Origin of the sequence: Uniformispora flossi, from assembly GCF_049534875.1 — a bacterium.
GTDB classification, from domain to species: Bacteria; Actinomycetota; Actinomycetes; order Streptomycetales; family Streptomycetaceae; genus Yinghuangia; species Yinghuangia aomiensis.
This window is the reverse complement of the sequence record NZ_JBMULZ010000006.1, coordinates 335,857-390,138: the sequence shown is the minus strand read 5'-3', so window position 1 is coordinate 390,138 and position 54,282 is coordinate 335,857. Positions and strand designations below refer to the sequence as shown.

Genomic DNA, 54,282 nt, shown 5'->3' with positions numbered 1-54,282 from the left:
CCGGCCGCGCGCCAGCCCGCGCAGCTCGGCCAGGTCGCGCCGCGCCAGGTCCACCTGGTCGAGTACGGCGCGGGCCCGGGGGAGCAGGGCGTGGCCGGCGTCGGTGAGCCGTACGCCGCGGGGGAGCCGGTCGAAGAGCGGAGATCCGACCTCGTCCTCCAGTGCGGAGATCTGCCGCGACACGGCGGACTGCGTGTAGCCGAGCCGAGCGGCGGCGGCGGTGAACGACGCGGCTTCCGCCACGGCGAGGAAGACGCGGAGCCAGGCCGTCGAGAAGTCGTGCGCCACGGGATCGGCTGCGGTGCGTGCGGTGCCGGCGTCGGCCGCGGGCTCGGCGTGGGCCCGGACGAGCGGCCCGTCGGCGGCCGGGGTGGGCCGTGCCGCGTCGGCGGTGCGCCCTGAGGCATGCGGTTCCTGCATGGCAGTCATGCTAGACATTCGCTGGTGGCATCGCTTGTGCGCGCCTAGCGTCAAGGCCATGGAACACATCGCCTTCCTGGGCCTCGGACGTATGGGCCTGCCGATGGCCCGCCGCCTTCTCGCCGCCGGTCATCCGCTGACCGTGTGGAACCGCACCGCCGCCCGCGCGGAACCCCTCGCCGCCGCGGGGGCCCGAATAGCCGCCGACCCGCACGACGCCGTCGCGGACGCGGACATCGTCGTCACCATGCTCGCCGACCCGGACGCCGTCCACGCCGTCGTCGCGGCCTTCGCGCCCGCTCTCAAGCCCGGCACCCGGGTGATCGAAATGTCCACGATCGGCCCCGCGGCGCTGCGCGCGGTCGCCGCCGAACTCCCGGACGGCGTCCACCTCGTCGACGCCCCGGTGCTGGGCAGCGTGGACCGCGCCGAGGCCGGCGAACTCCTGATCTACGCGGGCGGCGACACCGACCAGGTGACGGACGTCCTGGCCCACCTGGGCACCGTCCTGCCGTGCGGCGCGCTCGGCGACGGGGCCGCGCTCAAGCTCGTCGTGATCAACGCCGTCGTCGGCGGCGTCGCCCTGATCGGCGAAGCGCTGGCGTTGGCCGACGCCCTCGGCGTGCCCGCGGGGGCCGCGGAACGCGCGCTGGCGGCAAGCCCGTTGGCGGGCCCGTACGCCCGCGCCACCGCCACCGGCAGCGACTTCGCGGTGCGGCTGGCCGCCAAGGACGTCCGCCTTGCCGTCGACGCGGCACGCCTGCCGATCGCCGAAACCGTGCTGGCCGCGCTCACCGCGTTCCCGGACGTGGCCGACGCCGACCTTGCGCGGGTCACCGACCGGATCCGCGCCCGCGGATAGGCCCGACGGGGGCGGGCCGGTGCGCTCCGGACCGGGCCCCGCCCCGACTGGGCCCGGGCGAGCCCGAACCCCGCCGCGACCCGGTCCCGCGTCAGCAGAGCCCGGCCGTGACCGCGCCCCCGACGTGGAAATGCGCGGCCGGATGGTCGCCCACCGCGGTGGCGATGCGGTTGAGCATGTCCTCGCTCATAGGCGGCAGGGCGTCCAGCGGGAACCAGGCCGCCTCGGTGTTCTCGCCGTCCGCCGGATACGGCTCACCGCCGAGGTGGCGGCAGCGGAAGACCAGGTCCAGGTACTGCGCCTGGTCGCCGTTCGTGTAGACGGACATCTTGGTGACGTGCACGAGCGCCAGCCGCTCCGGCGCCGCGTCCACGCCCGTCTCCTCGAGGATCTCGCGGACCGCCGCGTCGGCAGGGTGCTCGCCGGGGTCGATGATGCCGGTGACGGGCGTCCACGCGCCGTTGTCGGCGCGGCGCACCAGCAGGACGCGATCACCGTCCACCACCACGGCGGTCACGCCGGAGAGCCACAGCGGATGCGTGCCCACCTTGGCGCGCAGGGCGAGGATGAAGTCCGGAGTCGACATCCGGCCAGCCTACGTGCCCGCGCCACGGCCGGGCGCGCACCCGCGCGGCGCCGAGTGGCACGTCGGCCTGGGCCCGGACGATCCGCCGCACCTGCCGCGGCGTCGCCCCGACCGCCCGCAGCAGCACCAACTCCCGCTGCTGCTGCCGTACCGCATAGCCGAGCGTCGCCGCGACCACGAACACCGCCGCGATCACCGCGATCTCCCCGAACGCCCCGCCGAGCAAAGCGAGTCCGGCCCGCCCGTCGGGCGCCGCAGGCGCAGGCGTCACGACGAGCGTCCCGAACAGCGTGACGGACGCGACGGTCAGGAACACCGCGGCGGCAAGCCCGGCGAACGTCACCGGCCGGGCACGGATCCCGGCGTACGCGAGACCGGGGATTGCTGTGGCTCTCATGCGTCCAGCGTTGCCGCTCCGCCTCGGCGTGCCGATCGGGCGGGCTCCCGGATCGGGGGTTCGGAAAACCGGCCTGCCGCGCCGGGCTCCGTGCGGCGGACGAGCGTCGTTGCGGCGTCCGCGCACGCAGCGGGTGGCTGTCGCTGCGGAGCGTTGCGAGTGTCTGCACGAGACCCGGTTCGGAGCTACTCCGCCGCCTATGCCCCGGCCTTCGGGTGGTCCGCCGGCATCGGTTCCGGCGTCAGCCCCTGGTCGATCGCCGCCTCCGCCCACGTGTCGGTGAAGCGTTCGAGCAGTTCGCTCAGCCGGGTGCGGTCTTCGGCGGACCAGTCCCGGATCGCCCAGGCGATGTCCCGCCGTCCCACCGCGTGGGCACGTTCGCACGCGGCCGCGCCCGCCTCGCTGAGGGCGAGGAGTTGGATGCGGCGGTGGGAGGGGTGCACGGTGCGGGTCAGGTAGCCGTCCTCCTCCAGCGGGGCCACCTGGCGGCTCGCGGTGGACTGGTTGACGCCGAGGTGGCGGGCCAAGTCGGTGACCGAGAGCGGGCCCGCCCGGGACAGCAGCATGAGGATGCCGATGCCGGACTCGTGGGTGTCGATCTGCGCCAGACGCCGGAGCCGGCGGCGGGACGCCGGGAGGCGGCTCATCGCGGTGACCTGGGTGATGAAGGCTTCGATGCCGGCCACCGCGGGGTCGTCGGTCGGCGCGGCGGCGGCCATCCGGTCGGTCTGCTTCCTCACCATCCGGTTAGAGATACACGGCGGTGGAACGCGAGGGCAAGAACGGCGACGGCGGTTGGCGGCATATAGCGGCATAGGGGGGCGGCGGTGGTGCGTCGTGCGCACCACTGCCGCCGCGCGAACGTCTGCCGTCCAGGTGACCGCGCCGTTCTCCGCGATCCGGGCCTACGCCAACCCGACCGGTCCCGGCGGCTCGCCGCCTTCCGGGCCCGGGCCGGAGCCCGTGCCCCCGTCCTTCGCGTGGGATTCCGCATGGGCGTCGAGCAGGCCCAGCAGCCGGGCGACCTCGTCGTGGGGCGCCCCCTGCCGTTGCTCCGCGTAGTACGCGGCGCCGAGTTGCTTGAACAAGTCGGACTGGGCGCGGTTGGCCTGGAACTCGTCGGCCTTGAGCTTCCCGGTGGCCACCGTTTCCCGGACCTTCTCCTTCGCCTGGTCGAGGAAGCCGCTCATGACGTCGCCTTTCGTCGGGACTCGCCGCGCTCCGCCACCGCGGACGGGCACGCCTCACTCGTACCCGCCGAGCCCGCCCGGCAACGTTCGGCCACCGGAAAACTCCCCTCGGCCCGCCGGCCGATTACGAAGCGTCACTGCCGGACACCGCGAGCCCCTCCTCCACGGCCGCCATGACCGCCCGCCAATGCTCGCGCTGCCGCCCCCGCTCTTCCGCGTCGGCCAGCCACTCCTGGTGGAACCGCAGCATCGTCTTCTCGCCCGCGGCGCGGATCGCCACCTGCACGGTCGTGTCGTGGTCCCACGCGGCAGGGCGGTACGTCACCCGGACCCGGTCCAGCGGCCGGTAGCTGCGCACCTCGCCTTTCGCTCCCTCGTCCGTCCGGTACGCGGCGCCCTTGCCGGGGCTCAGGTCCGCGCCCGCGCCCAGCCACAGCGCCACGCCGTCGTCGTCGGTCAGGAACTCCCACACCTGTTCCGCCGGGTACGGCAGGGTCTTCGACACCCCGATCTGGAATCCGGCGTCCTTGGTCCGGCCGACCTCGTCCGTCATGGCGCTGCTCCTTTCCACCTCGTTCCGCTTCCACCCCGATTCTGTCCCGGATACCTGACAGATCCCGTCAGGATCCGGGAGAGAATAGGAACATGCGTGCGAGCCGACTGCTGTCCGTCCTCCTCACCCTGCAGACCCGCGGCCGGGTGACCGCGCAGGAGCTGGCCGACGAGCTGGAGGTGTCGGTGCGGACGGTCTACCGCGACATCGAGTCGCTCGGCGCCGCCGGAATCCCGGTGTACGCCGAACGCGGCCCGGCGGGCGGCTACCGGCTCCTCGACGGCTTCCGGACCCGCCTGAACGGCCTCACCGCGGACGAGGCCGACTCGCTGCTCTTCGCCGGCCTGCCCGGGCCGGCCGCCGAACTCGGGCTCGGCGCGGTCGTCGCGTCCGCGCAGCTCAAGCTGATGGCCGGGCTCGCACCCGAGCTGCGCGAGCGTGCCGAACGCACCGCCGAACGCTTCCACCTCGACACCGTCGGCTGGTACCGCGAAGCCGACCGGTCGCCGCACCTGGCGGAGGTGGCCAATACGGTGTGGCGGCGGCATCGCATTCGTGTGCGGTACCGGCGGTGGGGCGGCGCGGTGTCCGAACGGCTGCTCGAACCGTATGGGCTCGTCCTCAAGGCCGGTGCGTGGTACCTCGTCGCGAAACCCGTCGACGGCGATGGGCACCGCACCTACCGGGTCGGGCGCATCGACGAACTGGATGTCGTCGAAGAGGAGTTCGAGCGCGAGGCGGAGTTCTCCCTGCCGGAGTACTGGGCGGCGTGGGCGGAACGGTTCGAGGACGAGCTGTACCGGGTGCCCGCGGTCGTGCGGCTGTCGCCGCGGGCCCGGCTCGCCGTCGCGGCGCTGTTCGGGCCGTACCGCGAGCAGGCCGTCGCCGAAACCGCGAGCGCACCCGACGCCGACGGATGGGTGCGCGCCGTCCTCCCGCTCGAATCGCTCCGCTACGGGGCCCACGAACTCCTGCAGCTCGGCGCCGAAGCCGAGGTCCTCGGCCCGTCCGAACTCCGCCGCGCGGTCGCCGCCCAGGCCCGCGCCGTCGCCGCCATGTACGAAGCCGACGCAGTCGATGCCGCCGATGAAGCCGCGGAAATCCGCGCATAAGCCGTAAACAGCCCGACACGTCCCCGCGGGCCGCCCGCACGCATGACCGCACCCGCCCGCGAGGCTTAGCCTGCATGGACTAGACCAGTGCGGATGCCGGTTGGGTCGGTTCCGGGCTGGTCGCCGCACACGTACGACACGCGGAACCGGCCCGCTCCGGAGCCCGCGAGGACAGGAGCACAGCGCACGATGGACACGACCGGCCGGCCTCTCGTCTACATCGGCAGCTACACCGCGGACACCGACGGCCGCGGCGCCGGCATCACCGTGTGCGCGTACGACCCGGAAACCGGGGAACTCACCCCGCAGGGTGAACCGGTGGCCACCCCGTCGCCGTCGTTCCTCGCCGTGCACCCGGACGGCCACACGCTCTACGCCGTCAACGAACTCGAACCGCACGGCACCCTCAGCTCGTTCGCGATCGCCATCGACGGCTCGCTCACCCCCCTCGGCACCGTGCCCACCGGCGGCAGCGCGCCGTGCCACCTGGCCGTCGACCCGACAGGGCAGTACGTCCTCACCGCGAACTACGGCGACGGCCGCGTCTCCGTTCACGCGATCGGCGGACACGGCGCGGCCGAACCCGCCGACGTGGTGATCTCCCTCGCCGGACACGGACCCGACACGGAACGCCAGACCGGCGCCCACGCCCACCAGGTCGTCTTCGACGCCGACCTGCTGCTCGTCTGCGACCTCGGCTCGGACCGCGTCTGGCGGTTCCGCTTCGCCCACGGCGCGGCCACCCCCGACACCCCGTGGGCCGTCACCCCCGGCACCGGACCGCGCCATCTCGCCCTCGCCGGCCCCGGCCGCGCCTGGGTCGTCGGCGAACTCGACCCCACCGTCCACCCCCTGCCGACCGGTACCCCCGCGGCCGTCGAGGCCGCCGACACATCGGTACGCAACTACCCGTCGGCCATCGTGGCCTCGCCCGACGGCCGTTTCGTCTACGTCGCCAACCGCGGCCCGGACACCGTCACCGTGCTCGACGTGGAAGGCGACACCATCCGCAGCATCGGCGAGTCCCCGGTCGGCGCCGCCTGGCCGCGCGACGCCGCCCTCGTCGGCGAGTTCCTCTACGTCGCCGCACAGGGCGGTGACGCCGTCACCGCGCTGCGCCGCGACCCGGTGACCGGACTCCTCGGCGAACCGGCCGTCGTGCTGAAGACCGGCAGCCCGACCTGCATCACCATCGGACCACGCCGAGGCTGAGCACCGCATACGTGCCGCCTCCCCGGCCGACGCCGTTCCCGCGCCTACGCTGAGCGGTATGCACCACGAGATCGACCTCGCCGACGTCCCGCGGCTCACCCGGGACGACGGGCTGTGCGCGTGGGCGGCGCAGGACGGCGCCCGGGCGTGGGCGGACGGGACGGCCGTCGCGGTCGCCGCACCCGGACTGTCGCTGCGCGACCGACTCGTGGTGCACGGCGAGCGCGACGCCCTGGTGCCGCTCGTGCGCGCGGTGTTCGACGAGATCGGCGCGACGTACCGGCCGCTGGGCGCGCCCGAACTGGTGCGCGCCCTCGGCGACGGCATCGACGGGCTGGCCGTGCTCGGCGAGTTCGCGTGGATGGAACGCCGCGCCGGCGAGGCGGCCACCGCGACCGGCGAGGGACGCAAGGACGCCGAGTGGCTGGAGCCCGCCGACGACGCGCACATCGCGGCGCTCATCGACGACGTCTTCCCCGACTCGTACGCACGCCCGGGCGTTCCCGGCGTGCTGCGCTGGGCCGGGATCCGCGGTGCCGACGGGCGGCCCGCGGCGGTCGCCGCGGAAGCGTGGTCGGCGCCCGAGATGGGCTTCCTCAGCGGGGTCGCCGTGGACCGCACCGCCCGCGGGGCGGGGCTCGGCCGCCGTGTCTGCGGATTCCTCGTCGACGCGATCCTGGCCGAACGCGGCCGCGTCGGACTGATGGTGGACGACTGGAACGCGCCCGCGGAACGCCTGTACCGCAAGCTCGGGTTCACCTACCGGCGGCTCGCGGCCGCCGCCATGACCCAGCCCGGGTAGGGAGCCTGGGAAGTCCGGCAAGAAGCCCAGGACACGGCCGCACCCACGTCTCCGGAAGTCTCCGGACGTCTCCGGAATCGGCCTAGCCGCGGTTCCGGGCGCCCGCGGGGCGCACGGGCCACCACAGCGCCCCCGCACCGACCACCGCGGCGCCGACGAGAGCCGACCGCCACGGCAGCGTCACGGCCAGCACCGCACAGCCTCCGAGGCCGGCGAACGGCAGCCACCGGGGCGGCGGATTCTCGTCCGCGCCGAGCCGCATCGCCGACGCGTTCGCGAGCGCGTAGTAGACGAGCACACCGAACGACGAGAAGCCGATCGCGCCGCGCAGGTCGACCAGCGTCACCAGCAGCACGACCACCGCGCCGACCGCGATCTCGGCGTGGTGCGGCACCTGGTGCCGCGGGTCGACGGCGGCGAGCGTGCGCGGCAGGTGCCCGTCGCGGGCCATCGCGAGAGTCGTCCGCGACACGCCCAGGATCAACGCGAGCAGCGACCCGAGCGCGGCAACCGCCGCGCCGACCCGCACCACGGGAGCGGCCGCCGGCCAGTCGGACGCCCGGACCGCGGCGTCCAACGGCGCGGTGGCGTGGGCGAGTCCGTTCGGCCCGAGGGCGAGCAGAGCGGTGAGCGCCACCCCCGCGTACACGACCAACGTGATGCCAAGGGCGAGCGGGATCGCCCGGGGAATCGTGCGCTGCGGATCGCGGACTTCCTCGCCGAGCGTCGCGATCCGGGCGTACCCGGCGAAGGCGAAGAACAGCAGGCCCGCCGACTGCAGCACGCCGTAGGCGCTCGCGTCGGGAAACGGAGTCAGATGATCCGTGTCCGCGACGGTCAGACACGCGGCGACCACAAAGGCCAGCACCGCAAGAGTGACGGCCACGATGGCGCGGGTCAGCCACGCGGCCTTCTGCACGCCACGCAGGTTGAGGAGCGTCAGCAGGACGACCGCGCCGACGGCCGTCGCACGGGCGTAGTGCGGCCACACGTAGGCACCTACGGTCATGGCCATGGCCGCACACGAGGCCGTTTTGCCGACCACGAACGACCAGCCCGCGAGGTAACCCCAGAACGGGCCGAGGCGTTCGCGGCCGTACACGTACGTGCCGCCCGACTGCGGATGCCGCGCCGCCAAACGCGCCGACGACGTGGCGTTGCAGTAGGCCACCGCCGCGGCGATCGCCAAGCCGATCAGCAACCCCGACCCGGCCGCTCGCGCCGCGGGCGCGAACGCCGCGAACACCCCCGCGCCGATCATCGATCCGAGGCCGACGACGACCGCGTCTCCGGTACCCAGACGACGCGCGAGCCCGGGAGCGGGGGAGGGCTGGGGCTGGTTCACCGCACGTGCATATCAGCCCGCGGCAACGCCCGGGTGAACCCGCGCCGAATGCCGGCCTCCTTGCCCTGTCAGCGCCCTGTCAGGCATCGGTCAGCGCCGCCGCCGACGCTGGACCCATGACGCACCACCGCGAAACCGGCGCCGTACGCTTCGGCCTCGCCCAGGACGGCCACCGGCCGACCGCCTTCGAAGCCGCGTTCAACACCCCGCACGCCGCCCTGGTGGCACAGATCTACGAGGACCCCGAACCACCCGGTGGAGAACTCGGCACACCCACCACCGTGCGCCTCCGGCACGCCCACGTCGCGGGCGAGATCGCGCTGCTCACCGTCGACTGGGCACGCGACGACCCGGACGGCACGGCCGACGGGGACGCCCCGATCCGCGGGACGGCGACGGGTGTGGCGCGGCGGACGGAGGACGGGTTCTGGCGCTACCGGGTCGAGGCGCCGTTCTCGTGAGCTTCGGCGGGGCGCTCGGGGCGCGAGGGTTTGGCGAGGCGCTTTCCGGGGCGGCCGCCGGTCAGCGGGTGGCTGCCGATCGGTGGGCGGATGAGGGTCCTTGCCAGAAGCCCTGGTGGACGTCCCGCATGCCCGGGACGTCCACGGGACCGACGACGGTGATCGGGCGGCTGCCGGCCGCGAATACCGTGCGGCACGGCAGCTTGAGCGTCGGGTTGCGGGCGTCGTCGCCGGTCAGGACATACAGGTCGGCCTCGGACAGCGCGAAAACGACGCGCCCGATACCGGACCAGTAGATCGCCCCCGCGCACATCGCACACGGCTCGCAGCTCGTGTAGAGCGTGCTGCCCGGGAGCAGCTCGGCATCGACGCGGGTGGTGGCGATCCGCACGAGGTTGGTCTCGGCATGCCCCGATACATCGCCGGTCGTCCCCACCGAATTGCGGGCGGCGGCCAGGACGTTGCCGTCCGCACCGGCCAGCACCGCGCCGAAGGGGTGATTGCCGCCGTCGCGTGCTTCGGCGGCGAGTTCGACCGCGCGGGCCAAGTGCGTCCGGTCGATGCCGGTCAGGAAACCGTCGACCATGGTGAACCTCCCCATTCCGGTACCCCGACCGTCGTCCGTGGTCAGGGTACCGGCGCCGAAGGTTCCGCATCCGGGCCCGGGCCCGCGCGGTGCGTGTTCAGTAGTCGATGCGGTCGGCCTTGGCCAGCCACGCGTCGAACGGCGCGTTGCGCTGCGGCAGGTCGAGCTGCTCGACCGGTGTCGGCCACATCGACGCGGGCTTCTTCTCGAACAGGTCGTAGAACTTGCGGTCGTCGAACCCGGCCACCGCGGCATCGTCCCGATCGGCGCAGAACACGATCCGGTCGACGCGGGCCCACAACGCCGACGACAGGCACATCGGACACGGCTCACAGGACGTCACCAGGACACAGCCCTCCAGCGCGAACACGCCCAGCTTCCGGCAGGCCGCGCGCATCGCCGTCACCTCGGCGTGGGCCGTCGGGTCCAGATTCGCGGTGACCTGGTTGTTCCCGATCGCGACGATCTCGCTGCCCTTGGCAACCAGCGCACCGAACGGACCGCCGCCATCGGCCACGCTCGCGGTGGCCAACCTGATCGCCTCCGCCATCCAAGCCCGCTCCAGCTCCTGGACGCTCGTCTGCTGGGTCTGCACGCGTTACTCCTTTGCGGAAGAAGACAGTTGGGGGTGGGGGCGTGTTTGTGGGCCGGGGGCGCGGGGTGGACTACGCCGCCGGCACGCCGCAGATGTGCGCGGGACCGACTGGGGTGTGGGGGAAGCCCAAGGCCGTCGCGTTGCGGATCGCGTTCGCGATCGCGGGGGTGGCGGAATCGGTCGGTGGCTCGCCGAGGTAGCGCACGCCGCAGGGCGGGTGCGAGTCGGCCCGCTCGACGACATCGACGGCCATCGGCGGCATGTCCTCCGGGCGACGGTCGGTCATCGGCAAACCTCCACTGGAGCCGGTACGTTCGGTCAGTACGGGCCGAATTCATCCGCACTCGGTGGACGTTGCCGCAATTCGACGACGGATTCGCGACCGCATTCGCCAAGGCACTTCCGAAAACGGCCGCTGCCGCATCACGGGTTCCACTCTTTCCTCGTTCCGCCGCGATTGATGTCAGCGAGTACACCGCCAATGGAGTGATCTCAGCTAGCGGCGGAAGGGTTGAAAGCCGCGGTGGGGCGGGCGTGGTTCTTCGTAGGCTCCTACAAGGGGTCGGGGCGGTCGGGGAGGTCGAGGCGGGCCGGGTGCGCGCGAGGGCTGAGTGCGGGCGTGGGGCGGGGCGCGCGGCTATCACGGTCGGCTGCCGTGCCTCAATTTCTCTGTCCACAGGCGACGTTGTCCACAAGCTCGGTCGCGCGATTCGACCGCCGCGCGGAATGATCTCGGCGACGGCCAGGTTCTGGCCCGTACGACCCGCCCGGCCGCCCGGCCGCCCATCCCCTGGAGTTGTGCCATGACCCGCGCCCGCATCACCGTGCAGTACCTCGGCGGCCCGACCGCGCTCGTCGAAATCGGCGGGTTGCGCCTGCTCACGGACCCCACGTTCGATCCGCCGGGCGACCATCCGGTCGGCGCCCGCAAGCTGGTGAAGACCGCGGGCCCGGCCGCCGCGGCCGACGAGGTGCTCCCGGCCGACGCCGTCCTGCTGTCCCACGACCAGCACCCGGACAACCTCGACAGCTCCGGCCGCATCGTGCTCGATGCGGTGCCGCTCGTGCTGAGCACGGCGTCCGCGCGCGAGCGGCTCGGCGACACGGTCACCGTGCTGCCGAACTGGGCGTCCACCGAACTGCCCCGGCCGGACGGCGGCGTGCTGCGGGTCACCGGTGTCCCGGCCCAGCACGGCCCGGACGGCACCGAGCATCTGGTGGGCGAGGTGACCGGTTTCGTCCTGGAGGGCGACGGCCTGCCCCGGGTCTACGTCAGCGGCGACAACGCGTCGCTCGACGTGGTCCGCGCGATCGCCGACCGAGTCGGTCCGGTCGACGTCGCGGTGCTGTTCGCCGGCGCGGCCCGCACCCCGGTCGCCGACGGCCCGCTCACGCTCACCAGCGAACACGCCGCGGAGGCGACCCGCATACTCGGCGCCGCGCACGTCGTCCCGCTGCACTTCGAGCACTGGACGCACTTCACCGAGGGCGCCGACACCCTCGTCGACGCGTTCGCCGCCGCGGGCCTTGCCGACCGCCTGCACCTGCCGAAGCCGGGCGAGCGCGTCGAGATCGCGGTAGGCGAAGACTGATGCCGGTCGGCTGCCCCCTCGAACCGAGCCCGGGTTTGTAGCACCACCGCGGCAGGCGGTGCCGTCAGTTCCCTGCCGGAGGCAGTTCCGCGCCGAGGTGTTCCGCCATGCGGGCGCGCAGCCGGTGGTACTCCTCGGCGCGCCTGCGGAGCGGCCCGGACGGTCGCACGACCGTCCGGGCCGGCCCGACCACCTGACCGCGGATGAACTGCTCGTGGGTCAGGTCGAGTTCCACACCGCTGGGCAACCGGTTCCACCAGTGGAACCCGTGGTCCTCCTCACCCAACCGCACCGTGCCCACCAGCAACTCGCCACCGAATACGTCGTGCACGACGAGCGCGGTGATGTCGCAATGCCCAAGCGCCGGATTGTCGGTACCCCACGGGGTGCGCTCGGCATCGTCGGGCGAGCAGGTGTCAGCCGCCCAGGCGGCCCGAAGCGCGGACTCGAACCGGGTCAGGGTCCAGGGGGTGGTCTGGGCCGCGGTGGGTTGAGCCGGGGTGGGTTGAGTCGGGGTGGGGTGAGTCGGTGCGGACTGGGCCGCGGTGGGCTCGAGCACCGTGGGCGGGGGCGACGTGGGCTGGGGGCGGGCCGGCTGACGTGGGGTGGTCATGCGGGGAGGGTGCCAGGGGGGTGTGACAGGGGGTGTGACAGGGCGGGGTGGGGGCCTAGCAATCGTCACGAACTTCTGATGCGAGGCGCCAGGGCCGTCAGGCGTACAAGCCCTTGGCTGTGATGGACAGTCCGCCGACCAGGGCCAGTCCCAGGACCAGGCGCCGCATCCGGGTGTCGGACACGCCTCGGATCCGGCTGCCCGCCGCGATGCCGATCGCCACCGCACCCGTGATCAGCAGCCACGAACGCAGCGGCATATCGGGCAGGCCCTTCGCGGCGACGGACAAGCCGTTGACGGTGACCCCGTAGAACTGCGCGTTGGCCACGAACTCCGCGCCGACCCAGCCCGCGTTGACGCCGTACAGCGTGAGCGGCGGGCCGCCGACGCCGGCCGACGCGTTCATGATGCCGCTCGCCGCGCCCGCGGCCAGCGCACCGCGGCGTCCGCGCAGCCCGCGTAGGCGCACCCCGGCGAGCAGCAGGGACACCGAGGCCACGACCAGCGCGCCGATGCCGATCATCAGCACCTGTTCCCGCAGCCGGCCCACCAGCCAGGCCCCGACCGGCACGGTCAGCATCGCCGCCCCGACCAACGGCAGCATCGCGGTCAGACGCACCCGGCGCCACGCGGTCGCGAGACCGTACGCGCTGATCGCCCCCGCCGCGAGGTTCGACAGCAGCACGCCTTGCCCCGGCCCCAGCAGCAACACCAGACCCGGCCCCGCGACCAGACCGAAGCCGATACCCGTCAACCGCTGCAACGAGGCGGCGACAAACACGACGAGGCCGACGAGGAGGGGGACCATGCCGGGCATCTTGTCAGCTGATCGGTGGGGAGAGGGGCGGCATCGGTGGCTACGGGCGTCGGCGGGGGGCCGCCCTTGTCATCCGACTCACACTCCGTCAGCTCCTACGCCACGGAGGCAGGTTGACCGACGCGGAGGCCACGGCTCCGTGCGGGCAGGGCCGTCGACCGGCAGGCCCCAGCGGTGCGCCGGGCGTAGTCGCACCGACGCCCCGACGCCTCGCCCGACGCGTGCGCTCGTACGGCGTGACTCACTTCGACGCGACCGGGCCACCCGGCGGCCAACGGCCAGACCAGGACGCTCCGCCGCCATCTCACGACGGCGGCGTCGCGTACCGCTCCCGCAGGGTCGGCTTGTGGATCTTGCCCGTCGCGGTCATCGGCAGCTCGGCTACGAAGTGGATGACGCGCGGCACCTTGAATCCCGCCAGCCGCGACCGGCACAGCGCTTCAAGATCCGCCGCGGAGACGGTGCCCGGATCGGCCACGACGACCGCGCACACGCGCTCGCCCCACCGCGGGTCGGGCACGCCGATGACCGCGGCCTCGCGTACCGCCGGGTGTTCGCGCAGCACCCCTTCGACCTCGCGGGCGCTGACGTTCTCGCCGCCGGAGATCACGATGTCCTTCTTGCGGTCCACGACGTACAGATAGCCGTCGGCGTCCACCCGGCCGAGGTCGCCGGTGCGCAGCCAGCCGTCACGGATCGCCTCGGCGGTCGCCGCCGGATCCTCCCAATAGCCGTCGCACACCTGGGCGGCACGGATCGCGATCTCACCGGGCTCCCCGGCCGGCACGTCCGTCCACTTGTCGTCGACGATCCGCAGCTCGACCCCCGGCCCCGGGCGTCCCGCGGCGGTCAGCAGCTCCGGACGGTGGTCGGCAGGCGTCAGGAACACCGCATTACCCGACAATTCGGTCGACCCATATCCCTGGCCCAAATCGCAGCCCAGCACCTCCGCGGTACGGGCCAACAGCGCGGGAGAGATCGCCGACGCGCCGTACCCGATACTGCGGACCCGCCCGCGCAACGCCGCGGCCTCCGGCTGCGCAAGCAGCGCGTCGATCATCGTCGGCGCCAGCGACATGCTCGTGATGCCGTACGCCGCGACCAGCCCCGGCAGCCCCGCGGGATCGAACTTGCGCAACACCACCGCGGGCCGACCCGCCATGTGGTGCATCGGCACTTGGTACGCGCCCGCGACATGACACAGCGGGAACGGCGTCAGAAACACCGTGTCCTCCTGCACCGGGCGCCGCGCCAACGTCGTCCGCATCGCGGCGGCCAGACTCCGATGCGTCAGCCGCACGCCCTTCGGCCGCCCCGTCGACCCCGACGTGAACAGCAGCCACGCCAAGTCCGCGTCCGAAGCCGGGCCCTCCGGCTCCACACCCGCGCCCTCCGCGAGCAGCGCCGCCCAGTCGCCGAACCGCACCACCGGCCCCGGCCACACACCGTCGAGCCCGTCCGCCGGACCGTCCTCGGCGAGCACCAGTTCGACCCCGGCCCGATCGAGCTGCTCGGCCCACTCCCGCGGATGCAGCCGTGGGTTCAACGGCACCAGCACCCGACCCGCCTGCGGCACGCCGTAGCAGGCCGCGACGTACTCGGCCCGGTTGTGCGCGACGATCGCGACGCGTCCCCCGGGCGACACCCGCCGCGCCACCGCACCGGCCAACCCGGCACTCCACGCCCACAACTGACCGAACGTCAGCTCAACCCGGTCATCCGGGCACACCAAGGCCACCGCATCGGCCCGCTCCCGGGCCGCCCCCGCCAGGATCTCGTGAAGCAACACCCTCGCGACGCTACCGCACCCCCAAACCGCCCCTCCGGGACGGCGGTCCTGGGGCCGGGCGACCGGGGTCGCGACGGCACAGGCCCGCCCAAGTCCACCGACGCGCGGCGATGTGAGGGCGGCACGAGGCGTGTGGACAAGGACTTCGGCCCGTGGACCGCGCTGCAGGCGTCCGTCCAAGAACGCTCCGGTGGATCGGATCAGGGCCGGGGTCGAGGGGGGACAGCTGGGCAGCGACGATGTCTCGCCGAGCAGCCTCCTCATCCGAACCGGCGCCGCGTCCACCACCGGTTCGGCGTCCACGGCCGCGGCCGCCGTGGCTCCCCGTCCGCGACGCGCCTACTCATGTGCGCGAGCGGTTCGGGTGGCCTGCACAGGGACGCCGGTTCGGTGGGCGGGCAGGAGCCGGGGCAGGGAGCGTCGGCCCAGATAAGCAACCAACCAGGCACCCCGCGCGCGACCAGTCGGTTCACAGTAGGAGCGAATCAAGCGGCAACACCGTGCCGCCACCGTCCGACAGGTTCCGGGCCCTCCGCTCCGACCGGTTGTTTGCCTGTGCGGCGCCCGCTGCGAACGCCCCACCGCGTCGGTGGCACGATGGGGCGATGGCGATCACCACCGGAGGCGACAGCGGCGAAGCGGAGCGGGTTCGGGGGTTCTGGCGGGAGTTGGGGCTGCCGGGCCTCGTGGACGTACATACGCATTTCATGCCCAAGCAGGTGATGGACAAGGTGTGGGCGTACTTCGACTCCGCCGGGCCGCTGATCGGGCGGCCGTGGCCCATCACCTATCGCAGCGAAGAGCAGGCGCGGGTGGAGACGCTCCGGGCGTTCGGGGTCCGGCGGTTCAGCGCCATGCTCTACCCGCACAAGCCGCAGATGGCCGCTTGGCTCAACGCCTGGGCTGCGGACTTCGCGGCGCGTACCCCCGATTGTCTGCACACCGCCACGTTCTTCCCCGAGCCGGACGCGGCCGACTACGTCACCCGCGCCATCGCCGACGGTGCCCGCGTGTTCAAAGCACACCTGCAGGTGGGGGCCTACGACCCGAACGATCCCCTCCTGGACCCCGTGTGGGGACTGCTTGCCGACGCCGGGATTCCGGTGGTGACGCACTGCGGTTCCGGGCCCATGCCCGGGAAGCACACCGGGCCCGGGCCCATCGGCCGGGTGCTCGACCGGTATCCGGGGCTCCGGCTGATCGTCGCGCACATGGGCATGCCGGAGTACCGCGAGTTCCTCGACCTCGCCGACCGGCATCCGCAGGTCTACCTCGACACCACCATGGCGTTCACCGACTTCGCGGAGCGCGACGCGCCGTTCCCGCGGGACGAACTCGCCCGGCTCGCCGCCCTCGGCGACCGGATCCTGCTCGGCTCCGACTTCCCGAACATCCCGTACCCGTACGTCGACGCCCTCGCCGCCCTGGAACGCCTCGACTTGGGCGCTCCCTGGCTGCGCGCCGTCTGCCACGACAACGGGGCACGGCTCTTCGGGATCGAGGAACCCGCGGCACCGTGATCGGGTGGCGGACCGGTGCGGCAGAATGCCCCCGTGTCGCGAATTCGGTTGGCTGCACTTGTCGTTGCGATGGCGCTGGGCATGGGCTTGTTGACCTCGTGCACCGTGCCGGAGGGTGCGGTGACCGGGGTCGGCGTGGCCGCAGACGGGTCGCCGATGGTCTTCGTCGCCGTCTGCAAGGGGCGCATCGATGCCGCGGTGCTCTACGAGGAGGGCGACGCGACCCCCGAGACCCACACTCACTGGCAACACGTCGGTGCCGTCAAAGACTTCGCGGCGTGGCCGTTCGCCGGCAATGCGGAGTGGCGCGCCGACCGGTCACAGCCGTTGTTGCCGGGGCATGCCTACACGCTCTACGGGGCGACGCACGACAACACGTGGTCGGGAGTGCATGTGCGCTTCAGCTTCGACGATTTGGCTGCCCTGTCCGTGGACCAGGTCAGGTACAGCCCCTGGCGGGACTTCAATTCGGTGGTGACCACCTCTGTTGCCGAGTTCCGGACGCATGCCTGTGACCAGCGGAAGAAGTAGGGAGCCCGCGCGGTGCTCGGGGGCCAACCCCCGAGTGCCGCGCGGGCTCAACCTGGCACGTCGACAGGCCCGGAGGGCCCGGCCGCCCCCGGTCCGGCGAAGATCAGGCGAAGATCAGGCGAAGACGCGGACCAGCGGCTGTGAGGAGCTTCCGCTTAGCATGACCACGCGGCCTTCGGCGACGTAGGTGATGCCGCCCAGGTCGATCTCCACCTCTTCGTCCTTGTCCGGGTAGGCGTTGCGCGAAGTCGCGGTCGGCGCGCCGGCCGCGGCGGGCTTGGCGCGCAGCGTGTGCACCGTGGTCATCGCGCCGTCCGCCTTCGCGAAGCGCTGCACCTGCGCCTCGGTGCCGCCGTGGTCCTCGCCGACGAGCACCAGCACGCCGGAATCGTCCGCCGACAGCGGCGCGGGGTAGCCCGAGACCTTGGTGGACGACGACCACAGGCGCTTGCCGGTCGCCAGGTCGAACGCGCCGACGCTGCGTACGTCCTGGGCCGATCCCAAACCGGTGTAGAGGACGCCGTCGCGGACCACCACCGAGCCGTCGTACTCGTTGAGGCCGTCGAGCAGGCTGCTCTTGTCGAAGACGATCTTGTCCTCCTCGCCGACCTCGAACCGCGCACCGGGCTTGAGCGCGCCGTCGTAGACCGCGATCACGCCGGCTTTCTTGCCCAGAATCCCGGTTGCGTTCCACTCGTCGAAGACGACGACCGGGTCGGCCGCGAGCAGGCTGGGCCAGCTGTCCGGGCCGTTGGCGAGCTGGGTCTTCGCGCGCGCCGTGCCGGTGGCCGGGTCCAGCACCACCACGCCGCCGATGTACTTGGTCTTCTGGTCCATCTTCTGGACGGTGACCGCGATCTGCGTCGAGGAGGCCAGCACGTCGCGGATGTCCCAGCTGCCGTAGACCCCGCCGTCGTCCTGGGACTTGTACTTCCACTTCACGGTGCCGGAACGCAGGTCGAACGCGTAGACGTAGCCGCCGGCGCCCGCGACCGCCTGGTCGCCGAACCCGCTCAGCGCCATCTCCCACGCCCCCGAGGATTCCGTCAGGGGTGCGGACCACAGAACGGTTCCGGCGTCGAGGTCGAGCGCGGCGACGTTGTCGCAGTCGCCCGAGGCGCCCTCCCAGCCGACGAGGCCGACATTGCCGACCGGCCGCGCGGCCGCCGCGCAGATCTTGCCCGCAGCCGCGGGCAGCGCCACCTTGCCGGTCTCGGCACCGCCCGCCACCTCGCGCACCGCGATGCCGGACTCCAGCACGGTGTAGACCTTGGCGCCCACGACCCATCCGCCGCGTGCGGAGTCCGAGCGGCCGGGGGCGGCCGCCGTCCACGCCTGGACGAGGTCGCTCTTCGGCGCGGCCTTCGACCCGCTTGGGCCGGGGGACGCGCCGGACGCCGCCGACGCCGGAGCGTCCGAATCGCCGTCGTCCGAGCCCCCGAACGCGAACCACGCGCCCGCACCGGCCAGTAGCGCCAGGACCACGACACTCGCAACGATGGCCGGGAGCCGACGGCTCCGCCCACCGGACGCAGGCCCGGGGCCGAACCCGGGCCCCGACCCGGGGCCGAAGCCCGACCCCGCTCCTGACCCCGCCCCGGGCCCGGGGCCGAAGCCGGGTCCGGATCCCGACCAGGGGCCGTTCGGGGGCGGCGCCGGATACGGGGGCGGGTAGGCGGCCGGGTAGGGGGCGGTCGCCGGTGGGGGCACCGGCGGGCGGGAAGGCGGGGGAGGTGTGGTGGGGCGGGGAGGGGTGTCCGGCATCGCTGCTGCTCTCGTTCAGGGGTGCTGCCCGTCGTGGGTCGCCAAAGTACGGGCACACTGACAAGGTCGATCAACGAATACACGTCGCCGAGAACCGAGGGATAGCCGCAAAGCGCGCCGAAACAGGTTCCGGGACCGCCAAGCCACCGGAGCACCGGAACCGAGACGCCCGCCGCGGCTGCTCGACGTGGCCGGCCGGGACATGGTCTGCACGACGTCACCGAAGTGGGGCGCGGCAGCGTTCATGGTGCGGCACCGGCGCGCCCGAAGCTCACGTCCCGCCGTGCGACACGTGTGGCCCTCCCCTGCCGAAGGCCCGGGAGATCGCCAGGGTGCACCACCCCAACGCAGCGCACCACCCCAACGCGGGCACCACCACAGCCCGCCGCAGCCCGAGCGAGCTACCGCCGGACCGAGCCGGCATCGGAGATGCCTGCCGCGGAGCTGCCGTGCTTCGCGCTGCCCCGTCGCCCCGCCTTCGGCTCGACGAACGAGGGCCGGCGTTGGCCACCGGGTCGCTTGTTCCTGGTCGAGCGTGTCGTGTCGGGCCGTCCGGCGGTGCATGGCGCCCCCGACATGGGCGTCTCGCGGGCGACGGCCCACAAGTGGGCGCGCCGGTGGCGGGCCGACGCACTCGGCGTGTTCCTCCACACCTACAACTACCATCGCTGCCGCACCGCACGCGGAGGCCGTCCCCCGATCAGCCGCGTGAACAACCCTGCGGGTCAATACACTTAGCTCACCACCCGTCCCCGGAAGTGACGGATGCCCCGGCCGAGGAGCAGTGCGGTGGCGGCTATCAGGACCGGGTAGACGACGAGCAGGCTCAGGTGGTCCGCGGAGGTGACCGAGGCGCGGAAGCCCTCGCTCAGGAACGTCAACGGGTTGATCAGCGAGACGAGTTGCACCCAGCGCACGTTGTCGAGTGCGCTCCACGGGTACAGCGTGCAGCCCAGATAGAGGACGGGGGTCAGCAGCGTGGCGAACAGCGCCATCACGTTGCGGGCCTGGAACGCCGAGCCCAGGTAGAGGCCGAGGCTGGAGAACAGGAGCGCGCCGAGCGGGGCCAGCGTCAGCAGCACCGGCCAATCGATGTGCAGCGCGGGGCGTTCCGCCGGGACGAACTCGGCGAGGGGGAAGGCCATGGCCGCGGCGAGCAGTCCTTGCAGCGCCCCCACGGCGACCTTGGCGCAGGCCACCAGGGAGACCGGCACGGGGGAGAGGACCCGGTCGTCGATCTCCCGGGTCACGCCGAACTCCTGCACCAGCGGCATCGCCACGGCGGTGATGCCCTGGAACAGCACGACCATCGCGAGCATCCCGGCGAGCAGGGTCGTGGCCTGGTCCGCGGCGAACGTCGAGCCTGCGGAGGTCCCCGAGGCGCCGGCGGCGATGTGGGGCGTGACGTAGCCCAGGGCGAACAGCAGCATGAGCGGCTGCACGACCGATCGGGCGAAGAAGTCCAGCGGCTGGCGGCGCAGCACGGTCAAGTCGCGTGCCACCAAAGCGCCGAAGGCGCGTACCGTGGCGGACACGGTCATGCCCGGGTGAGGTGCCGGGTCGGTCGGCGGCAAGGCGGCGGCTTCGCGGGAGTGGACGGCGGTCATCGGTCCCTCAGCTCCTTTCCGGTGAGGTGGAAGAACACGGCTTCCAAGGTGGCGGCTTCGGCATCCGCCTTGAGCGTCGCGGGCGTGCCGAGCGCGAGCAGGCGGCCGTGGTCGATCACCGCGACCCGGTCGGCCAGGCTGTCGGCCTCGGCCATGTCGTGGGTGATCAGCACGGTGGTCTGACCCGCCGTGCGCAGGTCGCGGACCAAGCCGTGCAGGGCTATGCGGCTCTGCGGATCGAGGCCGGTGGTCGGTTCGTCGAGGAACAGCACGGCGGGGCGGTGCAGGATCGCGCGCGCGATCATCAGCCGCTGTGCCATGCCACCGGACAGCCCGCCCACCGGCTTGTCCGCCGCGCCCGCCAAGGCGACGCGGTCGAGTTCGCGGTCCGCCGCGAGGCGGGCGTCGGCGCGCCGCATGCCGAAGTAGCGGCCGTGGAAGACGAGGTTTTCGCGGACGGTCAGGCTGCGGTCGAGGGTGGAGTGCTGCGGGACCACGCCGATGATGCGGCGCGCCGCGGCGGGCCGGGCGGCCACGTCGACGCCGCCGACCCAGGCGCGCCCGCCGGTCGGGACGACGGCGGTGGTCAGCATGCCCACCGTCGTGGACTTTCCGGCGCCGTTCGGGCCGAGCAGCGCGAAGACCTCGCCGGCGCGGACGGACAGGTCGAGCGCGTGCACGGCTGCCGTGCCGTCCGGATACACCTTCGCGAGTCCCTCGGTGTGCACGACGGCATCGCCGGGCGGACCCGTGCCGGATCCGGCCGGTGAGGGAGTCGGCGCGGGATGAGACGGGACAAAAGCGGACATGGTGGCCCCCGGGTCGTGGTGGTCGGACGTCTGTGAGGGAAATCGGTGAGGGAAATCGCTGAGGGAGTTCGTGAGGGAGTTCGTGAGGGAGTGCTCGCGGTGAGGGAGTTCGCGCCCGGGCGGTGGCCGCCGTGGTGGCGGTCGCGGAGCGGATCCCGAGTTGGACTGGACGGTCCAGTCCAAATATTTCTCCGCTAATATTGGACGCATGCGTCCAAGTCGTCAAATCCGCAGCTCAGAGGCCGATTCGGCAGCGGAGTCCGGGGCGGGGGCGGCGGGCAGGCCCGAACGTTCCGGGCGTCCTGGCCGTCCCGACAAGCGTCGCGCCATCATCGACGCCGCCAAAGAGGTGTTCCTCCGCCAGGGATTCACCGATACGAGCGTCGACGTCGTCGCCGCGGAGGCGGGCGTCTCGAAGCAGACCGTCTACAACCACTTCGGCGACAAGACGAACCTCTTCACCGCGGTGATAGAGACCGCTCAGCAGGACACCGCGAGCATCGCGGAGGAGCGGTTCGCCGCGTTCTTCCGGGAGTCCGGCGACATGGAGGCGGACCTCCGCGCGGCGGCCCGTATCTGGACCGACATGGTGCTCGCGCCCGAGGTCTCGGGCCTGCGCCGGGTCATCATCGCCGAGCAGTGGCGGCATCCGGAGATCGCCGCGGAATGGTCGCGCCCGCGGCCGGCGTTCGAAGACGCGCTCGTCGCCGAACTGGAACCGCACGTCGCGGCGGGCGACCTCGACATCCCCGATGTCCATGTGGCCGCACACCAGTTGATCCTGCTGACCGTCCACGAGGCGATTCACGCCTCGCACTTCGGGCTGCACCACCTGTCCGACCACCAGGTCCGGCGGATCGTCGACGACGGCGTCGACATGTGGCTGCGCAGCTACCGCGCGCGGCCCGCCCCCCAGACCGACCAGGGCGTGTCCTAGGCCCGCGACGAGCCACAGTCCCGCGGCGGACGATGGCAGATAGCGACGCACGACAGCCCCAGGGGACGGGCGGCCGTCGACCCCGGTCCAAACCGCCGACGCCCCGGCCCGCCGCAGCGGACCGGGGCGTCCGGTCGGGAAATACGCGGAGGCGTTACCCCACCGCCTCGTCGTAGGCCTTCGCCACCCGCTTCGGCGCCGCCAGTCGCCACGCGTCGACGAGCATCGCGCGCAGCTCGTCGAGGTCGTCGACGGCGGCCAGGTGTGCCCGGATCCAGTCGAAGTTGTCGTCGTGGCCGGGCCGCAGGAAGAACTTGTCCGGCTCCGCCGCGATCAGCTCGGCGCGTTCCTCGCGCGGGCACTTGAATGCCATGGACGCGTCGTCGTCGCCGAGCGCGGCGAAGATCTTGCCGCCGACCCGGAACGTCGGCTGTCCCCAGCTCAGCTTCTCGGATGTCTCCGGCAGGGCCAGCGCTTCGCGGCGGACGTCGTCGGCGGTTGCGGGCATGGGCGTTCCTCCGTGCTGATGGGGTTCCGTCGGCGCGCGGCCGGAAACGGTCACTCCCGCCACGCTAAAGGCCGCCGCCGACACCTGCTACGGCACGAGCACCAGCCGCCCGCGCAGCCCGCCCGCACCGAGCCGTTCGTACGCCTTCGCCGCGTCCGCCAGGGGGTACGTCGCCGCGACCCGGAGCGTCAGGCCCCCGGCCGCCGCCAGCCGGGACAGTGCGGCCAGCCGTTCCGCATCCGCCGCGACCAGCACAATCCCGGTGTCGATCCCGCGCAGCGGCGCCGCCGGGACGGCCCCCAGCGTCACGAACACGCCGCGGTCGCGAACCGCGCCCAGCACGGCCGTGCCGCCGAGCACCGCCGCGTCGACCGCGCCGTCCACCCCGCCGGGCACGAGCGCCCGGACCGCGGCCGCGAGGTGCTCCGTCCCGCGCGGCACGAACCACTCCGCGCCGAGTCCGCGTACGAAGGCCTCGTCCGACGCGCCCGCCAACGCGACCACGCGCAGCCCGCGCCGCACCGCCAACTCGACCGCGAAGGCACCCACCGCGCCCGCGGCACCGGTCACCAAAAGGGTCTGGCCGGGCGCCAATCCGGCGCGGTCCAAGGCCTGTTCGGCGGTGAGCGCGTTGAGCGGGATCGTCGCCGCGGCAACCGGGTCGACTCCCGCAGGCGCCGGTGCGACCTGCACCGGGTCGAGCAGCGCGTAGTCGGCGTGCGCGCCCGAGGCGACGTCGAGGAGGTGCTGGATGCCGATCACGTCGTCGCCGACGGCGTACCCGGTGACGCCGGAGCCGAGCGCGTCGACGGTGCCGGCGAGGTCCCAGCCCAGGCCCACCGCATCGCGCCGCGGATGGAAGCCGATGGCGGCGAGAGCCCCGGACGCGGTCGCTGCGTCGACCGGATTGACCGCGGCCGCCCGGATGCGGACCCGGACTTGTCCTGGTCCGGGCTCGGGCCGCGGCAGCTCGGCGAGTTCGAGGACGTGGCCGTCGCCGGCGGGACGGGAAACCAGAGCGTGCATGAGACGTACTCCCTCAGGTGGCACGGCATGAAGGCGGCCCCCGCCGAGGCGGGGCCGCGCTGTTCGACACCACGAACCTAGGAGCAGGTACTCTCCTTCGGTAAGTACGTACCTGGAAGTGCGTACCGGATCGAAGGGTGCGTCCATGCCCACGCTGACCGCCGCCCAGCGCCGTGAGCGCGACCGCGCGGCCTACGACGCCTTCCTCGCCGCCTGCCCGGCCCGCCAACTCCTCGACCGCATCGGCGACAAGTGGGTCAGCCTCCTGATGGCCGCTCTCTCCGACGGCCCGATGCGCTACGCCGAACTCGGCCGCAAAGTCGCCGGCATCAGCGAGAAGATGCTCACCCAGACCCTCCGCGGACTGGAACGCGACGGCCTGGTCACCCGGACCATCACCCCGTCCGTGCCGGTCCGCGTCGACTATGCCCTCACCCCGCTGGGCGAGAGCCTCGGCAGCGTCGTCCGCGAGCTGAAGCACTGGGCCGACACGCACATGGGGGCCATTGCCGCGGCCCGCGACGCCTACGACACCCGCACCCCCGACGCCTGAACCGAGCGCCACATCCATACGGTGGCGTGTGGTGATGCGGGCGGACACAACGGAGGCCTGGCAGCGCAAACCCGGACGCCGCTCCGGCCTGTGACCTGCCAGAATCCCCCTATGACCACACGATCGCCGGGACCGCGCGGCGGCGACCGCAGCACCACGTCCACCAACGGCAAGGCCGCCTCGAAACGCGGTGCGGCCCAGCGGTCGGGCACAGCGGCGAAACCCGCGGTCAACGGCCCGGTCACCGGCGCCGACGTCGCCCGCGCGGCCGGCGTCTCGCGCGCCACGGTGTCGTACGCCATGAACGACACCGCCGACGCCCGCATCCCCGAGGAGACCCGCCGCCGGGTCCGCGAGATCGCCCGCGAACTCGGCTACGAGCCGCGCTCCGACGCCCGTTCGCTGCGCCGCGGCCACACCGACCTGGTCGTGCTGCCGACGTACACGATTCCCTTCGGCGGGCTGCTCACCGCGTTCGTCAACGACTTGTCCCGCGAACTCCACCGGCTGGGCCACACGTTGGTCACGTACGGCGACCCGGATGCCGACCCCATGGCCGCCGCCCGCGCGTGGGCCGCGCTCCGCCCGGCCGCGATCGTGGTGCTGCCCGAGCGGCTGACCGAGGAATCCGCCGCCTACCTTGCCGCGCGCGACATCGCCATCGTCGGCCTCGCCTGGAGCAAAGCCCCCATGGACGGGGTGCACTTCGTCCTCGAAGGCGAGACCGGGAGATCCGGGTACGTCGCCGCCGAGCACCTCATCGCGCAAGGCCGCCGCGACATCGCCGTCGTGATCCCGCGCGAGGGACGCGACGACGTGATCGGCTTGGCCACCCTGGGCCGCGAACGACTTAAGGGCGTCCGGGAAGCCGTCGCCGCGGCACCGCACCCCGTGCGGGTTCGCATCGTCGAGATGGCGGAATCCCCGGCCTCCGCCGCCGAGGTCGTCGCGGGCTGGGCGCCCGACGACCGGCCCGACGCGGTGTTCGGCTACAACGACGAATATGCGGCGTTGCTCATGGGCGCGCTGTCCGACGCCGGAATCCGTATCCCCGACGACATCGCGATGACCGGCACCGACGATTTGCCGCTGTGCGAAATGGTGCGCCCGCGACTCACCAGCGTGGGCTTCACCCCGGCGATCACCCTCGGCGTCGTCGCCCAGCGCATTGCCGACGCGGTCCGCAGCCCGGTACCGGAAAAGCCGAGGCGCGTGATCATGTGGCGCGCGGAACTGCGCCCCCGGGATTCCGCCTGAGGGGAACCGCTCCCGCGGGATTCCGCTGACGGATCGGCGCGCCGCGGGGGCGGGGCCGGCGTCCCGCGCCTCCGCCGCCGGACGCGGCAGGATGGCCGCATGTCCAACCTCACCAGCCGCGTCCTCGACATCCGCACCGGCCGCACCGAGACCGTGTACGACCTGACCGCCGAATGCGGCGCCTTCCTGCGCGACGCCGCGTCCGGCCGGGACGGTCTGCTCAACGTGTTCACCCCGCATGCCACCGCCGGTATTGCGGTGATCGAAACGGGCGCGGGCAGCGACGACGATCTCCTCGCCGCGCTGCGTGATCTGCTGCCCGCCGACGACCGCTGGCGGCACCGCCACGGGAGCCCCGGCCACGGCCGCGACCACGTCCTCCCGGCATTCGTCCCGCCGCACGCCACCCTCCCCGTCATCGACGGAGCGTTGGCCTTGGGCACGTGGCAGTCGGTCGTCCTGGTCGACACGAACGGCGACAATCCCGATCGCCACGTGCGGCTGTCGTTCCTCGGCTGACCACGGCCAAGGCGGCAGGCGGACGGCCCGCGCAACAGACAGCCAGTGCGGCAGGCGGCCAAGCCGCCCGCCGCCGGACACGATCTACGATGGTGGGCACGGCATCGCGCGCTGGGCACCGTCCGGGTGTGCGTGGAGGTGCCTGTGACATGCCTGTTGGAGGCATCGCACTGTGTCAGTCCAGTTGAACCACACGATCGTGCATACCCGGGACAATCGGGCCTCGGCCGAATTCCTCGGGGGAATCCTCGGGTTGGTGCCCGGCGAGACGTGGGGACCCTTCGTCCCGCTCGACCTGGCGAACGGCGTCACGCTGGACTTCGTGTCCACCGACATCGACTTCCCCGTCCAGCACTACGCGTTCCTCGTCAGCGAAGCGGAATTCGACGGCATCTTCGCGCGCATCACCGAAGCCGGCGTCACCTACTACCCGAGCCCGAGACTGGACAACCCGGGCCACATCAATCGCAACGACGGCGGCCGCGGCATGTACTTCCTCGATCCCAACGGCCATGCCATGGAAGTCATCACCAAGCCGTACGGCGGCTGATCCCCGCCCGGGATTCCTCGGTCGGGCTCACACCCGGCCGAGGGATCCCGGCAGGGCCGCGCGGAAGCCATCCGGCACCCTGCAGCCGGTGTCGTCGGCGGGCGCCGCCACGGCAGCGGATCAAGGGCACGGGCGGCGCAAGGGACCGGAGGATGCGCGTGTCGGATATCTGGGATCCGTACGGCAGCTTGCAGCGCACGCTGTGGATCGGCGGCGGGCAGTGGTGCGGCAAGTCCACCGTGGCGGAAATCATCGCCACGGAGCACGGCTTGACGGTGTACCACTACGACTACCACGACGCCCGCGGCCACCAGGATCGCCGCGTCGCACGCCGAGTCGCGCGGGGCGAGCCCGTGGCAGATCCGACCCCGGACCAGGTCTGGGTGGAACAGAGCCCGGAGGAGATGGCCGCCGAGACCCTGGCCGGCTTCCCCATCCGCTTCGCGTGGGCGCTGGACGACCTCCGCGCACTGTTCACCGGTCGGCCTGCGATCGCCGAGGGATGGGGACTGCGCCCGGAACTCGTCGCGCCGCTGCTCGACTCGCTTCGGCGCATGGTCGTCCTCGTCCCCACCGACGACTTCCGCCACCACCAGCTCCGCACCCTGCCGCGCGCACGAGCCCTCAACGCCCGCGTCTCCGACCCGGCCCGCGCCCAAGCCAACCGCATCGCCCGTGACCGGCTGATCGCCGAGGACGCGGCGCGGAACGCACGCCGCCTCGGCATCCGCATCATCGAAGTCGACGGCACGCTCGACGCGTCGGCGGTGGCGACAGAGGTGGCCGACCACTTCGCGCCGTATCTCGGAGCGTGATGCCAGTCTGAGGGCCTGGATCGCCGTCCAGGGCGGTCCGGTGCCCGCGCAGACGTGGCGGTCATTGGCGACTTGTGATCCGGGGCTCACGGCTCCGAGTTGGTGGCTCGTGCGGATGCATCGGACCACCAGGTACGACACGAGGTGCGAGCCTTTCGGCGGCGTCGCCGCGGCAGCATCTGTGTCGGCGTCTTGGCGCGGTGCCTGACGGGGCCCGGGGGGTGCACGCGATCCGGACGGTGCTCCGGACGGTGCAAGGCGGTGCCGAATGCCGCCCGTTTGCCGCAGTTTGCGCGCGTGGTGTGCGGCTACTAAGCCGGTGGATCTTCCACGTCCACCGGATGCGGTGGACTGACAGGCGGGCGGGCTATGCGTGCTATGGCGGCTGCGGCGGCGGTGGTTGCCCTGGTGTGCTCCGGTACGATCGCGGCTCCGGCCGCGTCGGCCTCGGGTGCCGCGTCAGGCACCCCCAAGCTGATCGAACCTCCGACCGGCTACGTGCAGTTGGTCAATCGCCGGTCGAGTAAATGCATCGACGTCGAGGGGTTCGGGGTCGGCAACGGCGCGAACGTGCACCAGTGGTCGTGTCGTCTGGACAACAACAGCAACCAGCGCTGGCGGTTCGCTCTCGCTTCCGGCCAGGGGCCGGACCGCCTGTGGTACATCGTCAACGAGCACAGCGGCAAGTGTCTGGACGTGGCCGAGTTCTCCACGGACAACGGCGGGAACATCTGGCAGTGGCAGTGCAACGGCACCGCGAACCAGCGGTGGCGCATCGTGGAGCCCGGCGACGGCGGCGGAACCTTCTTCACTCTGGTGAGCCAGAACAGCGGCAAATGTGTGGACGTCAGCGACTATTCCGTCGAGGACGGCGCGAACATCTGGCAGTGGACCTGCCACCAGCTCTACAACCAGCAGTTCCGCATTTTCACCGCCACCTGAGCGGTCGGCCGCGCACTTTCGAGGCGACGACCGGGTAGCGGCCGCCGTCCGCGAGGCCGCGCAAGAACGGATGCCGCCGAGGCCGCCTGCAGCAGGTCCCAGGACCCCGCCCGGTGTCCCTGGTCATGCGTTGTCCCTCCCGCTAGCGTGCGGCCATGACGCAGCCGGAGAATGTGACGCCGTTTCAGATCGAGGTCCCGGACGCCGATCTCGTGGACCTGCGGGAGCGGCTGGCGCGTACGCGGTGGCCGGACGCGGAGACCGTCGACGACTGGTCGCAGGGCATACCGCTGGCCTACGTGCGCGACCTCGCCCGCTACTGGGCCGAGGACTACGACTGGCGGAAGGCCGAGGCGCGGTTCGCCGCCTACCCGCACTTCACCACCGCGATCGACGGCCTCGACATCCACTTCCTGCACATCCGGTCGCCGCACGAGGACGCGATGCCGCTGATCCTCACGCACGGCTGGCCCGGGTCCTTCGTCGAGTTCCTCGACGTCATCGGCCCGCTCACCGACCCGACCGCGCACGGCGGCGACGCGAGCGACGCGTTCCACCTGGTGGTGCCGTCGCTGCCCGGGTACGGCTTCAGCGGCAAGCCGGAGCGCGCCGGGTGGAACGTCGAGCGCATCGGCGCCGCGTGGGCCACGCTCATGGACCGGCTGGGCTACGAGCGCTACGGCGCGCAAGGCGGCGACTGGGGTTCCATGGTCACGGTCGCGACCGCCAAGGCCGGCGGCGACAAGGTGGCCGGCATCCACCTGAACATGCCGGTGGTGTCGCCCGACCCCGACACGTTCTCCGACCTGACCGACGCCGAACGCAAAACCCTTGCGGACCTCGCGGCGCACCGCGACCACGGCACCGGGTACTCGAAGATCCAGTCCACCCGCCCGCAGACCCTCGGCTACGGGCTCGCCGATTCACCGACCGGGCAACTTGCGTGGATCGTCGAGAAGTTCCAGGCCTGGACAGACTGCGACGGACACCCTGAGAACACCCTCACCCGCGACCAGATGCTCGACAACGTGACGCTGTACTGGCTCACCGGTACCGGGGCATCGTCGGCGCGCCTGTACTGGGAGAGCTTCAACGGCCCGCACCTGGACGAAGTGACCACGCCGACCGGCTGCTCGATCTTCCCGCACGAGATCATCCGCGCCTCGCGCCGCTGGGCGGAGAAGCGCTTCACGGATCTGCGTTACTGGAACGAACTCCCGGCCGGCGGCCACTTCGCGGCCTTCGAACAGCCGCAGACCTTCGTCGAGGAAGTACGTCGGTTCTTCCGCCTCGTACGCTGACCGCCGACCCGTAGGCCGCGTGATCCAGTGCGCGGCCTACGCGGCTGTCGGGCGGGACGAGTCGGTCACCAGCTTGACCGCGATCAGGCCGAGCATGGTGCCCATGACGTAGCGCTGGGCACGCAGCCAGCCGGGGCGGCGGGCCAGGAACACCGCGATCGTGCCCGCCGCCAGCACCATCGTCAGGTTGACCGCGACACTCGCGGCGATCTGTACGCCGCCGAGCACCAGGCTCTGCAGGAACGCGTGCCCGGCCTTCGGGTCGAGGAACTGCGGAATGATCGTCAGATAGAGCAGCGCGGCCTTGGGATTCAGCAGGTTGGTGAACAGCCCCATCATGAACAGCTTCCGCGGCGAATCCCGGGGCAGTTCGGCCGCCTCGAACACCGAGATGCCGCCCGGCTTGAGCGTCTGCCAGGCCAGCCACAGCAGATACGCGGCACCCGCGGCCTTGACCGCGACATACAGCTCCGGCACGGCCACGAACAGCACCGACATGCCCAAGCTGGTCGCCACGAGGTAGACCACGAAGCCGACGGCCACGCCCGCGATCGAGATCGCACCGGCCCGGCGACCCTGCGTGATGCTGCGGGACACGCAATACATCATGTTCGGCCCCGGCGTGAGCGCCATGCCGAGGGCCACCGCCGCCACACCCAAAATCGCCCCTGTTTCCATGTCGGTGAGCGTAAAACGCCTTGCCGAGTCGGTGCAATAGGAATATTGTTCTCGGTGCAATCAAGGTCGAGGCGCGCGCAATCCGCAGCGGAAAGCGAAAGCCGCCGCGGTAGCCGAGCAGCCGAGGAGAAGCCGTGGACTTCCGCACCGTCGCCGACGCCGTGGCCGCCGACATCGCCTCCGGCCGCCTGCGCCCCGGCGACCGGCTCCCCACCCAGCGCGACTTCGCCCGCGCCCACGGCATCGCCAACTCCACCGCCACCCGCGTCTACGCCGAACTCACCCGCCGCGGCCTCGTCGTCGGCGAAGTCGGCCGCGGCACCTACGTCCGCGCCGCGTCGCCGCGTCCGTTCGCGCTCACCGAACCCACCACGGCCGCCGTCGACCTCGAACTCAGCGTCCCCGCGGTCCCCGAGCAGTTCCCGCTGCTCGCCGAGGGCATGGGCCGGATGCTCCGCCCCGACGTCCTGCGCGACGCCCTGCGCCCCGTGGGCGCGGCCGGCACCCCGGAGGCCCGGGAAGCCGCCACGGGCGTCCTGGCCCGCGCCGGATGGGCCCCGGACCCCGACCGCGTCCTGTTCACCGGCACCGGACGCCAGGCCATCGCCGCGGCCGTCGCCGCGCTCGTGCCGCCCGGTGGCCGCCTCGGCGTCGAAGACCTCACCTACCCGGCAGCCCGCGCCATCGCCACCCGGGTCGGTGCCACCCTCGTCCCGCTCGGCATCGACGCCGAGGGCCTACGCCCCGACGCCCTCGCCGAAGCACACAGATCCGCCCGCCTGCACGCCGTCTACGTCCAACCGACCCTGCACAACCCGCTGTCCGTCACGCTGTCCTACCAACGCCGCCTCGAACTCGCGCAAGTCACAGGCGCGTTGGGAATCCCGATCATCGAAGATGCGGTCTGGTCCCACCTCGCCACGGATCCCGGGCCACCGCTCGCCGCCTTCGCACCCCACCACACGGTGCTGATCGACAGCCTGTCGAAACGCGTCGCCCCCGGGCTCACCCTCGGCTTCGCCGTCGCCCCCGCATCCGGCGCCGATGCCGTTGCGCACGCCATCCGCTCCGGCGCCTGGACCGCCCCGCGCTTCGCCCTGGAAACCGCACTCGGCTGGATGCGCGACGGCACGGTACGCAGCATCGAAGCCGCCAAACGCACCGACGCCCGCGCCCGCCAGGCCGCCGTGGCCGACCTCCTCGCCGGCTTCCGCATCCGCACCGCGCCCGAGGCGTCCATGTGCTGGTGGGACCTGCCCGAACCGTGGCGCGCCGACACGTTCGTCGCGGCCGCCGCGCGCCGCGGTATTGCGGTCACCCCAGGCGCGGCCTTCGCGGTACGCGCCACCGCCGCACCCAACGCCGTGCGCCTCGGACTGGCCTCCCCGCCGCCCGACGTCCTCGCCCGCGCCGTGGCGACACTGGCCGCCCTCGCCCGGTCGACACCCGACGACGAGGCGATCGGCTGAGCCACGCCGCCCCGCGGAAGGCCCGGCGGGGACCGAGCCACCTACTCCGACGGCTCCGTCCCCGCCGGCCAATCCCACATCGGGACCTCGCGCAGTGGATGCAGTTCGTCGTCGGTCCGCGCATGCGAGTTCTGCATCGCCACCTGCGACCCGAACTCGACGTGCTCGCGCAGCGCCTGCCGGAACGGCGCGTCGGACGGCAGCCCGGCCTTGTCCGCCGCCGCCATGTACAGGTCAACGAACCGCTGCCGCTGCTCCTCGGCGATGCGCAGCCCTCGGTGCACCGCGATCAGTTGCAGGAACCCGCCCATGGCGCGGCTGAACGTGTCCGGCCCGCCGAACGTCTCGGCGGTGAACGCCGTGAGATGGGCGACGTGCTCGGGCTTCCCGTCGCCGAACAGCGGCTTCAGCAGGGGATCGGCAAGCACGCTGCCGTAGAAGATGTCGATGAAGCGGTGGAGGCCTTCTTCTCCGCCGGCATGCTCGTAGAGCGTCACCATGCCGTCAGCATGACACGGCGGCCCCGGGTTCCGGCAACTCGCCGAGCTCGCTGGCCAGTTGGCGGCGCAACAGTTTGCCGGTGGGGGTGTAGGGGAGTGCCTCGCGGACGACCACGTCATCGGGGGTGCGCGAACCGCGAAGCTGGGCCCGCACGTATGCGCGCAACTCCTCTGCATCCACCGTCTGCCCGGTCGCGGGGACGACGGCCGCGGTGATCCGTTGGCCCCACTGGTCGTCTGGCATGCCCACGACCGCCACTTCGCGGACCGCCGGGTGGTGGATGAGCACGTCCTCGATTTCCGCGGGGGCTATGTTCTCACCGCCCCGGATGATCGTGTCGTCCGCGCGGCCTTCGATGTACAGGTAGCCGTCGGCGTCGATGTGCGCCCGGTCGCGGGTGGGGAACCAGCCGTCGTCGTCGAGCACCGACCCGGTGCCGAGGTATTCGCCGGAGACCTGCGGGCCGCGCACCCACAGCTCGCCGTCCCGGACGGCGCCTTCCACGCCGGGCACGAACCGGCCCGCCGAGCCGAGACGGCGGCGCACCGCGGGATCGTCGGACTCGAACGCGGCGCGGTGCTCATCGGGGCCCAGGACGGCGATCGTCGAACTGGTCTCGGTGAGGCCGTAGGCGTTGGTGAACCCGGCGTCGGGGAAGGCCGCCAGCGCCGCGGTGAGCACGGTGGCCGGCATACGGGCGCCGCCGTAGGCGATGCCGCGCAAGGCCGGAGCGTTCGCTTGGCCGCCGTCGAGCGCGTCGACGATCCGCGCCAGCATGGTCGGCACCACCATCGCCTGCGTGACGGCTTCGGCGCGCACCAGCCGCAGCCACTGCTCGGCATCGAAGTCGGGCAGGTGCACCATGCGGCGTCCCGCGTACAGGTTGCTGAGGACTCCGCCGACTCCGGCGACGTGATACGGCGGCACGCTCACGAGGATCGCGTCGTCGTCCGCGGCCGACGCGAACTCGACGGTCTGCAGGACGTACCCGACCAGGTTGTCGTGCCGCAGCACGACACCCTTGGGGCGCGACGTGGTGCCGGACGTGAACAGCACGACGGCAGGCGCGGAGTCGTCCTCCGCGGAGGCAATCGGATCGGCCTTCGTGGCATCGTCGAACCACCGTGAGGCCGCCAGGACCGGGGCGGGGGAGTCGGCGAGTGCCGGGGCGTAGGCGTCCTCCGCGACCACGACCGCGCCCGGGAGATCGCCGATCAGTTCGCGCAATTGGGCGCCCGAAAGCCGGTAGTTGAGCGGCGTCAGCGGGACGCCCGCGTGCGCGGCCGCGAACAGCAGCGCGGGGAACGCCGGGCCGTTGACGCCCACGTACACGACGTGCCGCGCGCCCGCGTCGCGCAGCAGGCCGGCGCCCGCGGCCGCCGTGCGGGCGAGGTCGGCGTACGTCAGCCGCCGCGCGTCCGGCTCCGCCCGGCGGCCTACGGCCACCCGGTCGGGGTTGGCGGAGACCGCCATGTCGAGCAGCATCCCGATGCCCACGGGAACCCTCCCCTTCCGCGGCCCTTCCGAATATCGAAACGGCGGACACCCCGCCGGCGGCACCGCTCCCGCAGCGAACCCCGTAGGGCGCGCGGGATCAAGAGGCATCGGTGAAGGCAGCGCATTCGATTCGGATCCGCAGGGGGCCGTGGAAGGTGCGTGGAAGGTCCGCGGAGGGGGCCATAGGGGCTTCTAAGAGGCTCCGCAGAGCCGCAGAAGGCATGGGTGTGCCCCCGGAGCTGCCACTCCGGGGGCACCTGCCGCGCTGTGGGGCACGGGTATTGCGTGGTCGATTGCCCCGAGCGCCGGACATGGCCTAGGCATCGGGGCATTCCGTGCACATCACCGGCGCCTCGGGCGCACGCTGACGGCGGTGTACGGGCTCAGGCGCGCAGCGGGGCGATGTCCGACGGCGCCAGCTTGCGGCCGGCGATGCCGTCGAAGCCGTTGCGGTCCTGGTAGCTCTCCTCGCCGATGACGCGGCCTTCGTCGTCCATGACCCACACGATTGCCATGCGGACCTCGTACAGGTAGTACGCGTCCTGGTCGTCGATGTCGATGCCCATCGCGGCGAGGGCCTTGCCCGGGTAGGCCATCTTCATCACACCGTCGGTGAGCACCGCGTGACGGTCCACCGCAAGACGGTCGATCTCGTGCACGAGCTGCGTGGCGCCACTCGCCACGAACGCGCTGTAGTACGCGCGGATGCCCTCGGTGCCGCGCGGGTGCAGGCGCTCGTTGTCCGGCGGGCCGAGGCGGTAGACCGGCTCCGGGGCGAGGGTGCCCATGAGGCCGTCGAGGTCGCCGTGCGCCTCGGACTTCATGTGCGTGACGATCGTTTCGAGGTTGCGCCGCAGGGCCGGGTCGGTCTCCTCGGCAAGCCGCTTCTCCAGCGGCACCCACGTCAGGTTGGGGTCGATGATCGCTGCGGTGTTCGCTGCGGGGTTCGCGGGGGCCATGGCCGACTCCTTGCACACGCCTTTGTTGTTTATGGCGTAAACGTTCTAGCATTGCTCCGTGACACGGTCAATGAAAACGCGGCTCGGGCTCCGCGACATCGTCCTGGCCGCCCGCGCGGTGCTCGCCGAGGGCGGCGTTCCGACGCTCACCATGGCGGCGGTCGCCCGTCGGCTCGGGGTCACCCCGATGGCGCTCTACCGGCACGTCGACGGGCGCGACGAACTCCTCGCCGCGGTCGCCGACTCGGTCCTCGAGGACGTCGGCGCGGCGGCCGCGGAACCCGGACTCCCGTGGTGGGACGCGGTGGAGTCGTGGATGCGCGACGTCCGGCACCGGATCGTGGAAAGCCCGTGGACTGCCCAATTGATCGGCACTCCCACCCAGATCGCCCCCGCGTGGGTGGCCGCACTGGACCGGCTGCTCGCCGCCCTCGAACGCGCCCCGCTGGACGACGACGCACGCGCGGGCGCGTTGACCTGGATCGCCCGCACCACGGTCGGCGTCGTCCTGCTGGAAGCCAAGTCCCCGCTCGCGCACGCGGGCCGCGCCGTCGGTGCGCCGCTGGAGGCCGCCCTGGAGACCGCGTCGCCGGAGATGGCGGCCCGCTGGGCACGGATCGAACGGCCGCTCGAACGCTATGGGGACGACTATTTGTTCGAAGACCTGGTGCGGCAGACACGGGCCCGATTGCACGCGGCAGCACGTTTTGAAAAACACGAGGACGGGGCAGCGACCCACGAAGGCCCGGAAGGCTCCGAAGATCCCGGTATCCCCGACGGCTCGGACACCCTCGGCGACCTGACCGACGCCCAGTGGCACCTGGTCCGCGCGCTCCTGCCGCCCCCCGACCACCGCGGCGCGGCCCCCGCCGACGACCGCCGGGTGCTGGACGGCCTCCGCTACCGCGAACGCACCGGCGCGTCCTGGCGCGACATCCCCCCACGCTACGGCCGCTGGCAGACCCTCTACGGCCGCCACCGCAAGTGGGCCGCGGACGGGACCTGGGGCCGCGTCAGCGAGGTGCTCACCGAACGGGGGTAAGCCGTGCGCGGGCATGAGACGGCATGAGGCGACGACGGCGCAAGGCGGCATGATGCAACTCGCGCGGGTAGAGCCCACGGTCCTGCGCGGCCCGTTCCACACCCCGACGAACCGGCCGTCCTCACCGCCGCCGTCCGCTACCTCGTCGAGACCGCCCCCGCCGACGTCCCGTCGGAGTCCCTCGACCAGTTGACGCAGGCGCCGGCGGCGTACGTCGAGCAGGTGCGCAGACTGTCCGCGGACATGCCCTAGCCGCGCGCTGCCGCCCCGGACGAGCCCGTCGCCGCCCCATCGGCACCCGTCGCGCCCGTCACCGTCCCATCGGCACCGGTCGCACCCGTCGCCGTCCCCGCCACTCCGGCCAGGGCGGCGACCGCCAACCGCGTCGCCCGCTCGTTCACCGCCGCGAAGTCGTCGCCGGACTCGATGGCCTTCGTGGCCGCGTTGACGAAGCCCTGGAGTAGCCCGGCCGTCCGGCGCGGGGAGTCGTCGCCCAATTCCTCCAGCGTCTCCACGAGGGGCTGCAGGATGTCGCGGTGCGCGTGCTCGGCGCCCGCCCGCAGGGCCGCCGCGTCGCGGTCGCCGGCCAACGCCTGCGCCACGCGGTGCTCGCCGTCCCGGACCAAGGCCAACTGTGCGGTGACGAAAGCCGCGACGCGTCCCTCCGGGGTGTCGGCCGCGGCCATCGCCGTGCGGATCGGCGCGGTCCAGCGCGGTGCGGCCTCGACCACCACGGCTTCGAGGAGTTCCTGGCGGCTGCCGAAGTACTTGTACACGCTGTTGCGGGCCAGCCCCAGCCGATCGGCGACGGCGCCGAACGTGACCCGGGCGGCGTCGCCCTCCTCCAGCAGCTCGTGCGCCGCGCGCACCAGCGCGGCGCGCTGCTGCGCGCGGTGGTCGGCGACGGACGCGGCGGAGATCTTCGGCACGTGCCCAGTCTAGGGAGCGGCCGTCCGGCGGCCTCCGGCACTTGGGGACACGGTGTCGCCATCTGTTATCTTGGCGACACGATGTCCCCAACCTTGGTGTCGGCATCCCCACCGCCCGGACGTCGCCGCGGCCCCCGCGAACGACCCGGATCCCGCACACCCGAAGGGACCCCACCGTGTACCTCGCCCTGCGCGAGCTGCGCGCGGCACGCGGCCGCTTTCTGCTCATGGGCAGCGTCGTCATGCTGGTGGCGGCACTGGTCGGCATCGTGTCCGGCTTCACCGCCGGCCTCGGCAACGACACCGTCTCGGCCCTGCGCGCCCTGCCCGCCACGCACTTGGTGTTCTCCGCCGACGCCAAGTCCGACCAGTTCAACCGAAGCCTCGTCGGCGCCGACGTGCTCGACGCCTGGCGCGCCGAACCGGGCGTCGAGGCCGCGCCGCTGGGCGTCGCCATCACCCGCGGAACGACGAACCGCGGCGTGGAGATCGACCTCGCGGCCTTCGGCGTGGAACCGGGTTCCTTCGTCGCCCCGGACCCCGACTCGGGGCAGCCGGTCGGCACGACGCCAGGCGGCATCGTGGTGTCCCGGAAGCTCGCCGACAAGGGCGTCCACGTCGGGGACATGCTCACGATCGACCGGCTCGGCACCGCGGTGCGCGTCGACGGGATCACCGGCTCCGCTTCGTACGGCCACGTCCCGGCCGCATACGTGCCGCTCGACGTGTGGACGCGGCTGCGCTTCGGCATCCCGGGCGCCGACCCCGACGCGCCGCTGCCGCGGCAGTTCAGTGCCGTGGCCGTCCGCGCATCCGGCTCCGCCGCCCTGCCGATCGACCGGCTGGACGCCGCGAAGGGGACGCACACCATCAGCCGCAGCGCGGCCTTCGCCGCCGCCCCCGGCTACACCGGCGAGCGCGTCACCATGACCTCCATCCAGGTGTTCCTGTACCTGATCGCGCCGCTCGTCGTCGGCGCCTTCTTCGCCGTGTGGACGGTCCAACGCGGCCCGGAGCTCGCGCTGTTGCGCGCCATGGGCGCGTCGCGGCCCCGGCTGCTGTGGATCACCGCGGTGCAGGCCGCAATCGTGGTCGCCGCAGGGGCGGTTGCCGGCGGGGCGATCGCGGCCGGCGTCGGACTGCTGCTCGGCTCGGCGGTCCCGTTCAGCCTGCCGCCGCTCACGCTCGTGGCCACGCTCGGCGGAGTCGCCGCCCTCGGCCTGGCCGGCACCGCGATCACCCTCCGCCGGGTCACCGCACCCGACCCGCTCACCATGCTCGGAGCCCACCGATGAGCCTCGTGCTGTCCGATGTCACGGTCACCCTCGGCCGCGGCGACACCCGCACCACCGTCTTCGCCGACCTCGACGCGGCGTTCGCACCGGGACACCTCACGGCGCTCGCCGGGCCGTCCGGCTCGGGCAAGTCCACCCTCCTCGCGGTGGCCGGGGCGCTGCTGCGCCCGGACCGGGGGTCGGTCGTGCTCGGCGACCGCGACCTGGCGGCGCTCTCCGATGCCGAACGTGCGCGCGAACGCCGCGAGCACATCGGATACATGTTCCAAAGCGGCAACCTGCTGTCCGCACTGACGTCCGTCGAACAACTGCTCGCCGCCGCCTACATCGCCGGGCACAAGCCGTCGCGGCTCAAGAAGCGCGCCGCCGAAGCACTTGAGGAAGTCGGCCTCGGGCAGCGGCTGCGGCACCGGCCCGACCAACTGTCCGGCGGCGAACGGCAGCGCGTCGCCTTGGCCCGCGCGCTGTTCCTCGGCCCCGAACTGCTGCTGATCGACGAGCCGACGGCGGCGGTGGACCGCGGTCAGGCGGCGATGCTGGTCGAGGTCATCGCGGAACGCGCGCGGGCGCAGGGCTGCGTGGCGGTGGTGGCCACTCACGACCCCGTGGTGATCGCCGCCGCGGACGAGGTCGTGAACCCGGCGGGGGAGCGGGCCTCCGTCTGACGCGCTTCTCCGCCGGTCCGGCGGGCCGGTCCGATGCCGACCGGACCTGCGGCGCAGGAACGTGCACGGCAGTTCCCGGCGTTCAGCCTCGGCGTACCGCGCTCACCCGAACGGTGGTGAACCCGTGGTCGCGGAACGTCGCGGAATCCGCCTCGCGCAGCGCCGCCGGGATGTCGAGGCCCGGCGGCAGCAGCGGCCGCAGTTCGGCGAGGCTCAGGCGCCAGTAGCGGGCCATCGGGCTGCCCGCGGCGACGGTGGTCGACGTGCGGTGCGTGGCGATGTCCGTCAGTCCGGTCGCGGCCACGTGGGCAGGGAGCTCGCGGGCCCACAGGGAGTCGGTGCCGACGTACCGGTGCTGGGCCTCCACCATGGCGAGCGTGACCGTGCGGTACGCCCGATGGGGTGAGTCGTAGACCGGCGAGTGGTCCGGTTCCTCGACGACCAGGCGGCCGCCTGGGGCCAGCCAAGACGCGATGTCGTCCAGGATGCGGTCGCGTTCGACGAGGTCGCAGAGCAGATAGCGGACGTGGATGAGATCGAACGTCCCGTCCCGGAAGCCGTCGCAGCGCACGTCATGACGCACGAACTCCAGGTTGCCGAGCGGAGATCGGGCGGGCGGCGCGGCCAGATCGGTGGCGACGACCCGGGCGCGCGGGAACTGTTCGGCCAGGCGGCGCGCCACACTGCCGGTGCCCGCGCCCAGTTCGAGGCACAGGCGCGGCGCGGGACCGCGCAGCGCGGCCAAGGCGGCGAACGTCTGCGGATCCAGCGCATCGGCCAGTGCCGCGAGCCGGCGCGACGCGGCGAACTCCCGGGCGGGCGAGGGGATCGGGGCGTAGGCCAAGGAGTCTCACAAGGTCTCGTCGATCGGGCTGCCCCGGAACGGAGGACGTCGGCAGCGGCGCCGAAAACGGCACCGCTGCGGCGAGTGTGGCCAGCGGGATGGTTGCGGCGCAAATGAGCGGTGGTCAATGCGGGTGAACGGGGCGGGCCCTCGGGGGGCTTGACGGCTAATGGGGTTAGCTTTAGATTGAAGCTAATCACATTAGCTAATCAGCTCGGGGAGTAAGCCATGCCGATCGCCAAAGCGGCCCGCGTATCGGGCTGGGCCTTGCTCGTGGGGTTCCTCGCGGTGTTCACGGTGTTCGAGTCGGCGAAGTACGGGTTGGTCACGACGGCGGGAGCCGTTGTCGGGCTGGCGATCCCGGAGGTCGCCGGGCGGCTGTCCGGCCGGGCGCCGCGTACCGCCGCCGCATTGCGCGCGTGGTGGCGGCCAACGGTGCTTCTCGTCGTCGCCATGGTGTCGCCGGTCGGCGGGACGGCGCTGTTCACGGCGGGGCTGGGGTGGCTGACCCGGATCACCGCCGAACGGCTCCGCCCGTAGCGCGGGCGACGTGCCGCGGGTCCGGTCCGGTCGATCATGTCCGGGCCGGGGTCACTACGTTGGCCGGATGTCTTCCGCACGTGTCGTCGGCTACGACCCGCCTGCCGCTGGTGCGTGCGGCTTTCGCAGCCGCGGGCGGCAGCTTCGTCGTCGCCGCGGCGGCGACCCTGGCCACGATCGACCGGCCGGGACGCGACTGAGCGCCGCGCGGCGGACGCCAGTCCACGATCACATCCACCCGGACAGGCCTAACCCTCGGCCTCGCCCTTCCCCATCAACCGCTCCATCCCGCCCATCACGAACTCCAGCCCGAATCCGAACTGTTCGTCCGCCGTCAGCCCCGCCACCACCGCGAAACTCCGCCGCAGCGTCGCGTAGCGGTCGCCCTCCGCGGCCAGCTGCTCCGTCAGCTCCGGCAGGGCCGGGTGCACCCCGGTCGGCCGCGCCGCGACCTCGTCCCGTGCCGACGCGTACGCGAACCGGGCCAGCAGCGAGAACGACATGATCGCGTCGGCTTCGCTCAGTCCCCGTTCATGCAGCGCGGCCAGCAGCCGGTCGAGCAGCTCCATCCCGCTGGTCGGGATCGCCACGTGGGCCTTCAGATACGGCTGGTACTCCGCCTCCACCAGCCCCGCCCGGCGCATCGACCCGGCCAGCACCAGGGTCAGCTCGCGCCACCCCGCGTCCTCCGGAACCTCCGGGGCTTCGAGTGCCGCCGACACCGCCGCCGCGGCCACGAGCGCCAGCAACTCGTCCTTGTTCTTCACGTGGTAGTGCAACGCACTCCGGTCGACACCCAGCCGATCCGCCACGCTCTGCATGGTGACCTGCCCCGGCGGCATCGCCAGTGCCGCCTCCACGATCTTGTCGCGGTCGATGCGGCGCGGCCGCCCCAAGCGCTTCTGCCGCGGCGCTTCCGTGCCCATGCCGACATCCTCCCGCCGCCCGGTGCGTGTGCCCTACGGGGGCCCACCGCCACCGCGCGAGGATCATTCTGCCAGCCCGGCCCGCACCGCCCCGGCGTCGACCGTACCGGCCTGCACGGTCTCGGACCCGGCCCGGCTGCGCGGCCGGAACCCGTCGAGCAGCAGCGCGGCCAGTACCCCCGCGGGGTCGTCCTCGTCGGCCGGCCCCGCGATCTCGTCGTAGCGGCGGTCGACGACACCGTGCGTGGCGGCGAAGACGACGCGGAGCATGCTCTCCGGGTCCACATCCGCACGCAGCGACCCGTCCGCCGCCGCCTCCCGGAGCGCCCGCTGCCACACCGCACGCACCGCGTCCCGCCGGGCGACCAGCGGGGCCAGCGACGGCGTCCGGCGGATGTACGTCCAACTGTTCGACAGGCACAGGAACTCGCGCGGATACCGCAACGCCACCCCGACGCTCGCCCGCACCATGTCCTCGACCCGGTCCGCCGAAGAACCGCCCCCGGTATCGGCCGACGAGGACTCCAACGCCGCCTCCAGCGCCCCCAGATACCGCATCACCAAGTCGGCCAGCAGCGTCGACTTGTCCGGCACATGGCTGTAGAGCGACGAGGGCTTGAGCCCGCACGCCGCCGCAATGTCCCGCACCGACGTCCCGTGGTACCCGCGTTCGGCGAACAACTCCGCCGCGGCGGACAGCACCCGCTCGCGGGCGTCGACGGAGGCGTGCGCGGTCTGTTGGGCCATTGCTTCCCCTCGGGGCTTGGCGTACCGTCCGGGGCAATCGGCGTACGAACGATCGTTCGTACGCCCGCTCGGCAGCCTATACCGCCGCACTGCCCGGAGGTACCCCGTGGCCGACCCGCAGCCGACCCCTCAGCCGCACCCGCAGCCGAACGCCCTTGACCCCACCGCCGGCTCCCTCGAAGAACGCCTCCCCGTGATGGCCGCAATCCGGGCCACCGCACACGGTTCCGTCGACACCCCCGCAGGCCGCTACTTCGCCACCGCCGCGGGCGTCCGGGCCGCGCTCGCCGACGTGGACCGGTTCGTCGGCTCGTTCATCGACACCACGGCGCTGCCCGCCGACGAAGTGATGCTGTCCGCCGTGCCGGAGCCCGAGCACGGCCGACTGCGCAAGGTCGTCAACTCGGTCGTCGCCCACCACCGCCTCGCGCCCGCCGAGCCGTTCATCCGCACGAAGGCGGCGGAGCTGGTCGCCGCCGCCGTCGCCGCGGCCGCGGACGGCAGCCCGGTCGACCTGGTCGCCGCCGTGTCCGACCCCCTGCCCAGCGCCGTCATCGCGCACATGCTGGGCGTCCCGCAGGCCGACCGCGAACGCTTCCAGATCTGGTCGGACGAACTCCTCGACGCCCAGCAGGACCGCCGCGCCCGCACCCTCTCCCAGGCGCACCCCGAATTCGCCGCCTACATCCAGCGGCTCATCGACGACCGGCGTGCCGCCGACGATCCCCCCGACGACATCGTCACGCGCCTTCTGCAGACCGCCTACGACGACGGCACGCTGCTGTCCGACGCGGCGGTCCGCACCCAGACGATGTTCCTGATCGTGGCCGGCAACGAGACCACCCGGAACCTCGTCGCGAACTGCCTCCACACCCTCGCCGCCCACCCCGACATCTACGCCGCGGTACGCGCCGATCCGGCGCTCCTCCCGGCGCTCGTCGAGGAGTCGCTGCGTCTCGACGCGCCGGTGCAGATCCTCGCCCGCGCGGTACGCGCCCCCACCGAGGTCGCCGGGTGTCCGCTCGCCGCCGGCGACCGCGTGGTCCTGGGCATCGCGTCCGCCAACCGCGACGAAAGCGTGTACGCCGACCCCGACGTGCTGCGCCTCGACCGCGCGAACCCCCGCGACCACCTGGCCTTCGGCACCGGCCCGCACGTCTGCCCCGGCGCCTCCCTGGCACGTCTGGAAACGCTCGCGATCCTCCAGGAACTCTGCGCCCGCGCCGAAAAGGTGCAGCTGGCACCGGACTTCGCCCCGGAACCCGGCACGGTCTTCTGGGCGCACGGCCAGCGCCGGCTGCCCTGCCTGATCACCCCGGCCGACCCGTGCTGACCCCCGACCCGCTGGAGTCGGCGGCCCGCGACGCGTTGTCGCCGGAGTCCTTCGCCTATATCGCGGGCGGCAGCGGCGACGAGGTCACCTTGCGCGCCAACACCGCCGCGTGGCAGGCCTACGCGCTGCGCCCGCACGTCCTGCGCGACGTCGTCGAAACCGACCTGACCACCACAGTCATAGGCACCCCGCTCGCCGCCCCGATCGGGATTGCGCCCACCGCCATGCACAAGCTCGTCCACCAGGACGGCGAACTCGCCACCGCGCGCGCCGCCGCCACGGCGGGCGCGCTGATGACGGTGTCGATGTTCGCCAACCACAGCTACGCCGACGTCGCCGAGGCCATGGCCGGAGCACCGTTCTGGGCGCAGATGTACCTGCTGCGCGACCACGGCCTCACACGCGAGCTCGCCGTGCGTGCCAAGGAAGCCGGGGCGCGGGCACTCGTCGTGTGCGTCGACGGGGCGGCGGTGCCGCGCCGGTCGCGGTTCGTCGGAGGGGCGTTCGTGCCGCCGAAGGGACTCGCGTTCCCGAACGTGCGGGAAATCGGGCTCACCAAGGCGATCACCGGACTCGACCGGGCGATGACGTTCGACGACCTGGCGCTGTTCCCCGAGTGGACCGGCTTGCCGATCGTGGTCAAGGGCGTCCAGCGCGGCGACGACGCGGCGCGCTGCGCGGCGGCCGGAGCCGCCGGGATCGTCGTGTCGAACCACGGCGGACGGCAGTTCGACGGGTGCACGCCGACCGCCGCGGTGCTCGGCGAGATCGTGGACGCCGTCGCCGGGAATGCCGAGGTCTACGTCGACGGCGGCATCCGCTCCGGCTCCGACGCGGTCAAGGCGCTCGCGCTCGGCGCCCGCACGGTGTTCGCCGGACGCCCGCCGCTGTGGGCGCTGGCCGCCCATGGCGAGGCCGGCGCGACGGCGTGGCTACAGGACTTCGCCGACGACATCGCCCGCGTCCTCGCCTTCTGCGGCTGCCGGACGCCGGGGGAGGCCACCCGGGACCTCGTCGCGCGCGCCTGGCCCCCGCCGCACGGCTGAGCCGACGTCGCACCCGGGCCCTCGAAGCCACGCGTCGAGGACCCTGAAGTCCGCATCCGTGAGTCCCTGCGCGTGGTCCACATGGCAGCGCGGGCGCGGGATGGCGGTCGGCGACCCACGCCCGGTCCACGTCGGTGAGTTCGTCGTCCACCCAGGCGAACGGCCGTCCCGCTGCCCAGGTGACGAGCGCGCGGGTCTTCCAGTGCAGCCCGGCGCGCTCGTCCAGGTCGTCGACGGCCGTCGGTTCCGGCCACACCACGACCGGGAGTTGCGGCAGCCCCAACAGCGGCGCCAGCGCGTCGTTCGCGTCGTGCATCCACGCCGTCGCCCACACCAGCCGGCACGGCAGCGCGGCCAGCCGGGGGCCCAGTGCGGGATCGCACCGGATCGCACCGGATCGCATAGGGATCGTCATCGTGGGCGAACGAGCCCCCGGGCGGCGGGGCGGCGCCCCCGAACGGCACGACGGTCCCGTCCACGTCGAGGAACAGCAGCGGCGGCTCATGCGGGCTGGTCACCCGGACACGGTAGTGCCCGATCCCGTCCCGCCGAGAGCGGGACGGGGCCGGGCCCCCGCGGCGTCATACCGGGCAGCACAGGCACGCCGTTCCGCGGCGCTGCCGGACCACGCACCCGCCAGGGGGACACCGACCATGCATCTCGTGCACAGCCGCCGCCCGGAGGACGAGCCGGGCGGCGACGAGCCGGACTACGTCGCCGAACGCGCGGCCGCGGCCCTGCACGCCGCGGGGAACGGCATCAAACCGCCGCCGTGGCTCGCCCCGCGCGGCCTGGCCCGCGGCCGACGGGCGTCGCGCCGCATCCGCGTGCTGGCGGCCGCGGGCAGCGCGACGGCGGCCGCCGTGGTGGGTACCGCCCTCGTGCTGGCGCTGCCCGGCCTGTCCGGGCCGCGCGATGCGGCATCGAGCATGAGCCCGTCGGCCCGGCAGTCCGGCAACCACGTCACGACGCCGCCCGCCGCGGTGCCGAGGCCGTCCCCGACCCACGACCGGGACACCGCCGCCGAGCGTCTGCTGCGCACGGTCCTGCCGCCGGAGGTCGCGCTCGTGGACCTGCTGCCCAGGCCGGAAGAAGACGGTGCGTCGTTCGCCGGAGTACTCGGCGACGCGCAGGGCTCCGGCGCGTTGACGGTCGTCGTCTCCTCCGGGCGCCGCACCTCGGAGCTGACCTGTTCCGGGCAGGGAAGTGCCTCGGCCTCCTGCGGATTCGTCGACCTCCCCGACGGCACCCGCATCCGCACCGAAACCCACCGCGACCGGCCCCACGACCCCGCGGGCGAGGCCGGTGGGTCCGCCGATGCCGGCGATGCCCGAGGCGTCTCGATCTTCAGCGTTCATCTGATCCGCCCCGACGGCACCTCCGTCGAGGCGACGGCCACCAATTCCGACCCCGAGCGCATCCAACGCACCCGCCCCACGCCGATCCTGACAACGGATCAACTGCGCACGCTGGTCACGGCCGAAGGGTGGAGGTCCTACACGGCGTCGTGAACGCCCCGGGAACGGCCGCCGGGCCCGCACCGCCCGCCTCGTTGCATTACGATTCGAGTTGTAACGCAACAGGTGTCGCCGCCGCGGCGCGCCGCCCGACTGGGAGAATCCCGCTGTGTCCACACGAAGCGCTTCCGCCGACCGCTCCCTCGGCGGTCGGCCGCGCGATCCGCAGATCGACCGGGCGGTGCTGCGCGCGGTGCGCGAGCTGCTCGCCGCGGACGGGTACGGCAGGCTGAGTTTCGAGACGGTGGCCCGCCGCGCCGGCGTCACCCGTCCCACGATCTACCGCCGCTGGCCGTCGAAAGCGCACCTGGTGCACGATGCGGTGTTCCCCACCGAGGGCGGCAGCCCCGTCCTCATCGCCGACACCGGGGACTTCGTCGCCGACGTGCGCCGCGTGGTCGCCGACACCATCGCGTCCTACGCCCGGCCCGAGGCGCGGGCCGCGCTGCCCGGCCTGTTCACCGACCTGCACGCGGACCGCGCACTGCGCGCCCAGGTCGTGGACGGCCTGCGCAACCACGCGCTGGCCGAGTTCCGGGCGCTCGTCGACGGCGCCCGGGCCCGCGGCGAACTCCGCGACGGGGTCGACGCCGACGTCCTGTTCGACACCATCTCGGGTGCGGCGTTCACCCGCGTGGTCTCCGAAGGCGACGTGCCGCCGGGCTATGTCGAGGCACTCACCCAAGCCGTCGTGCGGGGTGCGGTGGCGCGGCCCTGACCGTGCCACCGCACCCCGCGGCGCCCTAGCCGACCCCGATCCGGTCCATGAAGACCACGCCGACGTTGTACGTCTGCACGCCGGTCACCTTCTTCGAGTAGATCGGCCCGACGACCGACGTCGAGTAGACGGCGAACGGGAGTTCGTTCGCCATCGCCTTCTGGAAGTCGGCGTACGCGGCCTTGCGGACCCCCGGATCCGCGCTCGCCCGACCCGCGGCCAGCGCCTTGTCGGCGTCCGGGCTCTTCCAGCCGCCCGCGTTGAGCAAGCCGGTGGACAGGAAGTTCGACGTCAGATCCGGTTCCGGCTCGGCGTACCACTGCTGCACCTGCGCGGCCTGGAAATCGTGCTGCATCGCGTACTTCATGGTGAACGTGTTGATCTCCAGCGACTCGACGCGCATGGTCACGTTCTTGAAGCCCTGGACGCGGCTCTGCAGGTACTCGGCGACCTTGTTCGACTGCGGGGTCGAAGCGACCAGGAAAGTGAAGTCGACCTTCTTCCCCTCGGCCGCCAGTTCGTCGAACAGCTTCTGCGCTTCGTCCCGGTTCGGCGCGGGCTGCTGGGCGCTCGGGTCGAAGAACGGAGAGGCGGAGAAGATGCTGCGGGTCGGATGCATCCCGTTGTTCAGCGTCTTCGGAAATTCCTCCGGGTCCATCGCCAGGGTGAGCGCGCGGCGGGCACGCGGGTCGTCGAACGGCGCCTTGGTCAGGTTGAACAGCACGCCCTGGCCGCCCAGCGCGGTCGTCTCGTTGGCGTTCAACTCCTGCTTGGCCTTGGTCAGATAGCCCGGGTCGGAGCTGTGGTAGATGTCCGCGCCGCCGGACTTGACCGTGTTGTACTCCTGCGCCAGGTCGGCGACCACCTTCACGGTGAGTTGGTCGAGCTTGGGGAGGCCTTTGTCCTTCTGCCAGTAGTTCGGGTTCTTCACGAACACCTGCTCGCTGCCGCGCGTCCAGCTTTTCAGCATGAACGGACCGGCGCCCACCGGCTGGGTGCCCGCCGACTCGAGGCCCTTGGTGATCGCCGAAGGCGCCTCGATGTAGGTGAGCTTGGTGGCGATCATCCGGTCGAACGTCGGGTTCGGCGACGTCGGCGTGACCGTCAGCGTCAGCGGGTCGACGACCTCCGTCTTGAGGCCCGTCGCGTAGGCCGCGAGGTAGGAGCGCGTCTCCGGCTTCGCGTGCGTCTCCCAGTTCAGCTTCACCGCGGCGGCGTCGAACGGGGTGCCGTCGGAGAAGGTGACGCCCGGCCGCAGCTTGAGCGTCCACGTCGCGCCGCCGTCGGCCGTGGTCAGGCTCTCCGCGAGATGCGGCTTGACCTTCCCGTCCGCCGGGTCGAAGTAGAACATCGGGTCGTACAGCGCACTCATCCGCGGCTCGTCGGTGACCGCGAGGTACAGCGTCCGGAACGGGTCGAGCGATTTGGAATCGGACACCGCGACCATCGTCATCGCGCGTTCTCCGGAACCCCCGCCGGAGCTGCTCTTGTCGGAGGACCCGCACGCGGAGACCACGAGTCCCAGGGCGAGGACGCCCGCGACGGCGGCCCCGCGGGAGCGGAGCGGGGCGGGCAACGAACGTCTGTGCGGGGTGTTCTCCGGTCTGGCCAACGTGCTGCCTCTCCCTGGTCGCTCGGCGGTTCGGTTGAGTTACGAGTCGTGTTGTAACGCAGGGCTTCGGAGGAGTCAATGGAGATCGCGCGGACTCCGCGACCGCCCGGGAGTCCGTCGAAGTGCACCGGAGAACCGGGCAATTGCCCCGGTCGCCGCGGCTCTTGACTCCGCGCGCCAGTTCCATTGCAATGCGACACGTAACCGAACCGCCCGGGGTAGCGGGCGGCCCCACGAGGAGGCGCTGTGGCACACCTGCTGGTACGCGGAGGGACGGTCGTCGACGGCACGGGAGCCCCGGCCTACCGGGCCGACGTGCGCGTCCGCGACGGCCGGATCGCGGAAATCGGAACGGACCTGGCGCCGGCCGCCGACGAAAAGGTCGTCGACGCCGCGGGCGCGTACGTCGCCCCCGGCTTCATCGAGGCGCACACCCACGTCGACGGCGCGATGTGGTGGAACCCCGACCTGGACCCGCTGCCCGCCTACGGTGTCACCACCGTCGTCATGGGCAACTGCGGCATGTCCGTCGCCCCTCTCGCCCCGTCGGCGCGCGGCGCCGTCCTCGACCTGTTCTGCTTCCTGGAGGACCTGCCGCTCAGCGCGTTCCAGGACAAGCTCCCGTGGTCGTGGGACCGCTGGCCCGCCTACCGCGACGCGGTGAGCGGCCAGAAGATCTCGGTCAACGTCGCCGGGTTCGTCGGCCACATCGCGCTGCGCACCACGGTCATGGGCCCCGAGGCGGCCTGGAAGCGCGCCGCGACCGCCGAAGAGATCGCACGGATGGCCGAACTCCTCGACGAAGCCCTGGCGAACGGCGCCATCGGCATGTCGACCAACACGTTCGACAAGGACCGGTACCTGGAGGTCGTGCCGACGCGCCTGGCCGAGGACGCCGAGTTCGAGGCGCTCGTCGACACACTGGCCAAGCACCCGGGTGCGACGCTCCAGATGATCAACAAGTTCAACGACCTCGACCGCATCGAAGAGGATGTGCTGCGGTTCGCGCGCATCTGCAAGGAGCGCGGCGTGCGCGGGCAGTGGGCGGCGATTCCGTCCACGAACATCGAGGCCGAGATGCGCGTCAAGACGATCGCGCTGCACGAGCGGCTGCGCGCCGAAGGCGTGGACTTCTGGGGCCAGATGGGGCACGTGCCGCTGGAGCCGTACTTCAACTTCGAGCGGTCGCTGACGTTCCAGCGCGTCCCGGCGTGGAACGAGATGATCAACTCCCCGGCGGAGACCAAGCTCGCGACCCTCGCCGACCCGGCGTGGCGGGACCGGGCACGCGCCGAATGGGACGCCCGGGAGCGCGCCGCGACGTCGCGCATCGACCGCCCCGAATCGCTCATGTTCGCGATCTCGGAGACCGGCGCCGGCCCGCTGGACATCTCGCTGCAGCAGTACGCGGACGAGAAGGGCCTGCACATCTCCGACGCGCTGGCCACCTGGGTGCTCGACAACGGCATCGGCTCCTGCCTGCGCGGCCTGGCCGACGAGTTCGACGAGCCGGCGGTGACGGGCCTGTTCAAGGACCCGCACGTGCTGACCAACATCAACGACTCGGGCGCGCACCTGCAGATGTTCTGCGGCGCCGGACAGAACGTCTACATGCTGACCCGCTACGTGCGCGACACCGGCCTGATGACCCTCGAAGAGGGCGTGCACAACCTCAGCGGCAAGCTCGCCGCCTACTTCGGCATGCGCGACCGCGGCACCGTCGAGGTCGGCAAGGCCGCCGACCTGGTGGTCTTCGCGCTCGACGAGATCGAGATGCGCGAACTGTTCAAGTCTTACGACAACCCCGACGGTTCGTGGCGCTTCAACCGGCCGCCGTCCGGCGTGCGCACGACGATCGTCGCGGGTGTCGAGACGGTCGTCGACCGGGCGCCGACCGGGGCGCGTCCGGGCACGATGGTCGGCATCGCCGCGGGCTGAGCCGCCCGCCGCGCGGCACACCAAGCCGCACGCCACACCAAGCCGCACGGCAAACGGGCCTGCCCGCCGGGGATTTCCCCCGGCGGGCAGGCCCGTCGGCGTTACTTCTGCAGGATGTGCACGGCCGCGGTCGAGCCGAGGCCGATGACGTGGGTGAGGCCGACCCGGGCGCCGGCGATCTGCCGGTCTCCGGCTTCGCCGCGCAGGTGGGTGGCGACCTCGTAGACGTTGGCGATACCGGTGGCGCCGATGGGGTGGCCTTTGGACTGGAGTCCGCCGGAGACGTTGACGGGCAGCCGTCCGTCGCGCCACGGTGCGCCGGAGTCGAGGAAGTCCGCGGCGCCGCCGGGCTCGCAGAGCATCAGGTTGTCGTAGTGCAGGAGTTCGGCCGTCGCGAAGCAGTCGTGGAGCTCCACGAGGTCCAGGTCGTCCGGGCCGATGCCGGCCTTCTCGTATGCCGCCGCGGCGGCGTTGCGGGTACACGTCGACACGTCCGGCTGCACCAGGACGCCCGGCACGTACGGGTCCGACGTCATGACCGACGCGGAGATCTTCACCGCCCGCTCACGCACCGCCAACGGCAGCGTGGCGAGCTTCTTCGCCGAGCACAGCACGACCGCCGCGGCGCCGTCGGTGTTCGCCGAACACATCAGCGACGTGTTCGGGTAGGAGATCATCGGCGCTGCCTTGATCTCCTCGAGCGAGAACCGCTTGCGGTACTGGGCGAGCGGGTTCAGCTCCGAGTGCGCGTGGTTCTTCTCGCTGATCTTGTAGAAGTGCTCCACGGACGCCTGCGGGTTGGCGTGCAGGTACGCCATACCGGCTTGGGCGAACACGCTCGGCATCGTCTGCGAGCCGAGGATGCCTTCGGTCGGTATCACGTGGCCGTCGCGCCCTGTCGGCGTGTACTCGTTCTTCGCGCCGGCCGGACGTCCGCCGGGGCCGAGCAGGCCCATGCCGGAGGTCTTCTCGACGCCGACGGCGAGGCCGAGGTCGGATTCGCCGGCGAGGATCGACAGGTGCACGGTGCGTAGTGCGGTAGCGCCGGTGGCGCACGCGTTGGCGACGTTGTAGACGGGGATGCCGGTCTGGCCGATCTGCTTCTGGATCTGCTGGCCGAGTCCGGCGGCGGCGTTGAACAGCGAGCCGGCGGCGAGGATGTCCATATCGGCGATCGCGGTGCCGGAGTCGGCGAGCGCGGCCAAGGCCGCGTCGGCGGCCAGGTCGACGGAGTCGAGGCCGTCGTGGCGCGCGAAACGCGTCATGGAGGCGCCGATGATCCACACGTGCTCCGAGGCCATGCGGGGAGTCCTTTCTGCGGGGTGGCGGTGGCTCAGGAGCGCGGGGCGAAGGCGTAGGCGACGGCTTCGACGCCGTTGTCGTCGGTGCCCGCGACATACGTCGTCAGCCGCACCGGCATGCCCAGGGTGACGTGCTCCGGGTCCGGGTCGACGCCGACGATGTTGCTCTGCACGGTCTGGCCTTCGTCGAGGCGCACGATCGCGGAGACGAAGGGGACCGGGATGCCCGGGGCGGCGCGGTGCACGATGGTGAACGCGACGACCGCGCCGTCGGTGCCGAGTTCGAGTGTGGTGAATTCGGTGCCGCCGCAGGACGCGCAGGCGTTGCGGCGGGTGAGGTAGTCGGCGCCGCAGGCCGCGCAGACCACGGCCTTCAACCGGGGCTCGGGCTCCAGCAGCAAGTGGTCGACGACGGGAATACGCGTGGCCATGCGGCTCCTTCCGTAGCGGGGCCGTCCACGGCGGCGGGCGGCCGGTCGCGGGCGGGACACCGGCGGTCCGCGGGGCCCGCACCGGGCCGCGTCCCGCCGGGGCGGAGCCTAGGCGCAGTTGCTTGACTCTGCAATGCAAATGGCCGGGGGCTCGGCGGAAAGGAGTTTGCGCAGGTCGTGGGGTGGGCCGCGGGGATCAGCCGTCCGTCGTCCCGGCCAGCGCGCGGAACGCCGCGCGCAGCGCCGCCGCGATGCGGTCGGGGGAGGCATCGCGCAGCGTGTCGACCTCGAGGAGTTGGTGGCCGACCGTGACGCCGATCATCGCCATGATCATCACCGCGGCGCGGAGCTCGGCGTCCGGCCCGGGGCCGAGGGCGGCGGCGATGCCGGCGATCTGCTTGGCGATGGTGCCGCGGGCGTGGTCGGCGGCGGCCGGGTCGGTCAGCATCGAGCGCAGCAGCGCGACGGCGCCGTCCGGGAGACCGCCGAGTTTGAGGCCCATGGTGGTGAGGAGCTGCTCGACCACGGCGTCCGGGTCGACGGCCCCGGTCTCGTCGGCGCCCGCGGGGATCGGCGCGGCTTGGACGGCGCGCGTGAACAGGTCGCGCTTCGAGCCGAAGTACTGCATGACGAGTGCCGGATCGACCTCGGCCGCGGCGGCGACGGCGCGCACGGTCGTCCGGTCGAAGCCGCGTTCCGCGAACAGGGTGCGGGCGCTGGCGAGAATGCGCGCCTCGGTCGCGCGGCGGCGCTCGGCGCGGGTGGTCGGGGTATCGCTCACCGTTTCACTCTACAGATGTTGACCGAATCCGCGGGGCGGTCGTACGGTGGCCGCATCGATTCGCTCAACACTTGTTGAGTTAATGCCGCCCGAAGCGAGGAGTCGTTCCATGCCCACCGCCACTCGCACCGCCCGCGAGACGCTCGCCGCCTTCCACGATGCGATGCGCGCGAAAGACGCCGATGCGCTGGCCGACCTCTATGCGCCGGACGGCGTCCACGAATTCCCGTTCCCGTTCCCGGGCTTCCCGGAGCGGTATGTGGGGCGCGAGGAAGTACGCGCCGGATACGGCGCGACCTGGGGAGCGACGCCCCTGCGAGTGAGGGAGGTTCGAGCGACCGCCGTGCACCAGTCGGAGGAGCCCGGTGTCGTCGTCGGTGAGCACGTGGTGGTCGTGGAGCACTCCGCCGGCGGCACGTTCTCCGTGCCGGGGCTGCTGGTTCTGCATGTGCGGGACGGCTTCATCACGCTGGCCCGCGACTACATGGACGGGCTGAGCGTCACCCGGGCGCGCGGCGCGGGCGAGGGCTGAGGGCCGCTCGGGGCCTGCGGGGGCTGGGTCTTGAATTCTCCACGAACGTGGAAAATGATGCCGGTGCCGCTCACGGCGACCCGGCGACCGCCGGGCCGCGTATCAGCCCCGGTAGTTCCGCCACGCCGCGATCTCCGGCTCGGGCGGCCGCCGGTTCGGCAGCGGCGGTTCGTCCGACGGCCGCAGCCCGGTCGTGTTGGCCACCGCCCACGTCGGCGGCTGCCGGTGCACCGCGCGCGGCGGGGGAGCGGCGGGAGCGGGGGCCGAGCGGCGGACGGTGACCGAGTCCGGGCCGGCGGTCGCGGCGGCTGCCGCGTCGGCGGGCAAGTCGATCCGGTAGCGGCAGCCCTGCCGCCGCCACTCGTCGGCGACCCGCAGCACGCCGCCGTGCCGCTCGACGATCCCGTGCGCCATCCGCACCCGCGCGTCGTCGCTCGGCCCCGGCGAGCGGATGTCGATGCGGACGTAGGCGCCGTCCCGCGTCGGCATGGCGGTCACCGTCGACGGGGCCCGGTCCGCGGCACCCCACGGCGCCGGATCGTCCGCCACGACCGCGGGTTCCCCCGCGATCAAGTGCGCCAACGCCGACACCAGTTGCGGGACGTCGGCAGGCAGTTCGATGCGCGCCACCGGCAGCGTGTACTCCGCCTGCCGGGCGCCGAGCAGCTGCGTCGCCGTGCCGACGGCCTGCTCGAGGACGTCCGCCAGCGTCACCGACATCCACCCGGGAACCCGGTCGCCGTCCGCGGACACCCGCGCAGCCGACGACTGTTCGCGAAAGGTGACCACCGCGCCCCGGACCTGCTCCCCGTCGAGCTGCGGCAGCGTCGTCATCCGCACCGGCACCGCCCGGCCCGCCTTCGACCACAGCACCGCGCTCGTCTCGTGGTGGCGCCGGCCCGAACGCAGCGTGTCGGCGACCGGCGTGTCCCGCGGCGGCAGCGCGGAGCCGTCCTCGCGCGCGTGCATGGCGAGCGCGACCAAGTCGCGGCCGCGCAATTCGCCCGCCCGATAGCCGAGCAGCCGGATCGCGGCGGGGTTGGCCATGACGATCCGGCCGAACGCGTCCACGCCGACCACGCCTTCCGACGCGGCGCGCAGGATCAGCTCGGTCTGTCCGCGCTGGTACCGGAGTTCGGCCTCCAGGCGGAGCCGCTCGCCGATGTCGCGGACGGTCACGAGGAACGCCGTCCCGGGCCACGCCGCCCCGCGGCCGAACACGCCCGCATCGCGGTACGGCACGCCCCGCACGATGATCTCCGCCGGGAACTCCGTCCCGTCCGTGCGCCGCGCGGTCGTCCGCTCCGGGACGTCGTCGGCCGGATCGCCCGCCGCGTCCGGATCCGGCGGAAACCGGCCCGGATCCCAGAGCGGCAGCAGATCGAGAACGCACAGGCCGATCAGGCCCGG

Annotated in this window: 58 protein-coding genes and 2 pseudogenes (2 of these 60 cut by a window edge); 28 read left to right on the top strand and 32 right to left on the bottom strand. The window is 72.4% G+C overall.

What is annotated here, in order from left to right; translation table 11 throughout:
• Nucleotides 1–420: the beginning of a LysR family transcriptional regulator gene (locus ACPA54_RS17025; RefSeq protein ID WP_423530547.1), read on the bottom strand. The gene continues 633 nt to the left of window position 1, outside the view; 420 of the gene's 1,053 nt are visible here — the first part of the coding sequence; it begins with the start codon at nucleotides 418–420; its stop codon lies off the left edge, out of view.
• A gap of 58 nt (nucleotides 421–478) precedes the next feature.
• Here ACPA54_RS17025 and ACPA54_RS17020 point away from each other — a divergent pair, with 58 nt between their 5' ends.
• Nucleotides 479–1,282, top strand: coding sequence for an NAD(P)-dependent oxidoreductase (locus ACPA54_RS17020; RefSeq protein WP_423530545.1), 804 nt, complete (start codon nucleotides 479–481; stop codon nucleotides 1,280–1,282).
• Nucleotides 1,283–1,373: 91 nt separating this feature from the next.
• Here the strand turns inward: ACPA54_RS17020 and ACPA54_RS17015 are convergent, their stop codons facing one another.
• From ACPA54_RS17015 to ACPA54_RS16995, 5 genes are all read right to left on the bottom strand, one after another.
• A complete protein-coding gene (locus ACPA54_RS17015; protein WP_423530543.1) occupies nucleotides 1,374–1,868 on the bottom strand; it encodes an NUDIX hydrolase in 495 nt (164 codons plus the stop codon).
• Nucleotides 1,774–2,265 (bottom strand): FtsX-like permease family protein, encoded by a 492-nt coding sequence (locus tag ACPA54_RS17010; RefSeq protein WP_423530542.1) that lies wholly within the window; start codon nucleotides 2,263–2,265, stop codon nucleotides 1,774–1,776. The genes ACPA54_RS17015 and ACPA54_RS17010 overlap by 95 nt, the downstream gene beginning before the upstream one ends.
• Nucleotides 2,266–2,462: 197 nt before the next feature.
• Nucleotides 2,463–3,008 carry a MarR family winged helix-turn-helix transcriptional regulator gene (locus ACPA54_RS17005; protein WP_423530540.1) on the bottom strand — a complete coding sequence of 182 codons (546 nt, stop codon included), beginning with the start codon at nucleotides 3,006–3,008 and terminating at the stop codon, nucleotides 2,463–2,465.
• A 162-nt stretch (nucleotides 3,009–3,170) separates the two neighbouring features.
• Nucleotides 3,171–3,455, bottom strand: a complete 285-nt coding sequence (locus ACPA54_RS17000; RefSeq protein ID WP_423530538.1) for a hypothetical protein — start codon at nucleotides 3,453–3,455, stop codon at nucleotides 3,171–3,173.
• A 124-nt stretch (nucleotides 3,456–3,579) separates the two neighbouring features.
• Nucleotides 3,580–4,008, bottom strand: a complete 429-nt coding sequence (locus ACPA54_RS16995) for an SRPBCC family protein (RefSeq protein WP_423530536.1) — start codon at nucleotides 4,006–4,008, stop codon at nucleotides 3,580–3,582.
• 92 nt (nucleotides 4,009–4,100) lie between these two features.
• Between ACPA54_RS16995 and ACPA54_RS16990 the strand changes: the two genes are divergently transcribed.
• The 3 genes from ACPA54_RS16990 (at nucleotide 4,101) to ACPA54_RS16980 (ending at nucleotide 7,134) form a co-directional block, all read left to right on the top strand.
• Nucleotides 4,101–5,120 (top strand): helix-turn-helix transcriptional regulator, encoded by a 1,020-nt coding sequence (locus ACPA54_RS16990; protein ID WP_423530534.1) that lies wholly within the window; start codon nucleotides 4,101–4,103, stop codon nucleotides 5,118–5,120.
• Between the two features lie 189 nt (nucleotides 5,121–5,309).
• Complete coding sequence (locus ACPA54_RS16985) at nucleotides 5,310–6,332, top strand: lactonase family protein (RefSeq protein ID WP_423530532.1); 1,023 nt, start codon at nucleotides 5,310–5,312, stop codon at nucleotides 6,330–6,332.
• A gap of 58 nt (nucleotides 6,333–6,390) precedes the next feature.
• Nucleotides 6,391–7,134, top strand: coding sequence for a GNAT family N-acetyltransferase (locus ACPA54_RS16980; RefSeq protein WP_423530531.1), 744 nt, complete (start codon nucleotides 6,391–6,393; stop codon nucleotides 7,132–7,134).
• Between the two features lie 82 nt (nucleotides 7,135–7,216).
• Here the strand turns inward: ACPA54_RS16980 and ACPA54_RS16975 are convergent, their stop codons facing one another.
• Entirely contained in the window at nucleotides 7,217–8,479 is a 1,263-nt protein-coding gene (locus tag ACPA54_RS16975; RefSeq protein WP_423530529.1) for an APC family permease, read from the bottom strand.
• A gap of 116 nt (nucleotides 8,480–8,595) precedes the next feature.
• Between ACPA54_RS16975 and ACPA54_RS16970 the strand changes: the two genes are divergently transcribed.
• Nucleotides 8,596–8,940, top strand: coding sequence for a hypothetical protein (locus tag ACPA54_RS16970; protein ID WP_423530527.1), 345 nt, complete (start codon nucleotides 8,596–8,598; stop codon nucleotides 8,938–8,940).
• Between the two features lie 61 nt (nucleotides 8,941–9,001).
• Here the strand turns inward: ACPA54_RS16970 and ACPA54_RS16965 are convergent, their stop codons facing one another.
• The 3 genes from ACPA54_RS16965 to ACPA54_RS16955 all read right to left on the bottom strand — a co-directional run bounded on the left by ACPA54_RS16965 (nucleotide 9,002) and on the right by ACPA54_RS16955 (nucleotide 10,407).
• Nucleotides 9,002–9,526: a nucleoside deaminase gene (locus ACPA54_RS16965; protein WP_423530526.1), complete on the bottom strand. Its 525-nt coding sequence runs from the start codon at nucleotides 9,524–9,526 to the stop codon at nucleotides 9,002–9,004.
• A gap of 97 nt (nucleotides 9,527–9,623) precedes the next feature.
• On the bottom strand, nucleotides 9,624–10,076 hold the full coding sequence (locus tag ACPA54_RS16960; protein ID WP_423530621.1) for a nucleoside deaminase: 453 nt from the start codon (nucleotides 10,074–10,076) through the stop codon (nucleotides 9,624–9,626).
• 115 nt (nucleotides 10,077–10,191) lie between these two features.
• A complete protein-coding gene (locus ACPA54_RS16955; protein WP_423530524.1) occupies nucleotides 10,192–10,407 on the bottom strand; it encodes a hypothetical protein in 216 nt (71 codons plus the stop codon).
• A gap of 517 nt (nucleotides 10,408–10,924) precedes the next feature.
• On the opposite strand from ACPA54_RS16955, the gene ACPA54_RS16950 reads away from it, so the two are divergent.
• Nucleotides 10,925–11,713: an MBL fold metallo-hydrolase gene (locus ACPA54_RS16950; protein WP_423530522.1), complete on the top strand. Its 789-nt coding sequence runs from the start codon at nucleotides 10,925–10,927 to the stop codon at nucleotides 11,711–11,713.
• A 64-nt stretch (nucleotides 11,714–11,777) separates the two neighbouring features.
• On the opposite strand, the gene ACPA54_RS16945 is transcribed toward ACPA54_RS16950, so the two are convergent.
• The 3 genes from ACPA54_RS16945 to ACPA54_RS16935 form a co-directional block, all read right to left on the bottom strand.
• Nucleotides 11,778–12,326: a YunG family protein gene (locus tag ACPA54_RS16945; protein WP_423530520.1), complete on the bottom strand. Its 549-nt coding sequence runs from the start codon at nucleotides 12,324–12,326 to the stop codon at nucleotides 11,778–11,780.
• Nucleotides 12,327–12,423: 97 nt separating this feature from the next.
• A complete protein-coding gene (locus ACPA54_RS16940; protein WP_423530518.1) occupies nucleotides 12,424–13,134 on the bottom strand; it encodes a sulfite exporter TauE/SafE family protein in 711 nt (236 codons plus the stop codon).
• A gap of 313 nt (nucleotides 13,135–13,447) precedes the next feature.
• A complete protein-coding gene (locus tag ACPA54_RS16935) occupies nucleotides 13,448–14,932 on the bottom strand; it encodes a class I adenylate-forming enzyme family protein (protein ID WP_423530516.1) in 1,485 nt (494 codons plus the stop codon).
• 605 nt (nucleotides 14,933–15,537) lie between these two features.
• On the opposite strand from ACPA54_RS16935, the gene ACPA54_RS16930 reads away from it, so the two are divergent.
• Nucleotides 15,538–16,452 (top strand): amidohydrolase family protein, encoded by a 915-nt coding sequence (locus ACPA54_RS16930; protein WP_423530514.1) that lies wholly within the window; start codon nucleotides 15,538–15,540, stop codon nucleotides 16,450–16,452.
• Nucleotides 16,453–16,485: 33 nt separating this feature from the next.
• A complete protein-coding gene (locus tag ACPA54_RS16925) occupies nucleotides 16,486–16,983 on the top strand; it encodes a hypothetical protein (protein WP_423530512.1) in 498 nt (165 codons plus the stop codon).
• Nucleotides 16,984–17,097: 114 nt separating this feature from the next.
• Here the strand turns inward: ACPA54_RS16925 and ACPA54_RS16920 are convergent, their stop codons facing one another.
• On the bottom strand, nucleotides 17,098–18,468 hold the full coding sequence (locus ACPA54_RS16920) for an outer membrane protein assembly factor BamB family protein (protein WP_423530510.1): 1,371 nt from the start codon (nucleotides 18,466–18,468) through the stop codon (nucleotides 17,098–17,100).
• 900 nt (nucleotides 18,469–19,368) lie between these two features.
• Here ACPA54_RS16920 and ACPA54_RS16915 point away from each other — a divergent pair.
• A pseudogene (locus tag ACPA54_RS16915) lies at nucleotides 19,369–19,485 on the top strand (IS481 family transposase); the annotation flags it as partial.
• Here ACPA54_RS16915 and ACPA54_RS16910 read toward each other — a convergent pair.
• Nucleotides 19,482–20,354, bottom strand: coding sequence for an ABC transporter permease (locus ACPA54_RS16910; protein ID WP_423530508.1), 873 nt, complete (start codon nucleotides 20,352–20,354; stop codon nucleotides 19,482–19,484). The pseudogene ACPA54_RS16915 and the gene ACPA54_RS16910 overlap by 4 nt on opposite strands.
• The gene (locus tag ACPA54_RS16905; RefSeq protein WP_423530506.1) at nucleotides 20,351–21,082 is read right to left on the bottom strand and encodes an ABC transporter ATP-binding protein; all 732 of its coding nucleotides are present in this window, start codon (nucleotides 21,080–21,082) and stop codon (nucleotides 20,351–20,353) included. Before ACPA54_RS16905 ends, ACPA54_RS16910 begins: the two co-directional genes overlap by 4 nt.
• A gap of 289 nt (nucleotides 21,083–21,371) precedes the next feature.
• On the opposite strand from ACPA54_RS16905, the gene ACPA54_RS16900 reads away from it, so the two are divergent.
• On the top strand, nucleotides 21,372–22,100 hold the full coding sequence (locus ACPA54_RS16900; RefSeq protein ID WP_423530504.1) for a TetR/AcrR family transcriptional regulator: 729 nt from the start codon (nucleotides 21,372–21,374) through the stop codon (nucleotides 22,098–22,100).
• Nucleotides 22,101–22,254: 154 nt separating this feature from the next.
• On the opposite strand, the gene ACPA54_RS16895 is transcribed toward ACPA54_RS16900, so the two are convergent.
• Both ACPA54_RS16895 and ACPA54_RS16890 read right to left on the bottom strand, forming a co-directional pair.
• Nucleotides 22,255–22,608, bottom strand: coding sequence for an MmcQ/YjbR family DNA-binding protein (locus ACPA54_RS16895; protein ID WP_423530502.1), 354 nt, complete (start codon nucleotides 22,606–22,608; stop codon nucleotides 22,255–22,257).
• Nucleotides 22,609–22,695: 87 nt separating this feature from the next.
• On the bottom strand, nucleotides 22,696–23,634 hold the full coding sequence (locus tag ACPA54_RS16890) for an NADP-dependent oxidoreductase (protein ID WP_423530500.1): 939 nt from the start codon (nucleotides 23,632–23,634) through the stop codon (nucleotides 22,696–22,698).
• Between the two features lie 145 nt (nucleotides 23,635–23,779).
• Between ACPA54_RS16890 and ACPA54_RS16885 the strand changes: the two genes are divergently transcribed.
• The 7 genes from ACPA54_RS16885 (at nucleotide 23,780) to ACPA54_RS16855 (ending at nucleotide 29,571) form a co-directional block, all read left to right on the top strand.
• Nucleotides 23,780–24,187, top strand: a complete 408-nt coding sequence (locus tag ACPA54_RS16885; RefSeq protein ID WP_423530498.1) for a winged helix-turn-helix transcriptional regulator — start codon at nucleotides 23,780–23,782, stop codon at nucleotides 24,185–24,187.
• 111 nt (nucleotides 24,188–24,298) lie between these two features.
• Nucleotides 24,299–25,444 carry a LacI family DNA-binding transcriptional regulator gene (locus ACPA54_RS16880; protein ID WP_423530496.1) on the top strand — a complete coding sequence of 382 codons (1,146 nt, stop codon included), beginning with the start codon at nucleotides 24,299–24,301 and terminating at the stop codon, nucleotides 25,442–25,444.
• Between the two features lie 99 nt (nucleotides 25,445–25,543).
• On the top strand, nucleotides 25,544–25,963 hold the full coding sequence (locus ACPA54_RS16875; RefSeq protein WP_423530494.1) for a YjbQ family protein: 420 nt from the start codon (nucleotides 25,544–25,546) through the stop codon (nucleotides 25,961–25,963).
• Between the two features lie 172 nt (nucleotides 25,964–26,135).
• Nucleotides 26,136–26,513 (top strand): VOC family protein, encoded by a 378-nt coding sequence (locus ACPA54_RS16870; RefSeq protein ID WP_423530492.1) that lies wholly within the window; start codon nucleotides 26,136–26,138, stop codon nucleotides 26,511–26,513.
• 152 nt (nucleotides 26,514–26,665) lie between these two features.
• The gene (locus ACPA54_RS16865; RefSeq protein WP_423530490.1) at nucleotides 26,666–27,328 is read left to right on the top strand and encodes a hypothetical protein; all 663 of its coding nucleotides are present in this window, start codon (nucleotides 26,666–26,668) and stop codon (nucleotides 27,326–27,328) included.
• Nucleotides 27,329–27,706: 378 nt separating this feature from the next.
• Entirely contained in the window at nucleotides 27,707–28,270 is a 564-nt protein-coding gene (locus ACPA54_RS16860; protein WP_423530488.1) for an RICIN domain-containing protein, read from the top strand.
• A gap of 155 nt (nucleotides 28,271–28,425) precedes the next feature.
• Nucleotides 28,426–29,571: an epoxide hydrolase family protein gene (locus ACPA54_RS16855; RefSeq protein WP_423530486.1), complete on the top strand. Its 1,146-nt coding sequence runs from the start codon at nucleotides 28,426–28,428 to the stop codon at nucleotides 29,569–29,571.
• Nucleotides 29,572–29,607: 36 nt separating this feature from the next.
• On the opposite strand, the gene ACPA54_RS16850 is transcribed toward ACPA54_RS16855, so the two are convergent.
• Nucleotides 29,608–30,249, bottom strand: a complete 642-nt coding sequence (locus ACPA54_RS16850) for a LysE family translocator (protein ID WP_345677648.1) — start codon at nucleotides 30,247–30,249, stop codon at nucleotides 29,608–29,610.
• Nucleotides 30,250–30,383: 134 nt separating this feature from the next.
• On the opposite strand from ACPA54_RS16850, the gene ACPA54_RS16845 reads away from it, so the two are divergent.
• Nucleotides 30,384–31,718, top strand: a complete 1,335-nt coding sequence (locus tag ACPA54_RS16845) for an aminotransferase-like domain-containing protein (RefSeq protein WP_423530484.1) — start codon at nucleotides 30,384–30,386, stop codon at nucleotides 31,716–31,718.
• A gap of 41 nt (nucleotides 31,719–31,759) precedes the next feature.
• Here ACPA54_RS16845 and ACPA54_RS16840 read toward each other — a convergent pair whose 3' ends face one another.
• The 3 genes from ACPA54_RS16840 to ACPA54_RS16830 form a co-directional block, all read right to left on the bottom strand.
• Complete coding sequence (locus ACPA54_RS16840) at nucleotides 31,760–32,218, bottom strand: group II truncated hemoglobin (protein ID WP_423530482.1); 459 nt, start codon at nucleotides 32,216–32,218, stop codon at nucleotides 31,760–31,762.
• A gap of 4 nt (nucleotides 32,219–32,222) precedes the next feature.
• A complete protein-coding gene (locus tag ACPA54_RS16835; protein WP_423530480.1) occupies nucleotides 32,223–33,716 on the bottom strand; it encodes a class I adenylate-forming enzyme family protein in 1,494 nt (497 codons plus the stop codon).
• Between the two features lie 383 nt (nucleotides 33,717–34,099).
• The gene (locus ACPA54_RS16830) at nucleotides 34,100–34,675 is read right to left on the bottom strand and encodes a nuclear transport factor 2 family protein (RefSeq protein ID WP_423530478.1); all 576 of its coding nucleotides are present in this window, start codon (nucleotides 34,673–34,675) and stop codon (nucleotides 34,100–34,102) included.
• A 58-nt stretch (nucleotides 34,676–34,733) separates the two neighbouring features.
• On the opposite strand from ACPA54_RS16830, the gene ACPA54_RS16825 reads away from it, so the two are divergent.
• A complete protein-coding gene (locus ACPA54_RS16825) occupies nucleotides 34,734–35,717 on the top strand; it encodes a transposase (protein WP_423530477.1) in 984 nt (327 codons plus the stop codon).
• A 248-nt stretch (nucleotides 35,718–35,965) separates the two neighbouring features.
• Here the strand turns inward: ACPA54_RS16825 and ACPA54_RS16820 are convergent, their stop codons facing one another.
• A complete protein-coding gene (locus ACPA54_RS16820; protein WP_423530475.1) occupies nucleotides 35,966–36,646 on the bottom strand; it encodes a TetR/AcrR family transcriptional regulator in 681 nt (226 codons plus the stop codon).
• Nucleotides 36,647–36,822: 176 nt separating this feature from the next.
• Between ACPA54_RS16820 and ACPA54_RS16815 the strand changes: the two genes are divergently transcribed.
• Complete coding sequence (locus ACPA54_RS16815) at nucleotides 36,823–37,941, top strand: ABC transporter permease (protein WP_423530473.1); 1,119 nt, start codon at nucleotides 36,823–36,825, stop codon at nucleotides 37,939–37,941.
• Nucleotides 37,938–38,606, top strand: coding sequence for an ABC transporter ATP-binding protein (locus tag ACPA54_RS16810; RefSeq protein ID WP_423530471.1), 669 nt, complete (start codon nucleotides 37,938–37,940; stop codon nucleotides 38,604–38,606). The genes ACPA54_RS16815 and ACPA54_RS16810 overlap by 4 nt, the downstream gene beginning before the upstream one ends.
• A gap of 82 nt (nucleotides 38,607–38,688) precedes the next feature.
• Here ACPA54_RS16810 and ACPA54_RS16805 read toward each other — a convergent pair whose 3' ends face one another.
• On the bottom strand, nucleotides 38,689–39,450 hold the full coding sequence (locus ACPA54_RS16805) for a class I SAM-dependent methyltransferase (RefSeq protein WP_423530469.1): 762 nt from the start codon (nucleotides 39,448–39,450) through the stop codon (nucleotides 38,689–38,691).
• Between the two features lie 228 nt (nucleotides 39,451–39,678).
• On the opposite strand from ACPA54_RS16805, the gene ACPA54_RS16800 reads away from it, so the two are divergent.
• Complete coding sequence (locus ACPA54_RS16800; RefSeq protein ID WP_423530467.1) at nucleotides 39,679–39,990, top strand: hypothetical protein; 312 nt, start codon at nucleotides 39,679–39,681, stop codon at nucleotides 39,988–39,990.
• Nucleotides 39,991–40,238: 248 nt separating this feature from the next.
• Here the strand turns inward: ACPA54_RS16800 and ACPA54_RS16795 are convergent, their stop codons facing one another.
• Nucleotides 40,239–40,916: a TetR/AcrR family transcriptional regulator C-terminal domain-containing protein gene (locus ACPA54_RS16795; protein ID WP_423530465.1), complete on the bottom strand. Its 678-nt coding sequence runs from the start codon at nucleotides 40,914–40,916 to the stop codon at nucleotides 40,239–40,241.
• A 63-nt stretch (nucleotides 40,917–40,979) separates the two neighbouring features.
• Nucleotides 40,980–41,663 (bottom strand): TetR/AcrR family transcriptional regulator, encoded by a 684-nt coding sequence (locus tag ACPA54_RS16790; protein ID WP_423530464.1) that lies wholly within the window; start codon nucleotides 41,661–41,663, stop codon nucleotides 40,980–40,982.
• Between the two features lie 106 nt (nucleotides 41,664–41,769).
• Here ACPA54_RS16790 and ACPA54_RS16785 point away from each other — a divergent pair, with 106 nt between their 5' ends.
• Both ACPA54_RS16785 and ACPA54_RS16780 read left to right on the top strand, forming a co-directional pair.
• Nucleotides 41,770–42,996, top strand: a complete 1,227-nt coding sequence (locus ACPA54_RS16785) for a cytochrome P450 (protein WP_423530462.1) — start codon at nucleotides 41,770–41,772, stop codon at nucleotides 42,994–42,996.
• Entirely contained in the window at nucleotides 42,990–44,042 is a 1,053-nt protein-coding gene (locus ACPA54_RS16780; RefSeq protein WP_423530460.1) for an alpha-hydroxy acid oxidase, read from the top strand. Before ACPA54_RS16785 ends, ACPA54_RS16780 begins: the two co-directional genes overlap by 7 nt.
• 21 nt (nucleotides 44,043–44,063) lie before the next feature.
• Here the strand turns inward: ACPA54_RS16780 and ACPA54_RS16775 are convergent.
• Nucleotides 44,064–44,560 (bottom strand): annotated as a pseudogene (locus ACPA54_RS16775) (HAD domain-containing protein); the annotation flags it as partial.
• Between the two features lie 135 nt (nucleotides 44,561–44,695).
• Here ACPA54_RS16775 and ACPA54_RS16770 point away from each other — a divergent pair.
• Both ACPA54_RS16770 and ACPA54_RS16765 read left to right on the top strand, forming a co-directional pair.
• Nucleotides 44,696–45,553 (top strand): hypothetical protein, encoded by an 858-nt coding sequence (locus tag ACPA54_RS16770; protein ID WP_423530458.1) that lies wholly within the window; start codon nucleotides 44,696–44,698, stop codon nucleotides 45,551–45,553.
• 115 nt (nucleotides 45,554–45,668) lie between these two features.
• Nucleotides 45,669–46,277 carry a TetR/AcrR family transcriptional regulator gene (locus tag ACPA54_RS16765; protein WP_423530456.1) on the top strand — a complete coding sequence of 203 codons (609 nt, stop codon included), beginning with the start codon at nucleotides 45,669–45,671 and terminating at the stop codon, nucleotides 46,275–46,277.
• Nucleotides 46,278–46,302: 25 nt separating this feature from the next.
• Here the strand turns inward: ACPA54_RS16765 and ACPA54_RS16760 are convergent, their stop codons facing one another.
• Complete coding sequence (locus ACPA54_RS16760; protein WP_423530454.1) at nucleotides 46,303–47,853, bottom strand: ABC transporter substrate-binding protein; 1,551 nt, start codon at nucleotides 47,851–47,853, stop codon at nucleotides 46,303–46,305.
• Between the two features lie 282 nt (nucleotides 47,854–48,135).
• Here ACPA54_RS16760 and ACPA54_RS16755 point away from each other — a divergent pair, with 282 nt between their 5' ends.
• Nucleotides 48,136–49,827, top strand: coding sequence for an N-acyl-D-amino-acid deacylase family protein (locus ACPA54_RS16755; protein WP_345681266.1), 1,692 nt, complete (start codon nucleotides 48,136–48,138; stop codon nucleotides 49,825–49,827).
• Between the two features lie 101 nt (nucleotides 49,828–49,928).
• Here the strand turns inward: ACPA54_RS16755 and ACPA54_RS16750 are convergent, their stop codons facing one another.
• The 3 genes from ACPA54_RS16750 to ACPA54_RS16740 form a co-directional block, all read right to left on the bottom strand.
• On the bottom strand, nucleotides 49,929–51,128 hold the full coding sequence (locus tag ACPA54_RS16750) for a thiolase family protein (RefSeq protein WP_423530452.1): 1,200 nt from the start codon (nucleotides 51,126–51,128) through the stop codon (nucleotides 49,929–49,931).
• A gap of 32 nt (nucleotides 51,129–51,160) precedes the next feature.
• Nucleotides 51,161–51,559: a Zn-ribbon domain-containing OB-fold protein gene (locus tag ACPA54_RS16745; RefSeq protein WP_423530450.1), complete on the bottom strand. Its 399-nt coding sequence runs from the start codon at nucleotides 51,557–51,559 to the stop codon at nucleotides 51,161–51,163.
• A gap of 196 nt (nucleotides 51,560–51,755) precedes the next feature.
• Nucleotides 51,756–52,340 carry a TetR/AcrR family transcriptional regulator gene (locus ACPA54_RS16740; RefSeq protein ID WP_423530448.1) on the bottom strand — a complete coding sequence of 195 codons (585 nt, stop codon included), beginning with the start codon at nucleotides 52,338–52,340 and terminating at the stop codon, nucleotides 51,756–51,758.
• Between the two features lie 109 nt (nucleotides 52,341–52,449).
• Between ACPA54_RS16740 and ACPA54_RS16735 the strand changes: the two genes are divergently transcribed.
• Complete coding sequence (locus ACPA54_RS16735) at nucleotides 52,450–52,872, top strand: nuclear transport factor 2 family protein (protein ID WP_423530446.1); 423 nt, start codon at nucleotides 52,450–52,452, stop codon at nucleotides 52,870–52,872.
• Between the two features lie 102 nt (nucleotides 52,873–52,974).
• Here ACPA54_RS16735 and ACPA54_RS16730 read toward each other — a convergent pair whose 3' ends face one another.
• Nucleotides 52,975–54,282, bottom strand: the 3' portion of a protein-coding gene (locus tag ACPA54_RS16730) for a PAS domain-containing protein (protein ID WP_423530445.1). The gene runs 102 nt beyond the window's last position; 1,308 of the gene's 1,410 nt are visible here — the last part of the coding sequence; its start codon lies off the right edge, out of view — the gene reads right to left on this strand; it ends in the stop codon at nucleotides 52,975–52,977.

Bases quoted from the DNA above. Each gene is read 5' to 3' on its own strand.
- ACPA54_RS17020 (WP_423530545.1), top strand. From the start codon at position 479: ATGGAACACATCGCCTTCCTGGGCCTCGGACGTATGGGCCTGCCGATG.
- ACPA54_RS17015 (WP_423530543.1), bottom strand. From the start codon at position 1,868: ATGTCGACTCCGGACTTCATCCTCGCCCTGCGCGCCAAGGTGGGCACG.
- ACPA54_RS17010 (WP_423530542.1), bottom strand. From the start codon at position 2,265: ATGAGAGCCACAGCAATCCCCGGTCTCGCGTACGCCGGGATCCGTGCC.
- ACPA54_RS17005 (WP_423530540.1), bottom strand. From the start codon at position 3,008: ATGGTGAGGAAGCAGACCGACCGGATGGCCGCCGCCGCGCCGACCGAC.
- ACPA54_RS17000 (WP_423530538.1), bottom strand. From the start codon at position 3,455: ATGAGCGGCTTCCTCGACCAGGCGAAGGAGAAGGTCCGGGAAACGGTG.
- ACPA54_RS16995 (WP_423530536.1), bottom strand. From the start codon at position 4,008: ATGACGGACGAGGTCGGCCGGACCAAGGACGCCGGATTCCAGATCGGG.
- ACPA54_RS16990 (WP_423530534.1), top strand. From the start codon at position 4,101: ATGCGTGCGAGCCGACTGCTGTCCGTCCTCCTCACCCTGCAGACCCGC.
- ACPA54_RS16985 (WP_423530532.1), top strand. From the start codon at position 5,310: ATGGACACGACCGGCCGGCCTCTCGTCTACATCGGCAGCTACACCGCG.
- ACPA54_RS16980 (WP_423530531.1), top strand. From the start codon at position 6,391: ATGCACCACGAGATCGACCTCGCCGACGTCCCGCGGCTCACCCGGGAC.
- ACPA54_RS16970 (WP_423530527.1), top strand. From the start codon at position 8,596: ATGACGCACCACCGCGAAACCGGCGCCGTACGCTTCGGCCTCGCCCAG.
- ACPA54_RS16965 (WP_423530526.1), bottom strand. From the start codon at position 9,526: ATGGTCGACGGTTTCCTGACCGGCATCGACCGGACGCACTTGGCCCGC.
- ACPA54_RS16960 (WP_423530621.1), bottom strand. From the start codon at position 10,076: ATGGCGGAGGCGATCAGGTTGGCCACCGCGAGCGTGGCCGATGGCGGC.
- ACPA54_RS16955 (WP_423530524.1), bottom strand. From the start codon at position 10,407: ATGACCGACCGTCGCCCGGAGGACATGCCGCCGATGGCCGTCGATGTC.
- ACPA54_RS16950 (WP_423530522.1), top strand. From the start codon at position 10,925: ATGACCCGCGCCCGCATCACCGTGCAGTACCTCGGCGGCCCGACCGCG.
- ACPA54_RS16945 (WP_423530520.1), bottom strand. From the start codon at position 12,326: ATGACCACCCCACGTCAGCCGGCCCGCCCCCAGCCCACGTCGCCCCCG.
- ACPA54_RS16940 (WP_423530518.1), bottom strand. From the start codon at position 13,134: ATGGTCCCCCTCCTCGTCGGCCTCGTCGTGTTTGTCGCCGCCTCGTTG.
- ACPA54_RS16930 (WP_423530514.1), top strand. From the start codon at position 15,538: ATGGCGATCACCACCGGAGGCGACAGCGGCGAAGCGGAGCGGGTTCGG.
- ACPA54_RS16910 (WP_423530508.1), bottom strand. From the start codon at position 20,354: ATGACCGCCGTCCACTCCCGCGAAGCCGCCGCCTTGCCGCCGACCGAC.
- ACPA54_RS16900 (WP_423530504.1), top strand. From the start codon at position 21,372: ATGCGTCCAAGTCGTCAAATCCGCAGCTCAGAGGCCGATTCGGCAGCG.
- ACPA54_RS16895 (WP_423530502.1), bottom strand. From the start codon at position 22,608: ATGCCCGCAACCGCCGACGACGTCCGCCGCGAAGCGCTGGCCCTGCCG.
- ACPA54_RS16890 (WP_423530500.1), bottom strand. From the start codon at position 23,634: ATGCACGCTCTGGTTTCCCGTCCCGCCGGCGACGGCCACGTCCTCGAA.
- ACPA54_RS16885 (WP_423530498.1), top strand. From the start codon at position 23,780: ATGCCCACGCTGACCGCCGCCCAGCGCCGTGAGCGCGACCGCGCGGCC.
- ACPA54_RS16880 (WP_423530496.1), top strand. From the start codon at position 24,299: ATGACCACACGATCGCCGGGACCGCGCGGCGGCGACCGCAGCACCACG.
- ACPA54_RS16875 (WP_423530494.1), top strand. From the start codon at position 25,544: ATGTCCAACCTCACCAGCCGCGTCCTCGACATCCGCACCGGCCGCACC.
- ACPA54_RS16865 (WP_423530490.1), top strand. From the start codon at position 26,666: ATGCGCGTGTCGGATATCTGGGATCCGTACGGCAGCTTGCAGCGCACG.
- ACPA54_RS16860 (WP_423530488.1), top strand. From the start codon at position 27,707: ATGGCGGCTGCGGCGGCGGTGGTTGCCCTGGTGTGCTCCGGTACGATC.
- ACPA54_RS16855 (WP_423530486.1), top strand. From the start codon at position 28,426: ATGACGCAGCCGGAGAATGTGACGCCGTTTCAGATCGAGGTCCCGGAC.
- ACPA54_RS16850 (WP_345677648.1), bottom strand. From the start codon at position 30,249: ATGGAAACAGGGGCGATTTTGGGTGTGGCGGCGGTGGCCCTCGGCATG.
- ACPA54_RS16840 (WP_423530482.1), bottom strand. From the start codon at position 32,218: ATGGTGACGCTCTACGAGCATGCCGGCGGAGAAGAAGGCCTCCACCGC.
- ACPA54_RS16830 (WP_423530478.1), bottom strand. From the start codon at position 34,675: ATGGCCCCCGCGAACCCCGCAGCGAACACCGCAGCGATCATCGACCCC.
- ACPA54_RS16810 (WP_423530471.1), top strand. From the start codon at position 37,938: ATGAGCCTCGTGCTGTCCGATGTCACGGTCACCCTCGGCCGCGGCGAC.
- ACPA54_RS16800 (WP_423530467.1), top strand. From the start codon at position 39,679: ATGCCGATCGCCAAAGCGGCCCGCGTATCGGGCTGGGCCTTGCTCGTG.
- ACPA54_RS16795 (WP_423530465.1), bottom strand. From the start codon at position 40,916: ATGGGCACGGAAGCGCCGCGGCAGAAGCGCTTGGGGCGGCCGCGCCGC.
- ACPA54_RS16790 (WP_423530464.1), bottom strand. From the start codon at position 41,663: ATGGCCCAACAGACCGCGCACGCCTCCGTCGACGCCCGCGAGCGGGTG.
- ACPA54_RS16770 (WP_423530458.1), top strand. From the start codon at position 44,696: ATGCATCTCGTGCACAGCCGCCGCCCGGAGGACGAGCCGGGCGGCGAC.
- ACPA54_RS16750 (WP_423530452.1), bottom strand. From the start codon at position 51,128: ATGGCCTCGGAGCACGTGTGGATCATCGGCGCCTCCATGACGCGTTTC.
- ACPA54_RS16745 (WP_423530450.1), bottom strand. From the start codon at position 51,559: ATGGCCACGCGTATTCCCGTCGTCGACCACTTGCTGCTGGAGCCCGAG.
- ACPA54_RS16735 (WP_423530446.1), top strand. From the start codon at position 52,450: ATGCCCACCGCCACTCGCACCGCCCGCGAGACGCTCGCCGCCTTCCAC.